Below are 57671 nucleotides of genomic sequence, written 5' to 3'. Positions count from 1 at the left end.
GTCGACGACGATCACCGCTGTTTCAGCGGCATTGATCCTGAGCGGTTCGGGCCGGGCTGGAAGAACGACCGTTGACGACACGCGGCCGGCCGATTCATTTGCTACGGCGGAGGAGATTTTGCTCGTCATCACGCTACCTCAGATACCGGAACGGCCTTGCGACTCTTCATGAGAGGCTGAATGCGCTCGCCAAAAGCGGTAATGCCGTTCACGAAATCATCGAAGGTCAGAAGAACGCCACCGGTGCCAGGCACCTCTGCAACTTCATCGAGCATGCGCGCGACATTTTCATAAGAGCCCACCAGCGTGCCCATATTGATATTCACGGCCGACGTCGGATCCGCCATTTGCCGCACATTGGTGTCGGTCCCGGACGACTTGTCAACCGCGCTTTGTTGCCCAAGCCACGCGATCGCTTCCTGATCGGCGCCAGCCTTGATGTATTCCCATCTGGCACGCGCCGCCGCGTCGGTCTCGTCCGCGATGATCATGAAGAGCAGATAGGATTCGACGTGACGCCCGGTCTTGGCGGTGGCGGCCGCCAGCCGCGTGTTCAGGGACGAGAATGCGGCCGGGGTGTTGACGCCCTTGCCGAAGCCAAAATTGTAGTCCGCATATTGGGCGGTGAAGGCAAGACCGGCATCGCTCTGGCCAGCGCAGATCAGCTTCATCTCCGCGGCAGGCCTCGGACTGAGACGGCAATCATCCATCTTGAAGAAATCACCCTTGAAGTCGGACTGCCCCTTGCCCCACAGATCGCGAAGGATCTGAACATATTCCGCCAGATAATCGTAACGCTTGGCGAAATATTCGTCGCCCGGCCACATGCCCATCTGGGAATATTCCGGCCGCTGCCATCCAGTGACGACGTTCAATCCGAAGCGGCCATGGCTGATGGAATCGATCGTCGAGGCCATGCGGGCCACGATGGCCGGCGGCATCACCAGCGTCGCCGCCGTGGCGAATAATCTGATCTTCGTCGTGACCGATGCAAGCCCGGCCATGAGCGTGAAGGATTCGAGATTATGATCCCAGAATTCGGTCTTGCCCCCGAACCCGCGTAATTTGATCATCGAAAGCGCGAAATCGAGGCCGTATTTCTCGGCCCGAAGCACCACTTCCTTGTTGAGATCGAAGCTCGGCTTGTACTGCGGCGCATTCTCCGACAGCAGCCATCCGTTATTACCGATCGGGATGAAAACACCAATTTCCATGACAGCCTCCCGGACTGACCCCGCAAAGTGGACATCAATCCAGAAGGCACAACATGTGCCATCTATAAATTTATTCGCTATATCATATACTTACTTCGCATCCCGCAAACAAATCGGACCAATTGGTCTGAAAAAGTCCGTTCGGTCCGAACCAACGGCGGCTTTTGCCGGAAATGCGGGCAGCGCGCTGCCTTATCTCCGGTCACCCGCCACCTTCATGTTCGAGTCCGCATGTTCGTGTCAGCGGTTTGGGAAGGCTTTCACGCGGAATTTTTTCGCGCCGTTCGTGTACCCGGCAACGGCAGACGACCGGGCTTGATGCCGTCAAGTATGATGCGCTGGATGTCGCCGATCACCTGCTCCAGATAATCGTCGTCGGCCAACTGCCGCCCCACCACGGCTTCGACCTGCGATGCAAAATCCGCGTAGTGCTGCGTCGTTGACCAGACCGCGAAAATAAGATGGTGGGGATTGACGGGTGCCAGCCGCCCGGCCGCGATCCAGGCTTCAATCACGCCTGCCTTGGCGTCGACAAGAGATTTAAGGGACGTACGAAGGGCAGGCCCGATCAGAGGAGCGCCCTGGACGATCTCAAGACAAAAAAGCCGCGAGGCCTCCGGCTGAGTTCGCGAAAATTCGACCTTGCGCCTGATATAGTCGCGGATGGCATCAACGGGATCCTGGTCGACCTCAAGGGCCCGCAGCGGAGCAAGCCATTCGTCAAGAAGCCGGCGCAGCACGGCGACATACACATCTTCCTTGGAGGCGAAGTAATAAAAAAGATTGGTCTTGGAGACGTCCGCCGCGGCCGCGATCTGGTCCACGGTGGTCCCGTGCAACCCGAACCGGGAAAAAAGGGTGAGAGCAGCGTCGAGGATCACTCCGCTTCTCGCCTCGATGCGCTGCCGACGGCGGGGGGTACTTTTCCCATTCCGTGACGAGACCAGAATCGATCTGGAGACGCTGATTTTGCGCCCCTTTCGCTTGGCCACTTTTTTCTGTGTCTTGCCGGAGGCCGGACGAACCGCCTTCGCCTGGGTTTTCATCATAAATATTCCTGCTCCCCAGAGATAACTCTCACAGTCGATGCTGGGGACGCAATGTTCAATCTGACCGGCATCGCCGTCTTCGATGTCCAACACCCCTCGCCGAACCGCGCATACATGTGGCCCGTTTTATCTGATGCCTGTTTTCGCTGATTTGCGGGCCAGTTTCCGAACTGTGCATGCCGAAGATGGCGCGGCTTTGGCTCGGTCAGCAGAAGTGCCGGGCATGGCTTTCCATGTTCAAGTCCACGGCACGGCAACTCTATCCGATCAGTCTTGCAAAGGTTTGCCTCTGGTTTCCGGCAAGAGAAATGCTGCGACGATCACAAGGGCATAGGCTGAAGAAGCAAAAATGGCCATGGCGGCCCCGAGCTGCATATTGGCTGCCACCAAGCCGACGAAAGCCGGCGTCACGGCTCCGAAGCCACGGCCGAAGTTGTAGGTGAAACCTTGTCCTGAGCCGCGGATCCGCGTTGGAAAGAGTTCAGCAAACCAAGCACCTATACCGGTCACGATCCCCGACGTGAAAAAGCCAAGAGGAATGCCGATCAGAAGCACAAGAGGCTGGTTCAGCGGCAGCAGGGTGTAGGCGAGTACGGATGCGATCGATGCAGCCGCCATCAGCAAGAAGGTATGCCGCCTGCCGAGAGCGTCGCTGAGATGCGCGCTCGTGATATGGCCCGCGAAAGAGCCCACGATATTGACGAAGAGATAAAGACCGGTGTTGGCGACCGACAAGTTTTGCACGGTCTTCAAATAAGTGGGAAGCCACGTCAACATGACGTAGTTGCCGCCGAGGGCGCCAGCCGTCAGCATGGCTCCCAAAACCGTTCGGCCAAGCATGTTGGCTGAGAATATCTCCAGGAATTGCGTCGACGAAGCTGCCTTGCGTGTCGACGCGCCGGCTTTAAAGGTTTCGGACTCCGTCACATGTTGGCGGACGAAATACACCAGAAACGCCGGCAATGCGCCGAGTGCGAAAAGCACGCGCCAAGCCAGCGTATCGGGCAATACCATAAGTACGATCGTGCCGAGGAGAGCCGCTATCCCATAGCCGATCGAATAGCCGCTTGCGACGCTGCCGACGGCGCGACCGCGGAACGCCGGCCGGATTGTCTCGGCCATCAACGCCGCGCCTGCCGCCCATTCTCCGCCGAAGCCCAGGCCTTGAAGGCTACGTACAACGATAAGCTGTGAATAGTTCTGAGCAAAACCAGCAAGCAAGCTGAAGACCGCGAACCAGAGGATGGTAATCTGCAGCACGCGGACACGGCCGAACCGATCGGCCAGGATGCCGGCGGCCCAGCCGCCGATCGACGAAACGATAAGGGCGGAAGTTCCGAGCAACCCCGCTTGCCCCTTTGTCAGATGCCACACCGATAAAAGTGTAGGGATCAGGACCGCATAGATTTGCACATCCATGGCATCGAGGGCCCAGCCGCCGAAGCAGGCCCAAAAAGACTTGCGCTCCGGCACCGTAAGCTGTCCGAACCAACCGAAAAAGCCAGCGTCGGTCTGTGTTATTTTATCCATAGCGATGTCACAAAATCAGATCGAGCGCTGGAACGCCCCAGCTTGGCTATCATAGGTAATAGATCCCAAGAGATCTGAAATTTTTGATAAGGCCTCGACCTTGGCCCTTCGTGACCGCAGCCCCTCCTATTTGTCAGATCAGATGCCCGATCGCCTGCCTTGTAAAATCGACGCATTGATGCAACCGCCCGCTACGCGCTCTCCCCATGCCCGCTGCCGTAATCTCACGCTCCACGATCGTATTCGAGATCGTCATTGAGACGGAGTCCCGTTCGTTGCACCGCATCGGGATCTGTCACTTCTTTCTCCTGGGCTTCTGGCAGCGCTGGCGCCACTTCCGGAACTGGATTCGAATAGCGAGGCCCCGCAGATCGGAGAACTGTATGAGCAGGCGCCGGCGTCCTGGCGGGATCTGTTCTGGTCCGGCCTCGGAGAGAAGCCGGGAAGCTGACGTGAACGTCGCTCGCCGGCCGGCCTCTCTCCGGCAACACCACGTCACTGACGCTGCTTGCGCTCGATCATGTCAGCATCAGCTATCCTAGGCGTGACGGCATCCTGACCACAGTCGAGGATGTCAGCTTCACACTTTCGGCAGGCGAGAGACTGGTTCTGCTCGGCCCGTCAGGATGCGGTAACCGCATGATAGAGCCTGCCGGCGACGACACGGCACAATCAGAGGTGAATCATCGCGCATTTTCCCTCGGCCAACGGCCGGAAAGCCCGCTCGCCCGGAACGGTTCTCAAGTATTTGTAATAATCCCACGGTTTAGTCGACTGCGCCGGGGCTTTCACCTCAAACAGATGCATGTCATGAATTTTTCGACCATCTTCCCGCAAGCGGCCGTTGCCGAACGCCAGATCGCTGGTGGGAATTTCCTTCATCTTTGCGATCACCGCGGCCCCGCTTTTTTTCGCGCCGTCGACTCCGAGAGCGGCAACGGCTTTCAAATAATGAAGCACGCCTGAATAGCAGCCCGCCTGAATCGTGCATGGTTTCGCACCGCCAACCTGCGGAGCGTAACGGCTGGTCAAAGCGCGCGTATCGTCATTCAGATCCCAATAGAACGCCTCTGACACCTGCAGCCCTTTTGAAGCTGCCAGCCCGAGCGCATGGATTTGTGGAATGAAGCACAACAACGCGGCAAGCTTTACCGTGCCGTTCCCCAATCCGAATTCCGAGGCTTGCTTGATGAGATTGGATGAATCCGCCCCAGCACTCGCGAAACCGATCACATCAGCGCCGCTGGATTGCGCTTGTAAAAGAAATGAGGCGTAATCGCTGGTGTCTGGAAATGGATATTTTACCGTTCCAACGACCTTTCCTCCGGATGCTTCAATCACCGAGGTCGCGTCGGCAACCAGTGAGGCTCCGAACGCATAGTTCGCTTGGACGAAGAACCAGGATTTGCCGCCGGCCTCCACGACCGCCCGCCCTGTCGTTGCAGCGAGACCGTAAGTATCAAAGGCCCAATGCGCATGGTTGGGACCACAGTTGGAGCCAGTCAAAGCTGACGCCCCGGCGTTGAAAATGGCCACTTTGTCCTTCTGCTTCGCGACAGTTGCGACTGCCAGCGCGGCGGAGGAGACCGGCACATCGATGATCATGTCAACGCCGTCGCGGTCGTACCAAGACGACGCAACGTTGGCGGCCACATCCGGCTTGGTTAAAAAATCCGCGGAAATCAGCTCAACATCGAGGCCGCCATGCAGTTTGCGAAAATCCTCGATCGCCAGCTTTGCCGCAACGACCGAGCCCTGTCCGCTGTCGTCAGCATATGGGCCCGCGAAATCCGTCAGCACTCCGATCTTGATTGGCTGCGCCGCCCGAGCACGGCCCGCAACCAACGTCGCGGCGCTGGCGGCCACGAACGTCCTTCGTGTTAATCTCACTGCGTCTCTCCCTTTGCTCATTTTGACGAGCTTCTTACTTCAGCGGCACCGCCGCAGCATTTTAGACTTCGAGCAGACTGTCCAACATCGACGGGTCCTCATCAGACGATAACGGATCGCGCGGAAGCAGCCGATGCTGAAGCACCATGCGGGCCATCGCCAAGCGATGCGGCGCGTCGATCCGTTTCGCCTCGAACGCTAGGCCGATCGCCGACGTGATATGATATAGCGACGATCCCACTTGGCGTGCCAGCTGCTCGTCCTTGTCATCCGTCACTTTCGCCGCGAACGCACAGACCTTTTCATGGGTATCGGCCATGAGTGCAGCGAGCGACGGATCCAGATCGGCATCCGCCAAGCGCCGCTCGTTCGCCGCCTTGAGCACGGGAAGCGTCCCGTTACGGGCGATCGCCCTCACCACGTCCAGAGCGACAATATTCGACGTACCCTCCCAAATCGATCCAAGGTGGGCGTCGCGAAGCAAGCGGGCATCCGGCCATTCCTCGATGTAACCGCAACCTCCCCGCACCTCCATTGCGTCTCCGGTAACTTTCCGGGCGTCGCGACAGGCGCGGAATTTGATAAGCGGCGTCATAATACGCGCCAGCTTCTCACCTTCCAGATCGCCCTGATTGGCGCGATGCAGCGCCTCGGCGGTCAAGAACATCATCGTACGCGCCTGCTCGGCCCACACCATCATCTTGGCCAGTTGCCGACGCATCAAAGGCAGTTCGACGAGCCGGCGGCCGAAGGCGCTGCGCCGCCGGGCGACGAACGTTGCCTCAGCTACCGCGCGCCGCATCAGCGCGGCCGCACGCATCGCATTCGATAAACGCGAGTTGTTGACCATATCGGCCATCTGATTGAAGCCGCGGCCGCGCTCCCCGATAAGATAGGCCTCCGCGCCATTGAGCCTGATTTCACCACTTGCCATCGACCGCGTGCCCAACTTGTCCTTGAGGCGCAGGATCCGATAGTCATTTGGCAAGCCGTCCCGCTTGATCTTGGGGAGAAGGAACAGCGATATCCCCTGAAGTCCCGGTTTGGATTCGCTTCGTGCGAGCACCATCGCCAGATCGGCATCCACATTCGAACAAAACCACTTGTCCCCAGTCAGGCTCCATGTACCGTCTTCCCGCAGATCTGCCCGCGTTTCGGTGGCGGATATGTCGGATCCTGCGCCCTGTTCCGTCATGAACATGGCTCCCTGAAGCAGTTGATCAAGCTCGGTCGTTGTGAGCTTGTCGTAGTAGCGGTCCACCAGCGACTTCTCCCCATAGCGCTTGAGCGTTCGAGCCAGGGAGTCGGTCATGCTGACGGGACACATCAAGCCGAACTCGGCTTGCGTGAAAAGGAAAGCGATAGCGTATTTGGCAGCCGGCGGCATCGCTTCATGCCAACCCAGTGCCGCGCGATGAGACACGGCGGAAAGCCCGAATTCGCCGAATGCAAGCCGTTCCATCTCCTGATAGGCGGGATGTTTCTCGACGGTGTCGCGATCTTCGCCCGTGCGAAGACGAACCGATAAGGTCGGCGGATTTTTATCCGCAATCGTTGCCAAGCGATCCAACCGATCGCCTGCGAGCGCTCCGAGGCGATCGAAAATCGGATCGAGGTGGCCGAACAGATCATCTGGAAGATAGTGCTTTAAAAGCGGGGCCGCATCGCGATCTCCCCGGTAGAGGTTAGTGCCCCGGGAATCGGGAACTTGAACGACTGGAGCGAGATCAACTCTCATGACGAATCCCTCAGAGGTTATCTTCCGGGTGACATCATCGACAACTCGACCGATATAGTCCAATATCTAAATTAAACCGATTAATATCTTTTCGCTATCGATCAGGCAGCAGACCTTGGACCTTCGAAAGCTTCGCTATTTCTCAGTGCTGGCCGAGGAACGACACTTCGGTCGCGCAGCCAAGCGACTATCGATGTCGCAGCCTCCATTAAGTCTGGCTATCCAGCAACTCGAGAATGAGCTGCAGACTCCTCTGTTCGACCGAAATAGCCGCAATGTGGAGCTGACGCGGGCCGGCGTAGCGCTCCAGCGCGAAGCGCGGCTGCTGCTACGCCGGCTCGACGAAACGAAAGCCCTGGTGCGAGCTGTCGCGGGCGGAAAGGAAGGGCGATTACGCGTTGGTTTCGGTGGCGCAATGCTCTATCGCGGGTTACCAGAGATGGTCGAGCGGTTTCGTAAGGAGCACCCGGGAATCGACCTTTCGCTGCAAGAACTCAACTCCCTTGAACAAGTCGCGGCTGTAAAGCGGAACGAGATCGATTTTGGATTCGTCTCGGGAGCGAAGACCGCCGCAGAGCTGAACGGCTTCCGTTATCATTCTGAGCCGTTTGTTGCCTGCCTTCATGAACGGCATCGCTACGCGAATGTCCGCAGGCTCGATCTTGCCAAGCTCAAGGAGGACGAATTTGTTTTGTTCTCTCGCGGGAGTTCGCCTCACTACTTCGAGTCGATAGTCGCGTTGTGCTTAGCACACGGCTTCATGCCTAATATCAAACACGAAGTTCGCCACTGGAGCAGCGTCGTTGCGTTCGTTGAATCTGGGATGGGCGTATCGCTGGTACCTAGGACACTGAGCGCGAGAAGCCCGACGACCGCCAAATTCGTCAAGTTTTCCGAGCCGCACGAAGCCTCTGAAACATGGTGCATATGGAAGGGTAATGCTGATGACGTACCAGGCCTTTCCGCCATGATAGAAATATCGCGGGATCAATCCAAAAGGATGATCTCAACGCCCAGAGCGCGACTTGCCGTCTAGGCGATCTGCGTCCGCGAGGTCGTCATTCGGTCATCACCATTCCTTCCCGAATTGAGCTCCGCACGCAAGAGCAGGTGATCGACAAGGTTCTTCGTGAATTGTGGCGCATTCTCGATGTTGTGTGCGATGACCTTCAGCCTGCGCAACGCCCAATCGTCCGATAGTTCGACCACGCTGCAGCTTTCTTTGGGAAGAGTGCTCGCCAAGACTCTTCTCGGAACCAGCGCGATGCCGATGTTGTCGCGCGCGAGCCGGAGGACCGTCGCAAAATTATGGGCATGGATGCGGATGTTGAGCTGCCTGCCCAGTTTGCCGCATGTCTGCGCCAGAAATTGAAAATTGCTGCTTGTCCTCTGCATGCACACAAAATCGTAGTCCAGCGCTTCTTCCAGTTTAATCTCATCGCGCGCCGCGAGGGGGTGTTCGTTGGAGACCGCCAAGACGAGGTGGTCGGTTGCGTAGGGAAAGACCTGGAGACTTCCAGACTCGACATCGCTTGCGACGATTCCGAGGTCGGCCGTGCCGTCGCCGACGGCCAAGACGATATCGTCACTGTTATGCTCTTCCAGTTCGATGTTGCACTGACGGTTCATGGATAGGAAGCTGGACAGGTCTTCGGCCAGGAAGCCGTTCAGCGAACTGCTGTTCGCGTAAAGACGAATACTTCCGCGAAGACCGTTGGCAAATCCGCTCATCTCGCTGTGCATGCGCTCGAGATCTCCGAACACGGCGATCACATGGCGATGGAGGCTTTCACCCGCGGCCGTGAGAACCATCCCTCGCGGGCTTCGCAAGAAGAGCGTGGTGCCGACGAGACGCTCGAGATTTTTGAGCCGATAGCTCGCGGAGCCCGGCGACAGGTGAATTTGCGACGCACCCGCCGAAAGACTCGAGGTCTCGGCAATCGCCCTGAAGAGCTTCAAGTCCATCAGATCGTAACGCATGACCTTCTCTTCCCTATCGCTGTTTCGGACGCCACCATCTGGTGTTGGACGCCATTTTCTCCTGCCCCCCAGTGGGGTCCCATATCACCGACACGCCGGCGTTCAAATTAGCCAAAGACCATGTTCGCGTCTTTGGATTGGACTCGAAGCGACAGGCCACGCGAAGCATCGACGTGAAAATCGCGGAGTTTGCAGCGTGAACAAGTCCTTGGCCGGCGTAAAGGTACTCGACCTCTCCCGCATCCTGGCGGGACCGTGGTGTTCACAGAACCTCGCCGATCTCGGGGCTGAGGTCATCAAAGTCGAGTCCGTCGGCTCGGGAGACGACACGCGTGGGTGGGGTCCTCCTTACATGACCTCGGAGGCCGGCGACCAGCTGTCGGCCTATTTCATGAGCTGCAACCGCGGAAAACGCTCCATCGCCATCGATTTCTCACAAGCCGCCGGGCAGGATCTGGTTCGTCGCATGTGCGCCGGATCGCACGTCGTCATCGAGAATTTCAAATCAGGATCCTTGAAGAAGTTCGGTCTTGATTACGAATCCATGAAACAGATCAACCCCGGCATCATCTACACGTCGATTACCGGGTTCGGCCAGGAGGGCCCGCTGGCCGGGCGCCCCGGATACGACTACGTGTTCCAGGGCATGGCCGGCTTCATGAGCTACACGGGCATTCCGGACGGTCTTCCCGGAGCCGGTCCCCTTCGCGCCGGCGTCGCCATCAACGATCTGATCACCGGCATGTATGCGACGGTCGCGATCCTGGCTGCGCTGCGCAAGCAGGAAAAGACCGGAGAGGGCGAATACATCGATCTCGCGTTGTTGGACGCCGCCATTGCTCTCAACGCCAACCAGAACATGAATTACCTGCTCTCGGGCCAACCACCGCGTCGGAGTGGAAACGCGCACCCCAATTGCGCACCCTACGAGGTGTTTGCCTGCAGCGAGGGCTATCTGATCCTGGCGATCGGCAATGATGGGCAGTTCGCTCGGTTTTGCTCCGTCGCCGGTCGCGAGGATCTCGCGAATGATCCGATGTTCCGCACCAACCGAAGCCGGATCGAGAACCTGCCGGCGCTGCGCGAGCACGTCATCCAGATCATGGGCCAACGGACCAAGGACGACTGGGGCAGACTGTTCGACACGGCGGGCGTGCCTTGGGGACCGATCAGACCGCTGAACGAGGTCTTCGAGGACGAGCAGGTCAAGCATCGCCAGGTCCTGCAAACCCTCCATCATTCCCGCATGGGCGATGTGCCGACCGTGCGCAATCCGATCGTGCAGGCGACAGGCGCGCTCGCCCCGCCCCTGCTCGGCGAACACACCGACGACATCCTGGCGAGAATGGGACTGTCGGCGGACGAAGTGGCGCTCTTGCGCGATCGAAAAGTCGTTGCCTGACACCGACGACGATGTGAGCCTCCTCGACGACTGGAACAAGAAATGGAAATGTTGAACGACTTCTGCGGCATCGAGCGGCGAAGTGACGGCGTCATCGAAATGACGATCTGCAACGCCGGCAAGGTGAATCTGCTCAACACGGCCGTCATGGATGGTCTCACTTCCGGACTGGACATCCTGTCCCGGGAAAGAGACGCTCGCGTCCTGATACTCGCGTCCCCCGGGGACCGCACCTTCATCGGCGGCGCGGACCTTCGCGAGATGGTCCAACTGGACAAGGTTTCCGGCGAGCGTTTTATATCCCGGCTGCGCGACCTCTGCGATCGCGTCCGTCATTTTCCGGTACCCGTCGTTGCCAAAATATCGGGGTGGTGCCTCGGCGGTGGCCTCGAACTCGCCGCAGCCTGCGACATTCGCGTGGCAACGGATTCATCAAATTTCGCAATGCCGGAAGTACAGGTCGGCATTCCCTCGGTCATTCATGCAGCGCTGTTGCCCCGCCTCGTCGGCTGGGGTCGCGCTCGCTATCTGATCCTCACAGGCGCCGTCATCGACGCGAGCACCGCCTTCTCCTGGGGACTGGTGGACGTCGTCGCCTCGACCGACGAACTGGATCGCCAGATCGCCAAGGTCATCGAACCGATCCTGAAATGCGGGCCACAGGTGATGCAGGCACAGAAGGAATTGCTGCGCCGCTGGGAGGACATGAACCTGTCGGATTCGGTTTCCGCGAGCATTTCCTATTTCGGCAACGCATTTGCAACCGGTGAACCAGGCCTATTCATGTCGCAATTCTTCAAACACAAGTCCGCCTAACTGCGCCACCCAGGCAAACACAACAATTCTTCGGAGGAGACGAAATGAAACGATCCGTTCTCGCACTTGCGATGCTCGCCCTGTCGACTTCCGCGTGTCTCGCTGACGACGCGGTCAAGATCGCCGTCCTCGGAGACATGTCCGGACCATATTCCGACCTTTCGGGACCGGGCTCCGTCGTCGCCGCCCGCCTCGCCGCGGAAGACTTCGGCGGCCAGGTCCTGGGCAAGCCCATCACGATCATCAGCGGCGATGAGCAGAACAAGCCCGACGTCGCCTCCAACCTCGCGCGGCAATTCTACGACCGGGAGAACGTGACCGCGATCCTGGACGGCGGCAGTTCTTCGACCGCTCTCGCCATACAATTCGTCTCTTCGGAGAAAAAGAAGATGTTTCTGGTCAGCGGCGGCACCACCGCCGAGATAACCGGAAAATCATGCTCCCCCTACAGCATCCACTGGCTACCCGACACGCACGCCATTTCCACCGCGGCGACACGCGCCGTCGTTGCCGATGGCGGCAAGTCGTGGTTCTACATCACCGCCAACTATGTGTTCGGTCAGGATCTCGAGAAATATTCCTCCGAAGTCGTCAAGGCCGCGGGCGGCTCTGTGCTCGGCAGCGCTCGGGCGCCGCTCAACACCGCGGATTTCTCTTCCTTCCTGTTGCAAGCGCAGGGCTCGGGAGCCGATGTGGTCGCTTTCGCAAACGCGGGCTCGGACGCTCAGACCTCGATCAAGCAGGCTCAGGAATTCGGCCTGATGGGCGGGGGATCGAAAACCCGCATCGTGGGTCTCGACATCTTCACCAGCGACATTCAATCCATCGGACTCGCCGTCGCTCAGGGCGTGATCGGCGTCGCCGATTTCTACTGGGACATGGACGAAACCACGCGTGCCTGGAGCAAGCGGTTCAAGGCCATGCATGGCAAGATCCCGACCTACTATCAGGCGGACAGCTACAGCGCCGTGTACAACTATCTCGCCGCGGTCAAGGCCGCCGGAACCACGGATCCCGACAAGGTTTCGGCCATCATGTACCAGACGCCGCTGTCCGACCCTCTCCACAACGGCGTCAAAGTCCGTAAGGACGGACGCGTGATGCAGCCGATCTATCTGATGCAGGTGAAGACGCCGCAGGAATCGAAGGGGCCGGACGACATCATGAAGGTGGTGTCGAAGATCCCGCCCGAGGAAGCGTTCATTCCGCTGGACAAGACGGGCTGCCCGCGAGCGACCGAACAGGATCGCTAAAACCACGTCCGATCGCGATGGCCCGACAGGTCTCATGTCGAAGCCGATACGCGGGAAGTGAACAGCCACTTCTCCCGGAATGGCACTGGCCATCCGGGTCGGCGCCTCGTCCTCGGCGAGTAAGTCTAGTCCCTCTATGACTGCATCCTTGGCATAATCGTTCGGCCGAATCTCGACGACATCTTCGAGACGAGGGTCTTCGGGATTTGGCCGTGATGATCGGGGCGTCTCAGGCGGACTTCGTGCCGCGATGGCGGGAGCTTCTGTCGCATCGAGTTCGCTCCGGGGTCCGTGCCCGAGCGCTCCCACGCAGCAAGATGCGAAAAACCGTCGAGCTCATGCGCGAGACGCCCGCTAGGATCCGTGAGGAACCATAGGGTATGAGAGAGGACCAGATCCGCGGCACCGAAACATTCGCCGCAGATCCATTGCCGCTCATCGGCGAGCATAAGGCGAAGATTGAGTTGGCAAAAAAGGGGCTGCAATCAGTCTGATGCTATATGCCACACCGCAACGACGGGCCGGCACATCTCACCCCCGGACACGTGTCCGTTCAGGCGAGCGCGACATCGTGGAGCCCCGATCCATCAGTGTTCCATGAATCAGACGGGTGGTTGGTGACTGCGTGACTTCGGCGTCGCCGAAACCGAGCAGTTCGAGCGCGGCATCAGCCATCTGCGAAAACGGATGGCGGATCGTGGTCAGGTCGTAAGCGGCCCAGCCTGCGAGGGGCACGCCGTTGAATCCCGCGATCGAAACATGATCCGGGATGATGAAACCGTTGCTGCGAAGCGCGTCCATACCGCCGAACGCCATGATGTCGCTGGTGAAGAAGATCGCATCGGGCGGATCGGAACGACGCATCAGCCGCAGCGCGGCATCGAATCCGGCCTGGTAAGTATGGTCGCCGCCCTGCTCGATTACACATTCGACGCCGTCGTCCTGCAACCGGCTGACAAACCCGCTTTGCCGGTCCATGCTGGTGGAGGCCCCCAGTTGGCCGGCGACGAAGGCCGGACGACGATGATGCTGGCCGAGTAGAAATTCTGCCATCTGACGGCCGCCGGCGACGTTGTCGCAGGACACCGCATGGATCTCCAATCCGGGTACGTAGCGGTTGAGCAGCACCACGGGCGTTTCGCGCTTGGCACAGGCCCGCGCCATGGCGGATGAAACGGTCGCCGACGTGATGATGATACCATCGACTTGATACTGCAGCAGGGTCGGTAGGATCTCATCTACTTCCTGCCCGGGCGTCGGCACGAACAGCAGAGTTTGGCAGCCGCGCGGCTGCAGTCGTTGCGTAAGCTCGTCGAGCACCACCGCGTAAAACGGGTCGGTGAGGTTGGGCAGCACGATGGCGACGATGTTGGTGCGCCGCGTCATCAGGCTGCGGGCGATGACATTGGGCTGGTAGCCAAGCTCCGCTGCGGTCGTCATCACGCGGGTGCGCATCTCCTCGGAAATGCTGGCGGTAGCGGTGAAGGCCCGCGAAATGGTCGACTGCGATACACCAAGCACGCGGGCCACTTCGTCAGCGGTGACACGCTGGCGCTGCCGTTTGGCACGAGTGGATTCATCCATGTTGCTTCAGTCCCGCCACTCGTGGAGGCCAAGTTGTGTCCGCGTTTTGCCCTGCGCGTCCCGACGCATGGCAAGGGCGCCGGCTCAGAATCGACCGATATATTGGCCCTGCTTAGTGGACGCCAAAAATGGCGTCAACTGCATGCGAATGCATCCGACAATATGGCTATTATCCGAGGCCAAACTGATCTCGCGCCGCCGATATCATCACCCTCACACGCGCCAAATATGCATTCGCAGTCATTGATTGCAGCCGTGTCAGCAAGCCCGAGGAAATAATCAGGGCAAATCCTCCGTATTTATCCATATTTTGCTTATAAAATGGTCAAATGCAGCTTTGCATGCGCATGCAATTTGATCTTGTGAGCCTTCCTTCCGTCATCGACAATGGAGCCACGGCAAGCCGCCGAGCCGCAGAGCACTTCGCAGATGAACGGCCTACCACCAGATCGTCCGGCAGCGTCGCCAAGGTGCTTCCGCGGCATGGTCGCATCGCATCGCAGGCAGCGCGATCAGCAGGCCACCGCGTTCCGTGCCGTCATCCCATTCGATTTCCGACAACAAATCCCATGAGCATCCAATGACCGAGCGTCGCGCCATAACGTCCAGTAATCCAAAGCCGTTGGCCCACTACACCGAAGCGATCGCCGTCGGCGGCCTGGCATTCCTGGCAGGGCAGTTGGCGACCGACTTCAGGGATGGCGTGCCGGCGGAGGCCCGCAAGGATCCGAACTTTCCGTACTACGGTTCGGACATCAAGCTGCAGACCCGCTTCATCCTGAAGCATCTGAAAAACACCCTTGAGGCTGCGGGGAGTTCGTTTGACCGCGTCGTGAAGGCCCAGGTTTTTCTGACCGACCTTCGGGATTTCGCCGGTTTCGACGAGGTGTGGCGCGAGTTCTTTGTCGTGGCACCGCCCCGCACTACAGTGGGCACGTCAGGTCTATTGATCAAGGATGCGCTGATCGAGATCGACCTGATCAGCGCACTGGCCGAGGGCGGCGGCCTGATTGCCGTCAGTTCGTCAAATCCTAAGCCGCTGGCCGCCTATTCCGAAGCCACCCGCGTCGGCGATTTGGTCTTCGCCGCGGGCCAGCTTGCCACCGACTTCAAGACCGGCGTGCCCAAGGAAGCCCGCAAGGACCCGAACTTTCCTTTCTATGGGTCCGACATCAAGCTTCAGACCCGGTACATTCTGGACCACCTCAAAACCACCTTCGCGGCCGCCGGCACCAGCCTCGATCATGTCGTCAAAGCGCAGGTATTCCTGACCAGTCTCGATTACTTCGCCGGGTTCGATGAAGTATGGCGCGAATATTTCAAGGTGCCGCCGCCGCGCACCACGGTCGGCGTGACCGATCTGTTGATCAAGGACGCGCTGATCGAAATCGATCTGATCGCCTACGTCGCCGATGGTGCAACCAAGCACGAAATCATTGCTGACACCGGCAATCCAAAACCGCTGGCAAATTATTCCGAAGCCGTGACGGTGGGCAGCTTTGTCTTCGCCGCCGGCCAGCTCGCGACCGACTTCACCGCCGGCGTGCCCAAGGAAGCCCGCAAGGACCCGAACTTCCCTTTCTACGGCTCCGACATCAAGCTTCAGACCAAATACATCCTGGAAAACCTCAAGCGAACGCTCGCCGCCGCCGGCAGTTCGCTCGAACAGGTCGTCAAGGCCCAGGTGTTCCTGATCGACCTCAATGATTTCGCAGGCTTCGACGAGGTGTGGCGGCAATATTTCGCGGTGCCGCCGCCGCGCACCACCATCGGAACCACCGGGCTGCTGATCAAGGACTCCCTGATCGAAATCGACGTCATCGGAGTCCGCTGAGACAACGGAAGTTTGGCCGCCGCTGAAATTCTTCAAAGCAAGTCGCCTGGGTAAATCGCCATGGGTTCCCGTCCAACGCTGCAAGGCATCGCCAGATCCGATCAAGCCTCGGCACAGCCGTGGCGGTTTGAAGCGGTCAACGTCTCGAAGAGCTACGGGGCGGTGATCGCCAACGATGCGGTTTCCGTCGATCTAAATGCCGGGGAGATTCACGCGCTGCTGGGCGAGAACGGCGCCGGCAAATCGACCATCATGAAAATACTCTACGGCATGGAGCTGCCTGACGCTGGCCATGTCGCCATCGATGACACTGTTCTGAAGATCGGCTCGCCTGCCGATGCGATCGCCGCAGGAATCGCGATGGTTCACCAGCACTTCATGCTGGTCCCGAGCCTGACCGTGCTGGAAAATCTTATCCTCGGAAACCGCCGGTTCGGCGGCCTTATGACCGATCGGCGCGCGGTTGCGGCCGAGATCGCCGCATTGGCCGCACAATACCGCATCGAGGTCGATCTGCAGCGGCCGGTCGGCAAGCTCTCGGTGGGCGAACAGCAGCGGGTGGAAATCCTCAAAGCGCTGGTTCGGGGCGCGCGCGTGCTGATCCTCGACGAGCCGACGGCGGTGCTAACCCCGCAGGAGATCAAGGCGCTGGGCTTGACGCTGCGTGAACTTGCGCAGGACCGCCACGGCATCTTCATCGTAACGCACAAGCTGCCCGAGGCAATGGAGCTCAGCGACCGCGTCAGCGTGATGCGCAGGGGACGCGTGGTAGGAACCTGGCGGACCGATCAGATCACCTCGTCCGAACTCGTGATGCACATGGTCGGGCGCAGCCTTCCGGCATCGGTCAGCCGGCCGCAATTGACGCCCGGCAGCACCGTACTTGAATTGCTGAATGCCTGCGTCGCCGCCCAGGCCGGCCGGGGCGAATTGCGGGACATCAATCTAAAGATCGCCGCGGGCGAAATTGTCGGCGTCGCCGGGGTCGAAGGGAACGGCCAGCAGGAATTGGCCGAGGCCATTGCCGGGCTGCGCCACGTGTCGGCCGGCGACGTTATCTTGTGCGGCGACGCGATCACCAATTTTCCTGCGGCCGAGATCCTGGCGGCCGGCGTCGCGCATATTCCGCAAGACCGCCACCGCGACGGCGTGGTGCTGGATTTTCCGCTGACCGACAATGCGATCCTGGTCGACCACCAAACACCGGCCTTCCAGCAACGCGGAATCATCGACCGCCATGCGGTGATTCAGTTCACCGACCGGCTGATCGACGTCTTCCAGATCCGCTGCAGCGGCCGGGAAGCACCGATGCGCAGTCTGTCTGGCGGCAACCAGCAGAAGCTGGTGCTGGCGCGCGAGCTCGCGCGTCGCCCGCGGCTGCTGATCGCGGTGCAGCCCACCCGCGGACTGGACGTCGGCGCCATCGACTATGTGCATCGGCAATTGATCGAGCAACGCTCGGCCGGTGTCGCCATCCTGCTGATCTCGACCGAACTCGACGAGATCATCGCGCTCAGCGATCGCATCGTGGTGATGCGGGAGGGCCGCGTCACAGCGCTACCGGACAAGCCCACGATCGAAACTATCGGCGCCGCGATGCTCGGCTCTGCGGACCGCCCAGCAGGTGCTGCATGAGCGTCCATGTCGATTCGGCTGTGACCGAGCGCTGGCGGCCGTTCGCGCAAGGAACAGGACTGGTGCTGGCATCGATGGCCCTGACCGGTCTGGTGCTGCTCCCGATCGGGATCAACCCGATCGGCGCCTATGCGCAAATTCTCAAGGGCGCGTTCGGTTCGGTCAATGCCCTGACCGAAGACTTGGTCTATGCGACGCCTATCATTCTCACCTCGCTGTCGGTCATTATCGCGTTCCGCTGCGGCCTGTGGAATTTGGGATCCGACGGTCAACTCTACCTTGGCGCCATCGCAACCGTCGGGCTCGGCTTCAACCGGTTTGGGATGCTGCCTCCCGTGCTGCTGCCGGTCATGGCGGTGGCGGCGTTCGCCGCGGGCGCGGCGTGGGCCGCGGTGCCGGCCGTGCTGCGGCTGCGCTTCGGAGCGAGCGAAGTCATCGTCACCATCATGATGAACTTCCTGGCCGTCACGATCGCTACCTATCTGGTTGGCGGCCCCTGGGCTTCGGGCATAACGCCAGCCACCGCGCCGATCGTGTCAGCGGGATTTCTTCCGATACTGGTCCCGGGAACGCGCCTCAACGCCAATTTCCTGGTCGCCATCGCCGCGGCCGCGCTGCTCTCCTTTGTGCTGCGCCGGACCGTGTTCGGCTACCAGCTGCGCACCATCGGCCAGAACATCGACGCGGCACGCTATGCCGGCATGCCGGTCAACAAGATCAGGTTTGTCAGCTTCTCATGTGCCGGCGGCCTCGCCGGCCTTGCCGGCTTCGGCGAGGTGGCCGGCATCTACCACAATCTGCCGAATGGGCTGTCACCCGGCTTTGGCTATACCGGCATCGTCGTGGCGCTGCTCGCCCGGCTCAATCCGCTGTGGGCCGTCATCGTCGCCTTCGCGTTGGCAGCCTTGAGTGTCGGCTCGGGCGGCATGCAGCGGGCGATGGGTATTCCGGTTTCGCTCGTCTCGATCCTGGAAGCGGTGTTGATCCTGCTGGTGCTCGCGACCCGACTCCTGGAGCGGCGCGCATGACGTGGGCGTCGCTGCTTGAACTCACTTTCTGGATTCCCTTGCTGGCGGCGGGTGTCAGGGTCGCCACACCGCTGGTATTTGCCAGCCTCGGCGAAGCGGTATCCGAACGTGCCGGCGTTCTCAATGTCGGGCTCGAAGGCATGATGGCGCTGGGGGCGATCGTCGGCTTTCTCGTGGCCTACTGGACCGGACATAGCTGGGCGGGACTGCTGGCGGCGGCAATGGCAGGCCTCGCGGCAAGCCTGGTGTTCGGCTTCCTCACCATTTTCCGCGGCGCCGATCAGATCGTCACCGGCATTGTGATGAACATTCTGCTGCTCGGCCTTGCGAGCTTTTTATATGCCAGCATTTTTGCTTCCGCCCATGTCGTCGCGCAACTTGCCGCGATTCCGGTGTTTCGCGTGCCCTGGCTGAGCGACCTGCCGGTGATTGGCCGACCGTTCTTCGCGCAGTCGCCGATCGTCTACGCCGTGTATCTGCTGATCCCGCTGTTCTGGTTCCTGCTCGAGCGTTCGCCATGGGGATTGAGCGTGCGGGCCGCCGGCGAAAATCCCGAAGCCGTCGACAGCGCCGGCATCAACATCTGGTTTCTTCGTCTGCAGGCGGCAGCGATTGGCGGCGCGATGGCAGGCCTTGCCGGCGCCATTCTCGCGGTGGTCCAGATCGGAGCCTATGTCGACGGCATGATCGCCGGCCGCGGGTTCATCGCGCTGGCGATCGTGGTGTTCGGCGGCTGGCGGCCGTGGCGGGTCGCGGTCGCGGCGCTGCTGTTTGGAGTGGTGGACGCCTTTCAGTTGCGGCTTCAGGTCTCTGGTGCAGCGATCCCGAGCCCGTTCCTGATCGGCCTGCCCTACATCCTCACCATCATCGTCGTGGCGTTCGTCGCCGGACGCGCCGGCTATCCGGCGGCGATCAACAAACCTTATCCGCTGCGCCACTTCTCGCGCCGGCAGCGAAAACCGATCCCGGCTGATCGTGCAGCCATACACCCGGTCCCTCAGGAGCATTCATGAGGCTGACCAAAATGAGGAGATGGAAGATGGCAACGAAAAACGTGAAGCGCCTACGGATCGCACTGCTGGCGGGGACAGCTTCCCTGCTGGCGACCACCTCGCTCTGGGCCAAGGACGTCAAGGTCGCCTACATTCCCTGCGGTCAGGTCAATGACGGCTCGTGGAGCGAGGCCGGCTACGACGGCGTCAAGGCGGCCAAGGACGCGCTGGCAAAATCGGGTACCAACGTCACGATCGATTACAGCGAAAGCCTGTCACCCTCGCAGGCTGAGGTCGCGGCCCGAGACTATGCGACCAAGGGATACCAGACGGTGATCCTGCACTGCGGCACCTATGCCGATGCTGCCTATAACGCCGGAAAGGATTTTCCGAACACCAATTTCCTGATCGTGGTCGCGCCGAAGTCGGTCAAGAATGTCTGGACCTACATTCCAGCCATGCAGGATATTTCTTTCGTAGCCGGCTATCTGGCATCGAAGATGAGCAAGTCCGGCGCAGTCGGCGTGGTGGCTAGCTTCAATTTTTCCAACATCACCTGGCAGGCGGAAGGTTTCCGGCTCGGCGCGCGCTACGGCAATCCCAAGATCAAGACCTTCTCGAACTACATCAATAGTTTTGACGATGCGGGTAAGGCCAAGGAAGCCGCCCAGGCGGAAATCGATAGCGGCGCGGACGTGATCTACAGCGCGACCGACCAAGCCTCGCGCGGCATCTACGCCGCCGCCGAGACCAACGGCAATCTGGCGATCGCCTCCTATTCCGACCAATCGAAACTCGCTCCGAAGACCGTGCTGGCAAGCGCACTCGCCAACATTCCGCTGTTGGTCGAAAACATGGTCACCGGTTCGGTTTCGGGCACGTTGGTGGCTGACAAGGTCTACTCCGTTGGCATGGCCGGCGGCATCGGCGATCTCGCCATGAACCCCGATCTCGCCAAGACGGTCCCGCCCGACGTCGCCAAGGAGGTGCAGGCCTTGATGGTCTCCATCAAGTCCGGCGAGATCAAAGTGCCTGCGCTTTCGGACCCGGGTCAGTCGGAGAAATATGATTTGGCAGCGTTGAAGGCAAAGTAGCGGGATGGCGCTGATCGAATGGGTCGGGAGAAATCCCGGCCCTGGTTTTTGAAGATGCCTCGCAGCCTCCGCGCGTCAAATCTGACGATAGCCCAAGCAGGTAAGGGTATGGATTTGGAATATCGACCCAAGGTAAGGGCGGGGCGAGTCTTCTAGCTATGGTGCTGCACTACAGGCGCGTGATACAGTCGCTGATCAATTCCCCAGCCGACGCCAAGAAATTGATTCTTCTCAATAGGTTATGGGCATGCTGGCTGGGGCGGGAGGGATCGAACCTCCGAATGGCGGAATCAAAATCCGCTGCCTTACCGCTTGGCTACGCCCCAACAGGCCGTCCGGAAAGTGCGGGACGATGGCCGCGCCGTCTCTCTGGCCATGCCGGTCTACAGACGGAGCTTCATCATTTCAACAAGGCAGTGGCCTGATTTTTGGCGAAATCAGGCTCCCCGTCGCCGCCTTTGATGCCCGTCCCCGCCTCTGTAATGGCCCTCCCCATAATAATGCGTTCACGGCGGCGCGGAACGCCGGTCCCGCCGGAACGGCCCGCCATTTTCCGCTCCGGAACCGGTCCGGGACAGGCCGGCCGCTGCTCGGAAGAGTTGAGAGAATGGCGGTTTCGTGGGAAGACGGCACCCGCTCCACGATCCCCAGCGAGGCCCCTCATGAGCTACCGCGCGCCGATCAACGACATGCTGCTTGCGCTCAACCACGGCGCGGGCCTCGAGGCCGCCGTCAAGGCCGGACATTATGGCGATTTCGACGGCGATATCGCCGCCGCCGTGCTGGAGGAAGCCGGCAAATTCGCCTCCGACGTGCTGGCGCCGCTCAACCAAATCGGCGACGAACACGGCATCAAGCTCGAAGGCGGCAAGGTCACCACCGCGCCGGGCTGGCCCGACGCCTATAAGCGCTGGACGGCGGCCGGCTGGAACGCGGTGTCGGGACCGGAAGCCTTCGGCGGCCAGGGCCTGCCGCTCGCCATCAACGCCGCCTGCACCGAGATCTGGAGCGCCTCGAATGTCGCTTTCGGCCTCTGCCCGCTGTTGACGCTTTCCGCGATCGAGGCGCTCGACGCCCACGGCAGTGATGAACTGAAGAAGATCTATCTCGAAAAGCTCGTCTCCGGCGAGTGGACCGGCACCATGCAGCTCACCGAGCCGCAGGCGGGCTCCGATGTCGGCGCGCTGCGCACGAAGGCCGAGCGCGCCGCCGACGGCTCCTATCGCATCAAGGGCACCAAAATCTTCATCACCTATGGCGACCACGACATGACCGATAATATCGTGCATTTCGTGCTGGCGCGCCTGCCCGATGCGCCCGCGGGCACCAAGGGCATTTCGCTGTTCCTGATTCCGAAATTCCTGGTCAATGCCGACGGCTCGCTGGGGCCGCGCAACGACATCTATCCGACCGGCATCGAACACAAGCTCGGCATGCATGCCGCCCCCACCTGCACCATGACGATGGGCGATCACGGCGGCGCCATCGGCTACCTGATCGGCGAGGAAAACAGGGGCATGCAGTGCATGTTCACGATGATGAACCAGGCGCGGCTGGGGGTGGGCCTCGAAGGCGTCGGCGTCGCCGATCGCGCCTACCAACTGGCACTGGCCTATGCGCAGGAACGCCGCCAGGGCCGCGCCGTCGGCAACAAGGGCGACGGCTCCGATCCGATCATCGTGCATCCCGACGTCAAGCGGATGCTGATGCAGATGCGCGCCCTTACCGCGGCCGCGCGCACGATCTGCTACGCCACCGCGGTCGCGCTCGATGTCTCCGTGCGCGCCGGGGACGCCAAGGTGCGGACCGATGCCGCCGCCCGCGGCGCGCTGCTGACGCCGATCGCCAAGGCCTTCGCCACCGACATCGGCAACGAGGTGGCCTATCTCGGCGTGCAGGTCCATGGCGGCATGGGCTTCATCGAGGAGACCGGCGCCGCGCAGCATTATCGCGACGCGCGCATCACCGCGATCTATGAGGGCACCAACGGCATCCAGGCGATCGACCTCGTCACCCGCAAGCTCGCCGCCAATGGTGGCGCGGCGGTCTGGACCTTGCTCGGCGAACTCACCGAAATCGTCATCCGCGTTGAAACATCGAACGATCCTGCGTTCGGCGCCACCGGCGCCAAACTGCGCGAGGCGTTGATCTCGCTCGACCGCGCCAGCCGCTGGCTCCTGGAACGCATCACCTCGGCGCCGAATGAGGCGCTGGCGGGCGCGACGCCTTATCTCAGGCTGTTCGGCGCGACGCTCGGCGGCTGCATGCTGGCTAATGAGGCGCTCGCCGCGCGCAATATCGGCGACGGCAATCCCGAACGCTACGTCACGCTGGCGCGGTTCTTCGCCGAAAGCATCACGGTGCAGGCGCCTTCGCTGGAGCACACCGTGATGGAAGGCGCCGACGCCGTGACCGGCGCGGATGCGGTGCTGCTGGGGTAACTTAGCCGCTCTCATCCTCGTCTCGCCGTTCCCGCGAACGCGGGAACCCATAACCACCGATGCCTGTTGCAAGCGCGGCCCGCGCCCGCACCACATGAACATTCGTGATTATGGATCGCGCTCGCAAAGCTCGCTTGTCCGGGACGACGCCGGTGCGTGAGACGCGGGTCCATATTCTCGCGGCGCGGTTGCGCCCGAGTCATGCATGAACTTCTCGCCTCTCAACATAGAGGGCGCAGGGAAAGCCGGGTGCCCGCCGCACCCGCAGCCTCGCGTGCAAAGTAAAAAGCACACGAGTTCGTCACCACAGGTGTACCGGGCTAGGCCGGCCTTCCCTGCGCAATGGTTTTAACGGCTTATTTCGCGCTCTCCCCGGCGACGAATTCGTCTTGTCACCGTCATCGGTGTGATGCGGAGCGATATCACTTCAGTGCGATGCGAAGCATCGTCACTCGTGATGCGCAGGCATTATCACCAACTTGGCACCAGCAACGGGTGTCAGGACCACACGGCTTCGCCGTCCGCAACAGCGCCGTTCGTCCGCGCCGCTCGATCGCTCACGAGCCATGAGACCCGCCCTGCGATTGCCTTGCGCGCCCGACGCTGCCGCGTCCACCGCATTCCGCCCCAACGTTCGTGACGATGGCCAACGCCCCTCTTTCGGGAACGGAACGGCGGGGCTTCTAGAACTGATTTGGGGGGCGCGAAAACAGGAATATTTTGTACAAGCAGGACTGGACCGCCCGCATCGGATTGATCCCGTTCAACAAATCAATCTCGCCGGACGACGTGGCTGAACATGTTCCGCGACGGGCCGTGACGTGCGCCGCGCGTTTTATGTGATCAGCGCGGAACGGCAGCCGCGATATCGCGCAATCAGCCGATCAGCCATCGCCCCTTGTGGATATCGAACTTCACCAGGCCTTCGTCCCGCATTTTCAGCAGCAGCGACTGGCAGGCTTCCTCATTCGCGACATTGGCGCGTCTCATGACTTCGTAGACTTTGAGCGGCTTCTCGCGCAGCGCGTTCAGGATATTTTCGCGGTCATTCAGCACCACCAGACTCCTACCGTCACCAAACGCGCCAGATCATTGAAAACGAGATCACTGAGAATACGAGAGCTGATCTTCCGTAACGACGCGCTCGACATTCTCCGATTTGCTCTTGATGCGGTATCGGAGACGTCCATCCGACTCGATGGGCATGCGCTGAACGATGGTGTAAATCATCGGCGGTTCATTTTCAGCACGGCCTTGTGGCCCCTGGCGCTGGTGGTGAACGTCTTCATTCAACTTGTAGGCATAGGACATGTGTCTACCTCTGGAATTTGCGCCTGCTGTAGCGTGGACCGTGCGGCAATGCAACGACTTGCGGTTCCTCCAGCGGAGGACTGTAAGTAGTAAGGCGAATTAGCATAGCGTAATCCGCCGCAACGCGAGACGGCAACAATGGCGAAAAAAGCGCCTCTGATCGGGGTTGGTTATAACCAACTATACTGATTAGGGTTAGAGGCGGATTACGCTACACTAATCTGCCCTATGCTGATTGCGCCGAGATGGAGGACAACATGCCCGCTGGAATGTTGCGAGTGGCCGCGGTAGCGGTTGTTGCCCTCTGCCTCTCGGGCGGAACATTGGCCGCCGGTGATGGACGGCCGCGTCACACGCTAGCGCCGGTTCAAGACTCACCCTCCTCGCCGCGATCCGAAACCACGCACAAGGAAACCACGCTCAAGAGAACCTTGCGTGCGGCGAACCGGAAACCAAAAGCCGCACGGACGCTGGCTGCCGACCGCGACCCCTATGCCGATCCGGCAGCGCCTTATAAAGCCGATCGTCTTTCGTCGCCGCGAGACAGCCAGCCGATCCTCAATATCTCCGGGCAAACCACCGTGCTAACGCGGCAGGTTCTTGACGACAAGAATGCCACAAGCCTCGAGGACGCCTTGGGCAGCACTGCGGGCGTGACGGTCGGCAGATAAGACCCGCCGCTTCCTTCCAGTTGCTTCGATCTCGCCGCCCGGTTTCCAAGCCGCGTTCAGTGCATCACCGATCCGCCGTCGACCACGATGGTCTGTCCGGTGACGAAATTGGCATCGTCGGAGGCCAGGAACAGCAGCGCGCCGATCAGGTCGTCGGGCGTGGAGTCGCGCTTGATCGCCCGGCTCGCCACGATCGATGCCGCAACCTCGCCCCAACCTGGATGCGACTGCACCGCCTCGCTCATGACGAGACCGGGCGCGATGGCGTTGACGCAGATCTTGTCGGCGGCGAGTTCGCGCGCCACCGAGCGGGTGAGGCCGATCACCGCCGCCTTGGAGGTGACGTAGTGCAGCAAATACGGGCTGCCCTTGAACACCGTGCCGGACGAGATGTTGATGATCTTGCCGCCGCCGGCAGCCTTCATGGCAGGCGTGACGGCGGCGATGCTCTGCCAGGTGCCGCGGACATTGACCGCCATGACGCGGTCCCATTCCTCCACGGGAATCTCGGCAAAATTCTGCATCGTCAGCTTTCCGAACAGGGCGGCATTGTTGACGAGAATATCGAGCCGTCCGAACGCCTTGACGGTGGCGTCGGCCAGCCTGTCCAGCGATGCGCGGTCGGTGACGTCGGCCACCACCTCGATCACCTTGCCGCCGGCGCTGCGGATCGCCTCGGCGGTTGCGGTCGGGAGCCCCACGTCCGACACGGCCACGGCGGCGCCGGCTTTCGCCAGTTCCTCGGCATAGGTTCTGCCGATGCCTTGCGCGGCGCCGGTGACGATCGCGACCTTGCCGGCCAGTCTTGATGAACGCTGGGTCATGCGTAATCCGTTATTGTTCGCTGTTGGAGAAGACGCCGTCGCCGAAGCGACGGCATCTGGTTGTTGTTCGCGCGCGAGAAGCGAGCGGATTGATCCGTCAGGTCGGCGGCACCAGGTTGCAGCCGCCGGCATTGAGCGGCCGGAACGCCTGCTCCGCCGGGATCTCGCGCACCAGCTTGTAGAGGTCGTACTTGTTTTTGGATTCCGCCGGCGTCTTGACCTGGAACACATACATGCTGTGAACGGCGCGGCCGTCGATGCGGATTTTCGTCGGGCCGAACAGATCGTCATCGATCGTCGACTTCCGCATCTCGGCGACGACCTTGTCGCCCTCGATGGTATCGGCGGCTTTGGCGGCGCGCAGATAGGCCAGCGTGGCCGAATAGACGCCCGCATGATCGGTGGTCGGCATTTGGCCGTTCATGCGCTCGCCGAACCGCTTGGAGAAGGCGCGGGTCTTGTCGTTGAGGTCCCAGTAGAACGGCTCGGCCAGCAGCGTGCCCTGGGCCTGCTGCGGCCCGATGGCCTGCACGTCGGTCAGCAGCAGGAATAGCGCCGCCAGCCGGGTCTTGCCGGTCAGGATGCCGAACTCTCCCATCTGCTTGATGGCGCTGACCGCATCGGTTCCGGTATCGCCGAGCGCGATGACGTCGGCGCCCGAGGATTGCGCCTGCAGGATGTAGGAGGAGAAGTCCATCGTGTTGAGAGGATGCTTGACGCCGCCGAGCACCGTGCCGCCGAGCGGGCCGAGCGCATCGGTGGTGTCCTTTTCGAGCGACCTGCCGAGTGCGTAGTCGAACGAGATGAAGAACCAGCGCTTGCCGCCGGCCGCGGTGACCACGCGCGCCATCGCGTTGCCGAGCGCCCAAGTGTCCCAATCCCACTGCACCGTGGTGGGTTTGCACTCCTTGCCGGTCAGTTCGGAGGTCGCGGCGGTCGAGGCCAGCGTCACCCGGTTCTTTTCGTTGAGAAGACTGCTGATCGAAAGCGCCACGCCCGAATTCGGCAGATCGACCACGGCGGTAACGCCGTCGCGGTCGAGCCAGGAGCGCGCCAGCGCAGTGCCGACATCGACCTTGTTCTGGTGATCCGCCGAGACGATCTCGACCTTGAGGTCGCCGGCCTCCTTGCGGAAATCCTCCGCCGCCAGTTCGGCCGCGACCACGGAACCCTTGCCGGCCTGCTCGGAAAACGGGCCGGACATGTCGGTCAGCACCCCGATTTTCAACAGTTTGCCAGGAATTTCCGCCATAGCCGGCGGCGCGGCCTGCAGCGAGAGAAGCAGGCCAACCGCGATCGGCCCTAAGCGATGCATTTTAATCATAAATCCTCCCAATCCCCTTCGACTTTCTTGGCTCAAGACGGCCGATGCCTAATCCGCTAGCCTGTCCGGTCAGGACCGACGGCGATTCAGGACGCCCGATTGCCTATGCTTTTCACAATGATAGCCGCTTTGTGCGTCCCCCAAAAGCCCGCCAACCCGATCACAGGATGAGAAATCATGAACACAGCGATGTCCGTCGAGCTCCGGTTGATGCGCACATTCGTCGCGGTCGCCGAAGAACTGCACTATCGGCGCGCGGCCGACCGGCTGAACACCACGCAGTCGGCCGTCAGCCTGCGGATCCAGGAGCTTGAGCGGCAGCTCGGCACCAAATTGCTGGAGCGCACGCGGCGGGCGGTGGCGCTGACGGCTTCGGGGCGCGTGGTGCATTTGGAAGGCAAGGAACTGTTGGCCCGGGCCGATCAACTGGTGCGCCGCGCCCGCGCCATGCAGGAAGGCCGCAGCGGCGTGATCACCATCGGGACCATCGGCGCGGTCACCCTCGAAGTGCTGCCGAATTTCATTCAGGTCGCGCGCGCCACCGGATCGGAGCTCGATTTCAAATTCGTCGAGATGGGCGGCCGCGATCAGCTGGAGGCGCTGCGCCGCGGACAGATCGACATCGGCTTTGTCCGTTCCGAAGCGCGCTCGCCGGGCCTTTCGTTCAAAAGCGTGCATACCGAGCCGGTGATCTGCCTGCTGCCGTCGGATCATCGTCTTGCGGCCAGGACCGAGATCTCGATTTCCGAGCTCGAAGGCGAGCCGGTGGTCAATCTGGCGCGGGAACGCGATCCCGCCGCGCATGATTTTTACATGTCGCTTTATCGCGCCGCGGGCTTCGAGCCTCTGATCGCCCATGAGGCGAGCGAACTTCCCACCATCCTGTTCGCGGTGTCGAGCCTCGGCTGTGTCAGCATCGGGCCGCAGAGCTGGCGTGCGCTGCAACGCGACGGCGTCAAGCTGATGCCGATCGCGAATCCGGCGCCGTGCATCACCACGCAGATGGTGTGGAATTCGAGCGCCTGCAAACCGGCCTGCAAGATGCTGATCGAGGCGTTCAGTTAGGTCGCACGGCTTCGCCGACATCGCCGTGAGATGGTGAATTCCCGTTAACCGCCCCGCCCGCTCCGCATGCCGTTCGGCCGCCGTTGAAAACCCATACCCGGCGGTTTGGCCTGTCGGGGAGTTGATGTAGGCTGCAACCGTAAGGACTCGCCCGCAGCTGGCCCGCGAGCTTTTCAGGGACAACGACCATGACGGATCATCTGATAGTCTCCGACGAAGGCGCGATGCGGGTGATCAAGCTGCGTCGGCCCGAAAAGAAGAATGCGATCACGCAGGACATGTATCGCCGGATGAGCGATGCCATCGACACCGCCCAGAACAATCCGGCGATCCGCTGCCTCATCATCACCGGCGGATCGGGCGTGTTCACCGCCGGCAACGATCTCGAGGAATTCCTCAACGAAAGCACGTCGAACGATGACGGGCCGCGCGCCTCCAACGCGGTAAAATTTCTTTATTCGCTCGCGCACAACGTCAAGCCGGTCATCGCCGCGGTCGACGGCATCGCGATCGGGATCGGCACCACGATGCTGTTCCATTGCGACTATGTGCTCGCCAGCAACACCGCGACGTTCTCGACGCCGTTCATCCATCTCGGCCTAGTTCCGGAAGGCGCCTCCAGCCTGCTGATGCCGCGCACGATGGGCCATCAGCGCGCCTTCGCAACCCTGGTGATGGGACGCACCATGACCGCCGACGACGCCCTGATCGCCGGCTTCGTCAATGTGGTGGTGCCGCCCGGCCATACCGAGGGCGAGGCCCGCAAGGTCGCGCGCGAGATCTGCCACCTGCCGGCGGAAGCGGTCGCGATCTCGCGCCGGCTGTTGAAAACGCCGCCGGAAGATCTGACCCGGCGGATTGATCAGGAAAGCCATCTGTTCGGCGAACGGATGCGCTCCAAGGAAGCGATCGCCGCGTTCAAGGCGTTTTTTGCGCGCAAGAGAGCGTGAACAAAGACCGCGGATAAGCTTCGTGAAATCGTTGCACGGACCGTCTACCATCGCACCATGAGACGTTTGCCTGTTCAGATCCTCGCCGCTCTCGTGCTGGCGCTCATGGCTGGTGCGTCGCCGCGCGTTGGCGCGCAGACCGCGCCGGTGGATCTGCGGATCCTCGCCATCAACGATCTGCATGGTTATCTGCGGCCGCCTGCGGGCGGAATCCGGATCACCGATCCCGACGACAAGAGCAGGAAGATCGCTGTCGCCGCCGGCGGCGTCGAAACCATGGCAACTCTGGTCCAGCAGCTGCGCGCGCAGTCACCCAACAGCATCTTCGTCGCGGCGGGCGACCTGATCGGCGCCAGCCCCTTTTTGTCCGCCATGTTCCACGACGAGCCCACCATCGAATCGCTGTCGATGATGGGGCTCGAAATCTCCTCGGTCGGCAATCACGAATTCGACGAGGGCAAGGACGAACTGCAGCGGATGCAGAACGGCGGCTGCCATCCGGTCGACGGATGCCGCGGCCCGCATCCGTTTCCGGGCGCGAAATTCCATTATCTGGCGGCGAGCACCGTCGAGAAGAGCACCGGCAAGACGATCTTTCCTGCCTACGAGATCCGCGAGTTCGAAGGCATTCCCGTGGCCTTCATCGGCCTGACCTTGAAGGGCACCGCGGACATCGTCTCGCCGGTCGGCATCGCCGACCTCGAATTCAAGGACGAGGCCGACACCGTGAACGCGCTGGTGCCGGAATTGAAGTCGCACGGCGTCGAGGCCATCGTCGTGCTGATCCACCAGGGCGGCATTCCGACCGGCGATTACAACGAATGTCCTGGCCTTTCCGGCGCCATCGTCGACATCGTCAAGAAATTCGACCCCGCGATCGACGTGGTGATCAGCGGCCACACCCATCAGGCCTATGTCTGCACCATCGACGGCCGGCTGGTCACCAGCGCCGACAAATACGGCACCCTCGTCACCGCGATCGATCTGAAGCTCGACCGCACCACGCATGACGTCCTCAGCGCCAAGGCCGACAACATCATCGTCCACCCCGACGCCTCCGCCAAGGACGCCGGCCAGACGGCGCTATTGGAATCCTATGATCGCCTCGCCGCGCCGATCGCCAACCGCCGCGCGGGGTCGGTCGCGGAAACGCTGTCCAATCGCGCCAACGATGCCGGCGAAAGCGCGCTCGGCGATGTCGTCGCCGACGCGCAACTGGCCGCGACCCGCGATCCCGCCAAGGGCGCGGCCGTCATCGCGCTGACCAATCCCGGCGGCATCCGCATCAACATCGCGAAGAAGGAGGACGGTGCGGTCTCCTTCGCCGATTTGTTCGCAAGCCAGCCGTTCCGGAACCAGCTGGTGACGATGACGCTGACGGGAGCGCAGATCAAGGATGCGCTGGAACAGCAATGGCGCGATCCGAAGCTGGTGCGAATTCTCCAGGTCTCGAACGGCTTCAGCTACACCTGGGATGGCGCCAAACCCTACGGCGACCACATCGTCGCCGACAGCCTCGCGCTGGACGGCAAGCGCCTCGATCCCGCGGCGAGCTACCGGGTGACGGTGAACAATTATCTGTCGGTCGGAGGCGACGGCTTCACCGAATTCAAGCAGGGAACCGCGCCGCAGATCGGCGCCTATGACAGCGACGCGCTGTACGGATATTTCCAGGCCAGCAGCCCGATCGGCCCTCCGTCGGCGGGCCGTATCCAGCGGATCAATTGACCGACGATATAGGCGGTTGCGGACCTTTCAGAGCCGTTGCGAACGGCCTAGATTAGCGCCTCGCCAAGCTGCAACCCGCGCGCCGCGCCAGGATATCGCATGACGCTCCTTCTCAGCCATCCGGCAAGCCTCGATCATCTGACGCCGCCGGGACATCCCGAGCGGCCCGACCGGATTCGCGCCATCGAGCAGGTGTTGGGCGAAAGCCGCTTCGACAAGCTCACGCGCGGGACCGCGCCCGAAGGCTCGCTCGATCTGGTCACGCTGTGCCACAACGAACATTACGTCGATGAACTCCGGCACATCGCGCCATCGAGCGGGCTGGTCTATCTCGACGGCGACACCGCGATGTCGCCGGGCACCTGGGAAGCGGTGATGCGCGGCGTCGGCGGCGCGGTCGCGGCGGCCGACGCGGTGATGAGCGGCGCGCATCACAACGCCTTCGTCGCCATGCGCCCGCCCGGCCATCATGCCGAGATCAACAAGCCGATGGGCTTCTGCTTTTTCGATAACGCGGCGATCGCCGCTCGCCACGCCCAGCGCGCATACGGCATCGCGCGCGTCGCGGTGGTCGATTTCGACGTCCATCACGGCAACGGCACCCAGGATATTTTCTGGGCCGATCCCACGGTGATGTATTGCTCGACGCACCAGATGCCGCTGTTTCCCGGCACCGGCGCCAGCGGCGAGCGCGGCGAGCACGACAATATCGTCAACGCGCCGCTGGCCGCCGAAGACGGCGGCGCCAAATTCCGCGCCGCGTTCGAAAACGTGATCCTGCCGCAGTTAAGGAAATTCAGCCCCGAATTGATCGTCATCTCCGCCGGCTTCGACGCGCATTATCGCGATCCGCTGGCGTCGCTGAACCTGCGGGCGGAGGATTTCGGCTGGGTCACGCGCAAGGTGATGGAGGTCGCCGAGGCGAGCGCCGGCGGACGGCTGGTCTCGGTGCTCGAGGGCGGTTATGATCTGGACGGCCTGAAGGAATCGGTCGCGGAACACGTTACCGCGTTGATGGGCGGGTAGATTGCCGCCGCACCACGGCCGCCACAATACGCCCGCATAGATATCCTTGAATCGAGGCCGGTAGAGGAACGCGTCAGGGAACCAGCATGGCTGAAAATACCCAACTGGATGTCAAAAAGCTGAGCTTCGAGCGCGCGATCGAGGAACTTGAATCGATCGTCAAGCGGCTCGAGGAAGGCAAGGTGCCGCTGGAGGAATCGGTCGTCATTTACGAGCGCGGCGAGGCCTTGAAACGGCGCTGCGAGGAGCTGCTGCGGCAGGCGGAAGCGCGGGTCGACAAGATCACCACCGACGCCGGCGGCGAGGTCACCGGCACCGAGCCGCTCGACGTTCAGTGACGTGCTGCTGACGGCTGCCGCGGGCCGGACCACATGGTGCTTTTGCGCGTTTCGGCCCCATTCCCCGATTGCGGATCGCCCGGCTCTTTTATGGCCGGATTCTTCATGGCCTGATTTTTAATGGCCAATGACGGCCGTTTACCTTATTTTTTCATGGCCATCCGGCGGCGGCTCCCCTGACCAGAACGCATGGCTCCGCCCAAATAGGGCCGGGCCATCGCGGCGGACGGCGCCGTTGCCCGCGAACGGGCCTTAAAACGGCTCTAAATGGCCCTTACCAGCCGCCTCGACGCCAGCGATTTAGGCGGGACGGAACCATCCGTATACCGCCGGGGTTGAGAATTGGTTCTCTTCCGAGGTACCCCTATATCGTCTGCGGGTTGGCTTTAGACCCCGCTTTAGTGTAAACGTTACAAGGTTGTGAACTATTGAAGGCGAGCTTGCCGCCGCGCTGGGGCGGACGTAACCACTTCAAATAGCTAATAAAAATGGCTGGGAAGGGTTAAACCACCAAGAGTGATAGCTATCACATTGAACGATCCGGACCGTATCTAAGCTCCCAATCGGGCCTCTAGCCTGCTCAGGTGGCGTCCGGCGTCTGGGTTTTCGCTGCGCCGAATATGCGCAACCCATCTCACGTCGGGGCCTTTCGTCCCGACATGCAAAATTGGAATATCGTTGTGACCACATTTAGTAAAACGCCGCTTCTCGACACGATCCACACCCCGGACGACCTGCGCCGGCTCAAGGTGGAGCAGCTCCGGCAAGTCGCCGACGAGCTGCGCGAGGAGACCATCGATGCCGTCTCGGTCACCGGCGGCCATTTCGGCGCCGGCCTCGGCGTCGTCGAGTTGACGACGGCGTTGCATTATACGTTCGACACGCCGCGCGACCGCCTGATCTGGGACGTTGGCCATCAGGCCTATCCGCACAAGATCCTGACCGGCCGCCGCGACCGCATCCGCACGCTGCGCACCGGCGGCGGGCTGTCCGGCTTCACCAAGCGCACCGAGAGCGATTACGATCCGTTCGGCGCGGCCCACTCCTCGACCTCGATCTCGGCCGGCCTCGGCATGGCGGTGGCGCGCGACCTCTCGGGCGGCAGGAACAACGTCATCGCCGTGATCGGTGACGGCGCGATGTCGGCGGGCATGGCCTATGAAGCCATGAACAACGCCGGCGCGATGAATTCGCGGCTGATCGTCATCCTCAACGACAACGACATGTCGATTGCGCCGCCGGTCGGCGCGATGTCGGCCTATCTGTCCCGGCTTTATTCGGGCAAGACCTATCGCTCGCTGCGCGAAGCCGCAAAACAGATCAACAACCGTCTGCCGAAAGTGCTGGCCGACCGCGCCAACCGTGTCGAGGAATTTTCGCGCGGCTTCATGGTCGGCGGCACGCTGTTCGAGGAACTCGGCTTCTATTATGTCGGCCCGATCGACGGTCACAACCTCGATCACCTGCTGCCGGTCCTGAAGAACGTCCGCGACATGGAGACCGGACCGATCCTGGTCCATGTCGTGACGCAAAAGGGCAAGGGCTATCCGCCGGCCGAAGCTTCCGCCGACAAATACCACGCGGTGGTCAAGTTCGACATCGCCACCGGCGCGCAGGCCAAGTCCAAGCCGAACGCACCATCCTATCAGAACGTGTTCGGCCAGAGCCTGGTCAAGGAAGCCGAGAAGGACGACAAGATCATCGGCATCACCGCGGCGATGCCGTCGGGCACCGGCATCGACATCTTCAACAAGGCGTTCCCCAGCCGGACGTTCGATGTCGGCATCGCCGAGCAGCACGCCGTGACGTTCGCCGCCGGTCTTGCGACCGAAGGCTACAAGCCGTTCTGCGCGATCTACTCGACCTTCCTGCAACGCGGTTACGACCAGGTAGTCCACGACGTCGCGATCCAGAGCCTGCCGGTGCGTTTCGCGATCGATCGCGCCGGACTGGTCGGCGCCGACGGCGCCACCCATGCCGGTTCGTTCGACAATGTCTATCTCGGCTGCCTGCCGAACTTCGTCATCATGGCGGCCTCCGACGAGGCCGAACTCGTCCACATGGTTGCGACCCAGGTTGCGATCAACGACCGCCCCAGCTCCGTCCGTTATCCCCGCGGCGAGGGCCGCGGCGTCGAGATGCCCGAGGTCGGCATTCCGCTCGAGATCGGCAAGGGCCGGGTCGTCCGGCAGGGCAGCAAGATCGCGCTGCTGTCATTCGGCACGAGGCTTGCGGAGTGCGAGAAGGCCGCCGACGAACTGGCGGCGCACGGCCTGTCCACCACGATCGCCGACGCGCGCTTCATGAAGCCGCTGGACGTCGATCTGGTGCTGAAGCTGGCGCGTGAACACGAGGTTCTTCTCACCATCGAGGAAGGCTCGATCGGCGGCTTCGGCTCCCATGTCATGCAGACGCTGGCGGAGCACGGCATGCTCGACGGCGGCCTGCGGATGCGGGCGATGGTGCTGCCCGACCTATTCCTCGACCATGATTCGCCAACCGCGATGTATGCCCACGCGGGTCTGGACGCCAAGGGCATCGTCGCCAAGGTGTTCGAGGCCCTCGGCAAGGATTTCAAGGCCGAGACGGTGAAGCTGGCCTGAGTGGCGGCCTCGCGGTTCTCCTAAGCGAGGCCAACGGGTCGCGCGAATGCGCGCCCGATGACAAAGCTTCGCATCGTCCGGAGACGCTGCGGCGGTGCCGCGCTCCTCACCGTGAGGGTCTAGGAACACCTCATCCTTGAGGAGCGGCGCGTTCGCCGCGTCGCGAAGGATGTGGCTACCACGCTCGGCAATGCTTTAAACAGATCGCGTCAATAAGACCCGCGCCGGTGATCCATGAATATCTATCTGGCAGGCCCCGACGTGTTCCTGCCGGACGCGATCGATATCGGACGGCGCAAGGTCGAAATCTGCGCACGTCACGGTTTGACCGGCCTCTATCCGCTCGACAACACCGTTGATCTGGCGGCCGCCGACGCCTCGCTGAACATCTTCAAGGGCAACGAGGCGATGATGGATGCGGCCGACGCCATCATCGCCAATTTGACGCCGTTCCGCGGCCCCGGCGCGGACGCCGGCACGGTTTACGAGCTCGGCTATATAGCAGGCCGCGGCAAACGCTGCCTCGGCTATAGCAACGATCCTTCGATCTATGCCGACCGGGTGGCGCGGCTGGGTCGCGTGACCGATATGCCCGATGGACGCCGGATCGATTCGCTGGGCCTGACCGTGGAGAATTTCGGCCTCTCCGACAATCTGATGATGATGCACGCGCTCGACCTTCATGGCTGTGCGCTGGTGACGCCGCGGCAGCCGCCCGCGGACATCTGGCATGATCTCGCCTCATTCGAGGCCTGTGTACGGTTCGCGGCCGATGTGGCCGCGCGTTAGATCATGACCCTAGAATCGAGCTGACCTTGGCTAAAAGCAGTCACGAAATGGCTTCCCGCAAACGCGCGGATCTGTTGCTGGTCGAGCGCGGCCTGTTCGAAAGCCGGGCGCGGGCACAGGCCGCCATCGAAGCAGGCCTCGTCACCGCCGACGGCAAGCCGGTCCTGAAGCCATCCGAAAATGTTCCGGACAATGCCGCGCTTCAGGCGCAACCGGCGCATCCCTATGTCTCGCGCGGCGGCGTCAAGCTGGCCGGCGCGCTGGAGCATTATCCGATCGAGATCGAAGATCACATCTGCCTTGATGTCGGCGCGTCGACCGGCGGCTTTACCGAAGTGCTGCTCGCCAACGGGGCCGGTCTGGTGTTCGCCATCGACGTCGGGCGCGACCAGTTGCATCCCTCGCTGCAAGGCCATCCCAAAATCGTCTCGATGCAGGAGACCGATATCCGCGGCTTCGAGGGCAAGCGCCTGCCGCAACGGCCCGATGTCGTCGTGATCGATGTCAGCTTCATCTCGCTGAAAACCGTGCTGCCGGTGGCGCTGTCGCTGGCGGCGGCGCCGATGCATCTGCTGGCGCTGATCAAGCCGCAATTCGAAGCCGAGCGAAAGCATTCCAAGCGCGGCATCATCCGCAACGCGGCGGTGCATCAGGCGATCTGCGACGACATCAGCGCCTTCGCCGTCTCGCTCGGATGCACCGATATCGAGGTGTTTCCATCTTCGATCACGGGCGGCGACGGCAACATCGAATTCTTCATCGGCGCGCGCCGTGGCTGAACAACTCGTCATCGATCATGTCGGCCATCGCGGCGACGGCATCAGCCTTGTGGACGGTCAGGCCGTCTATGTGCCCTATACGCTGGGCGGTGAAACCGTCGAGGTCGAGCCGGTGGCCGGCCATCCCGACCGCCGCTATCTGTCGCGGATCGCGCATGCCAGCGCAGAACGGATCGCGCCATTCTGCAGCTATTTCGGCGCCTGCGGCGGCTGCGCCATCCAGCACTGGCAGATGGAATCCTATCGCGCCTGGAAACGTCAGATCGTGGTCGATACGCTGGCGCAGGCCGGCATCGCCTGCGGGGTCGATGAACTGGTCGATGCCCACGGCGCCGGGCGGCGGCGCGTCACCGTGCATGCGCGCCGTGGCGCCGACGGCGAATTGCGTACCGGATTCGCCGCGGCCAACAGCCACGAGATCGTCGCAATCCGTGACTGCCCGATCCTCGATCCGGCCTTGCACGGCGCGCTCGACGCCGCGCGCGCGCTGGCGGAGGCATTGAAGCCCGCGGGCAAGCCGTTGGATATCCAGATCACCGCGGCCGACAACGGCCTCGACATCGACGTGCGCGGCTCGGGGCCGCTGACCTCGGCCGCCATCGCAACCTTGTCCGGCATCGCCAGGGAGCACGGTCTGGCGCGGCTGACGCGCCACGGTGAACTGGTGTTGATGCGGACGCCGCCGGTGATCGGGATCGGTGCCGTGCGATTGGCGTTGCCGCCTGGCTCGTTCCTGCAGGCGACAATTGCCGGCGAGGAAACGCTGGCGGCGCGGGTCATCGAACGCTGCAAGCGCGCCAAGCATATCGCCGATCTGTTTTGCGGCGTCGGACCGTTCGCGCTGCGGCTTGCGGCCGCTGCACGGGTAACGGCGTTCGACAATGACGCCGGTGCGGTGGCGGCGCTGCAAAAGGCGGCCGCCTCGGCGTCGGGACTGAAACCGGTCAAGGCCGAGACGCGCGACCTGTTCCACCGGCCGCTGATGCCGCAGGAGCTGCGCGATTACGATGCGGTGGTGTTCGATCCGCCGCGGCAGGGTGCGCAGGCGCAGGTACGGCAGCTGGCCGCCAGCAAAATCCCGATCGTGGTCGCGGTGTCGTGCAGCGTCGCGACCTTCGCGCGCGATGCGCGCATTCTGATCGATGGCGGCTACAAAATCGAAAACGTCACGCCGGTCGACCAGTTCCGCCACACGCCGCATGTCGAACTGGTGGCGCGCTTCAAACGCTGAACCTCGTTTTCCGCCGCGCGGTTTATTTCCGCGGCTCAGAATCGTCACCGTGAATCCACTCCGCTCGAAAACGCTATAGCGAGCGACTTCTATCGCGGATCTCCGATCAAAGACCCCCTTCGGTTAGATCACTGCGCCGATACAATTTTTATTCATTCTTATTTGCGTTCGAAAAATATCTCCTCAACCATTGCATTGTCGTCGAGGCAGAGGCAGTGCGGCAGCTAAGACCGTCATTGAAGTCACGCATCTCCCGCATTGATTTATTCCGAAACAAAAATCAGCCTTGAGCAATTCCAATTCGCGCAGGGTTCTATAACGAGAATGGTTCAGTAAAAATATCCTGGGGGGTCGGCGTCGCCGGCCGATATCTGGGGTTTCTTCAGTGATCATTGTTGAAAGATCGAAGGCGCTCATGCTCGGCGCCTGTGGCGTTGGGTCTGTAATTTTTTCGGTCGCGGCAGTAGACGCCCAAACCGCGCTTCCACCTGTATCAGTTGAAGCACCGAAGCAACGACCGCAATCCTCCGGCGGATCGCAGCGCGCATCGCGCAACGTTCAGTCAAAACGACGTTCGGCGAAACGCACGGAGCCGCCGAAACCCACTGAGACGGCTGCGCGTGCTCCCAACACAAACTCCGTCGTAGGTAATTTGCCTGCGCCTTACGCGGGTGGTCAGGTCGCAACGGGCGGCCAACTCGGCCTGCTTGGCAACCGCGGCGTCATGAACACACCCTTTAACCAGACCAGCTACACGTCACAGACCATTCAGGATCAACAGGCGCGTACCATCATCGACGTCATGGCCAACAATCCATCGGTCCGTACGGTCTGGAGCGACAATAGCTACACATCAGGCCTCATGATCCGCGGCTTTCTGGTAAGTCCTTGGGATTTTACCTTCAACGGCTTGTATGGCGTAGTTCCCGGCCTGTCGTTCAGTGCCGATTCCGTCGAGCGCATCGAGGTTCTGAACGGCCCGAGTGCATTGATTAACGGCATGCCGGCTTTCGGCAGTGTAGGTGGTTCGGTCAACATCGTTCCAAAACGTGCAACTGACGATCCGATTACGCAGCTAACAGCGTTCTACGCATCCAATAGCCAGTTCGGCACCCATATTGATGTCGGTCGGCGGTATGGAGAGAACAAGGAATGGGGCGTGCGGTTCAATGGGACCTATCGCAATGGCGACACCCCGACGAATAATCAGTCGTTGGAAATGAGCAATGTCGCACTTGGTCTCGACTATCGCGGGGAGCGCGCCCGGGTCTCGCTCGATTTAGGCTATCAGGATCAGAATACGTCGGCACCGCTTCGCCCGACTTATCTGGCTGCGGGAATCACCGCCGTTCCCAAGGCGCCGAGCGCAAACGCAGACTACTTCCAGCCATGGACCTACGCTCACGTCAAGGACTGGTATGGCGCCTTGCGCGGGGAATACGATCTATCGAACGACTGGACCGTGTATGGCGCGGTTGGCGGTCGTCAGGACCGTACCTACCTCCTGTCAGGCTTTGCCACCATCAACAACGCGAATGGCAACCTCACCGAGGCGCCATATAACTTTCCTGTTTTTCATGACGATGATTCAGAGGAAGTCGGGATTCGTGGAAAGTTCGCGACGGGATTTATCGATCATCAAGTCTCCGTCACGGCCAGCCGGATCGATGACTGGTCCGGCAGCGCATTTCCCGTCGTCGCAACCATCGCCTCGAATCTCTATAATCCCACTTTCATCCCCGAGCCCACTTACACCAAGCTGACCGCGCCGCTAACAAGCGCAATATATCTGCAAAGCGCTGGCGTGGCGGATACACTATCGGTGCTGGACGATCGGGTGCAGTTGATCTTGGGAGGCCGCGAGCAGCAGATCCAATCCGAGAGTTGGAGTTCCACTACGCTCGCGCAGACCGCGCAGTATGAAGCGAATGCACTCACGCCGGCGGTAGGGCTTATTGTCAAGCCTTGGCAGAATGTCTCGCTCTATGCGAACTACATCGAAGGTTTGCAGCCAGGCACGACGGTTGGCGTTGGTTACGCCAACGCCGGGCAGACCTTGGCGCCTTACGTTTCCAAGCAAATTGAGACCGGCGCCAAAGTGGATTGGGGCAGCGTTATTACAACTCTGTCCTTGTTCCAGATTACACAACCTGCCGCATCGGTTGATGCCACCACCAACACCTACTCGGAGGATGGGGAGCAGCGAAATCGCGGCATAGAGCTCGATGCCATGGGGAAAGTGACGGATGCCGTGCGGGTGCTCGGCGGGGTGACCTTGCTCGACGCACGGCTTACGCAAACCGCTGGAGGCACCTATAATGGCAATGTAGCCCCAGGCGTGCCGGACGTGCAGCTCAATATCGGCGCCGAGTGGGACACGCCCTTTGTCCGGGGTCTCACTCTTTCGGGACGCGCGATTTACACAACCTCGCAATACTACGATAACGCCAATACCCAGCAGATTCCGGATTGGGTCCGCTTCGATGTCGGAGCACGCTATACCTTCGATCTGCGAGGCAAGCCGGTCACCATTCGGGCCAACGTTATTAATGTCGCCAACGCCGGGTATTGGGCGTCGGCAACGCCGACCTATGGCCTCTCCCTCGGCGCCCCGCGCACCTACATGCTTTCGACGACCTTCAATTTCTGAACGGCCCGAGTGGAAAGCATAGGTGAAGCAGGAACGGCTTCGTGCCGCTCTCTCAATAATGAGGGTAAAGAGTGCTCAGATAGTCCGATAGCGTGGTCGGATCGCCGCGTGTGCTCTGTCGCAACGGCTGGCCGCTCAACAGCACGCCGGCCTGGGTCTTGTAATCGGGAGCCGTATTGTCGGTCGGCTTTAGCGGCTGACGGACGGTCTCGATGTACCTGTCATAGGCCTGTTGGGTGCCGACGAAGATGCAGACGCAATGCTCCGGCTCGGCATAGAAATAACGCAGGGCTTCACCAGCCCCGTTTATCACGAAGCGGTGTGCCGGTAGCGCGTGCAGCGCTTTTTGCCCAGCCGGATCGTTGGCGACCTGGACACGAAAACCGGCAGACGACAGATAGAAGCTGTTCTTTTCCAGCAACCGCTGGCTTGGCACCTCCGCGGCGGCCAAGCCAGAGGCGCACAGCAACAGCGCAACGGCTGGAAACAGGCGCAAGGCTTTGAAGCCATGACCCCGAAAGAGATGTCCCCGAAAGAAGTGCTGGTGGCTTGCTGCGACCAGCCAGATGATCGATGCTGGCATTGCAAATTCCCCTGCTAAGCCCCGTTTGGCTTTGCGCTTGGTACAATGCCGGAAACACTGTGCCAAGATTGTGTTGATGCACCAGGTGAGTAGATGAGGATGCTAGAGCGCGATAGCTTTAGGCTGAATCGCCATCGCGCTCTATTTTATTGTTGGAGCATGAGGGAAAATCGGTGCCCACTTTTCCGGATCATGCTCTAGCGTCCCCAGCGATCCTGCCAGATCTTCTCACCGACCAGGCAGGAGACGCGCGGCTCCTTCTCCGCCACCGGAACGATCCGGCGTTCGGGCGTCCGTCCCGCGACTTCGAGCAGCAGCTTGGTGCGGATCGCCTCCTTGAATTTCTCGCGGTCCTTGATCGACACCACGAAGGAGCCGGGGCCGCCGGTCACGCAATCCTCGTAATAGTAATCGAGGTTGTCGATATCCATCGTCGAATAGGACGGCTCCTTCACCATGATCGGCAGGCCGTTGATGGTAATCCCCTTCGACAACGCCTCGTCGCGGGCGCCGGTGACGGGCGAGCCGTTGTTGTTGGGGCCGTCGCCGGAGATGTCGATCACCCGCCGCAGCCCGTGATACGGATCCTGATCGAACAGCGGCATCGCGAAATAGATCGCACCCGAGATCGAGGTGCGCGAGGCGCGGCGGACCGGGGTTTTCATGATTTCGTCGGCGACCGCGTCCGCAGTTTCCGGGCCGTCGATCAGCCGCCACGGAATGATGATCTTCTGATCGTTCGACGCCGCCCATTCGAAATAGGTCACAGCGACCTTGCCGTTGGGCAGGGCTTTCAGCGCCTGAAGAAACTCCTTGGATTGGATCGCCTGCGCGTAGCCTTCGCGCTGGATGGCGAGTTCGTCCATATCCATCGAATAGGAGACATCGACGGCGAGGATCAGTTCGACATCGACCGTGGGCCTGCTGTCACCCGTCTGCGCCAGTTCGCGCACCGTGTTCGGCGCCGCGATACTCGTGACGTCACCTCCGGCTATCGCCCCCGCGACAAGCACGGCCCCGATCGAGACACACCAGCGCATAGCGGCCCTCCTATCGAACGCTGGATCGTGACACGCAGATCGCGCCGCGAAAAGCACGAAGATCGGCCGCTCTTCACATTCGAGTTAGGCATCGCTGCCCTGGTTTTGGGCGGGGAACCGGGACCGGGAGAAGCCTGTTTTGACCGGCGCGGCCGCTTGTCCGCGCACGCCGCCGCTGCACTCAAGCCATCGCAAAACATCCGGTTCCACCGCGGTCTTCGGGATTGTATGATGAACGGGACTGCAAATGTCTGGAGGCGCATTCCGGAAATGGCCGAGACCACCATCACCAAACCGAAGACCAAAACCCGGACCAGGACCGAGCGGCCTCGCCTGCACAAGGTCATCCTGGTCAATGACGACTACACGCCGCGCGAATTCGTCGTCACCGTGTTGAAGGCAGAATTCCGGATGACCGAGGATCAGGCTCACAAGGTGATGCTGACGGCGCACCAGCGCGGCGTCTGCGTGGTCGCGGTCTTCACCAAAGATATCGCCGAGACCAAGGCGACGCGCGCCACCGACGCCGGCCGCGCCAAGGGCTATCCGCTGTTGTTCACCACCGAACCGGAAGAATAGCGCGGCATCGTCGAGCCGCCGGATACGGAAACGTAGGCGGCGCAGGCCGTCGAGCCAATCGGCGCCGGCTAATGACCTGCCGCTTCGTCCTGCAGGCCGTAAACGCGCTCGGCCTTCGAAAATCCCGCGATCGGAAATTCGCCCAGATCGGTCCAGCCGCCGGTGCAGGTTCCGGCGAATCCGGCCGACGCCACGATGGTGCGGTTGAGACGGCCGGCGATCTTCTCCAGCCGTGCCGCGAGATTGACCGCCGGTCCGATGCAGGTGAAGTCGAGCCGGTTGCCGCCGCCGATATTGCCGTAGAGCACTTTTCCGACATGCAGCGCGACGCCGAAGCGGAAGCGCTCGATCACGTCGCCGATCGGATAATGCATCGCCGCGACACTGGCGCGGGATTCCCGCGCCGCTTCCAGCGCCAGCGAGCAGACCTGATCGGTGTTGCCGTCCTGTTCGGCGATCGGAAAAACCGCGAGCAGCCCGTCGCCCATATATTTCAGGATTTCTCCGCCATGCGCCCTGATCGCGGATACCTGGCAATCGAAATAATGATTGAGAACGTCCACCACGATCTCGGCCGGCAGCCGGTCCGACAACGCGGTGAAGCCGCGCAAATCCGACAGCCAGATCGCGGCGTGCATCGTATCGGTATGGCCGCGGCGAATCTGGCCGCCGAGAATCCGCTCGCCGGCGCGGTTGCCGACATAGGTATCGAGCAGAATGGCGGCGGTGCGGCGCAGGCTCATGATTTCGATGACGCGCGCCAGCGGCGACGCCAACGCCCTCAGGGTGGCCAGTTCATGGTCACGGAAGCCGCCCGGCTGCTTCGTGGTCCAGCTTGCGGCGTGAACCGAATTGTCGCCGAAGTGAAGCGGCAGCGCGACATAATCGGTGACGCCGTCGGCGCGCATATCGTCGAGAAACGGAAAGCGCCGGCTTGCAGGATCGTCGAGCCTGCACCTGACTTCCTCTTTCTTCTCGTAGAGAGGCGCCAGCGGGCTTCTTTTGAATTCCGGAGAATCCTTGACGTCGAAATCCGCGGCGCGCACCACGACCTCCTCGCCCGGCCGCCAGGTGAAACTGAAGCCGAATACATCGGGATGCAGCGTCCGGACGAAAACGCCGACGCGCCACAGCGGCAACCCGGCCTGCACCAACCGCTCGCAGGTTTCCGACATCATATGAGCCGGGCTGGACGCGGATCGCGCCCCGTCGATCAGCCAGTCGGTCAGCTTCTGGAAATCAGGTGCGTTCATGGCGCCGACATTTGGGGAGTAACTTCCCCGCGCCGTCAAGCCATCATAACCGCGTTGCGTCCCGGTGACAGGCGAAGCCCGGTCTTCTAGCGGCCGACCTGGCCGCGATGGCGCAGGAAATGATCGGCGAGCACGCAGGCCATCATGGCTTCGCCGACCGGCACGGCGCGAATGCCGACGCAGGGGTCGTGACGGCCTTTGGTCATGATCTCGGTATCGGCGCCGTGACGGTCCACGGTGCGGCGCGGCGACAGGATCGAGGAGGTCGGCTTCACCGCAAAGCGCGCCACCACCGGCTGGCCGGTCGAGATGCCGCCCAGAATGCCGCCGGCGTGGTTGGACAGGAATCGCGTGCCGTCATTGCTGGAGCGCATCTCGTCGGCATTTTCCTCGCCCGACAATTCGGCGGCGCCGAAACCTGAACCGATCTCGACGCCCTTCACCGCGTTGATGCTCATCAGCGCAGCCGCCAGTTCGGCGTCGAGCTTGGCGTAGATCGGCGCACCAAGTCCCGGCGGCACGCCTTCGGCGACGACCTCGATCACCGCGCCGATCGACGATCCCCTCTTTCTGATATCGTCGAGATAGGTCTCGAAGAACGCCGCCTTGTCCTTGTCCGGACAGAAGAACGGATTGCGCGCCACCTCGTCCCAATCCCATTTACCGCGGTCGATCACGTGCGGCCCCATCTGCACCAGCGCGCCGCGCACCCGCATGTCAGGCACGATCTTGCGGGCGATGGCGCCGGCCGCGACCCGCATCGCGGTCTCGCGCGCCGAGGAGCGGCCGCCGCCGCGATAATCGCGCAGGCCGTATTTGGCCTCATAGGTGAAGTCGGCATGGCCGGGGCGGAACTTGTCCTTGATCTCGGAATAGTCCTTCGAACGCTGGTCGGTATTTTCGATCAGCAGCCCGATCGGCGCGCCCGTCGTCACCTGGAGGCCGGTTTCCGGATGCGCCATCACGCCGGACAGGATCTTGACCGCGTCCGGCTCCTGGCGCTGGGTGGTGAAGCGCGACTGTCCGGGACGGCGGCGATCGAGATCGCGCTGGATCTCCTCGGCGGTCAGCGGCAGCAGCGGCGGGCAGCCATCGACCACGCAGCCGATCGCGACACCGTGGCTTTCGCCGAAGGTCGTGACCCGGAACATGTGGCCGAAGGTGTTGAAGGACATTTAGCTCGTCTAGCTCGTCGTTTGCTTCGTCGACGCCTGCGACATCGTTGACTGTCAACGTTGTCGTATCGCCCGGTGCCGAGCCGTGTCAAACCACATTCGTCGGACGGTTCGATTACCCGCGCCGTCATTCCGGGGCGCCCGGAGGGCGATCCCGGAATCCATCAAGCCGCAGATCGTCTGGATGAATGGATTCCGGGTTCACGCTGCGCGTGCCCCGGAATGACGAAGCGGGTAGAACGGCGCCCTTAACTATACTTCACTATACTTCGTCATCGCGCCGTCCCGGAACACATAGACCACGCCCTGCCCGATCGGCGTCTCGACGGCTTCAAGCGGCATCGCCACGCCCAGCGCCACCATCAGCGCGCGCATCGTGCCGCCATGGGCAACGGTCACGGTGTCGCCCAGCAGCGACTCGCACCAGTCCCGCATCCGCAGCGTGACGCTGGCATAGCTCTCGCCGGACGGCGCGGCGACGCCCCATTTGTCGGCGTTGCGCAGCGCAAACGTGGCGCCGTCGTGCAACTCCATCTCCGGCAGCGTCAACCCTTCCCAATGGCCGTAGCCGATCTCGCGCAACCGGTCGTCGACGCCGTACTCGCCCGGCGGCAGGCTCAGGGTTTCGCGCACCAATTCCATCGTTGCCCGCGTGCGGCCGAGCGGGCTTGCGACATAAGGCAGGGACGCGGCCCGATGGCCGTCGCGCGCCAGCAAGCGGGCGAGGATTTCGCCCGCGGTGGCCGCCTGCCGGCGTCCGAGATCGTTGAGCGGGATATCCTTCGATCCCTGGAAGCGGCCTGCCGCGTTCCACGCGGTCTCGCCGTGGCGGATATAATAGATCGTCGGCGCTGGCATCGACCCTGCAACTATTCCTGAACTATTCTTGGGCCGGGGAATGGCCGAGCGAGATGTCGGGCGCTTCCGGCCGCTTCATGCCGAGGACGTGATAACCGGAATCGACGTGATGCACCTCGCCGGTGACGCCGCGCGACATCTCCGACAGCAGATACAGCGCGCTGTCGCCGACTTCCTCAATTGTCACGTTGCGCCGCAACGGCGCGTTATGTTCATTCCACTTCAGAATGTAGCGGAAATCGCCGATGCCGGAGGCCGCCAGCGTCTTGATCGGCCCCGCCGAGATCGCGTTGACGCGAATGTTCTTCTCGCCGAGATCGGCCGCGAGATAACGCACGCTTGCCTCCAGCGCCGCCTTGGCGACGCCCATCACGTTGTAATGCGCCATCCACTTCTCGGCGCCGTAATAGGTCAGGGTCACGATCGAGCCGCCGTCGGTCATGAGCTTTTCCGCGCGCTGCGCGATCGCCGTCAGCGAGTAGCAGCTGATCAGCATGGTCTTTGAAAAATTGTCCGCGGTGGTCTCGAGGTAGCGGCCGTCGAGCTGGTCCTTGTCGGAGAAGGCGATGGCGTGGACCACGAAGTCGATCTTGCCCCATTTCTGTTTCAGGACATCGAACACGGCGTCGATGGTCGCGGCATCGGTGACGTCGCAATGACCGAGCAGGATACCGCCGAGTTCGGCGGCCAGCGGCTCGACGCGCTTCTTCAAGGCGTCGCCCTGCCAGGTCAGCGCGATCTCCGCCCCCGCCGCACGGCAGGCCCTGGCGATGCCCCAGGCGATCGAGCGGTTGTTGGCGACGCCGATGATCACTCCGCGCTTGCCCTGCATCAGACCTGAATTTTGCGTCATTCCGGCTTCCAATCGAGACGATCCGGGGTTGGAGGTACACCAGCCCTCCACCGCGGTACAGCCTTAATCCACGGCGAATTAACGCTGTTTGAGCGGAAGCCCTCAAGGCCGGAATAGTCCGGCTACCGGGGTGTTAGGTTGAGGTAAGGCGACGCGCCCGCATCATGGCGCGCCGCCGGCAGAGATAGATCCCAGAGTCTCCATGACCGCCTTTCGCGACAGTGTCGAAACCATGATCCCGGCCCTGCGCCGCTACGCCCGCGCGCTGGCCCGCGATGCCGATATCGCCGACGATCTGGTGCAGGATACGCTGGTGCGGGCGCTGCGCTCGGAGCGGCTGTTTCTCGGCGGCGACATCAGGAGCTGGCTCTACACCATCCTGACCAACCTCAACAAGAACCGCCGCCGCTCGCTGGCCCGGCGGCCGCAATTCATGCCGCTGCTCGACAACAATCCCGACGCCAGCGGCACCGAGGCGGAAGGCCGCGACATCGCCCGCGCGCTTTCCACGCTGGTCGAGGAACAGCGCTCGGTGCTGCTGCTGGTGATGCTGGAGGGATTGAGCTACCGCGAGGTGGCCGACATCCAGGGCGTGCCGATCGGCACCGTGATGTCCCGCCTCGCCCGCGCCCGCGCCCATGTGAAAGCCTCGCTCGAGGGCGAGCGCCCGGCGCTGCGGCGGGTGAAATGACGGGGAGCGATAATGCATCGGGCAATGGATTGAAAGCGGAAATGATATGGATGCGATGATCGAATTTGAATCACGACGGCTTCTTCCCAATCCTCCTCCGCGGGAGGAATCGCAACCGGCCGGGCGATCGACCTCGGCCGGGACCAGACAGAGACGACGAGCATGACCGAGCCCCAAATCCCCGTCACCGAAGACGAACTGCACGCCTATGTCGACAATGAATTGCCGGCGGAGCGCCGCGGCGATGTCGAGGCATGGCTCGCGGCCCATCCCGACGATGCGGCGCGGGTGCAGTCATGGCGCGCGATGGCGGACGCGCTGCATGCGCGCTACGATTCCGTCCTCGACGAGGCCGTGCCGAAGCGGCTGGAGATCGAGCGGCTGGTGCGGCAACCGCGCAAATGGATCTATGGGGCGGTCGCCGCGGCCCTGGCGGCTTTCATCGTCGGCGGCGGCGCCGGCTGGGTGGCGCGCGGCGTGATCGGCTCGCCTTCGACCTTCCAGAACTTCACGGTGGATGCACTGGACGCGCACCGGCTCTATGTGGTCGAGCTGCGCCATCCCGTCGAGGTAGAAGCTTCCGAACGCGACCACCTGATATCGTGGCTGTCGAAGCGTTGCGGCTATGACGTCAAGGCGCCGGAGCTCGAGGTCACCGGGCTCAAGCTGGTCGGCGGCCGGCTATTGCCCGGACCGGAAGGACCGGCGGCGTTCCTGATGTATGAGAGCCCGACCGGGCAGCGCTTCACGCTCTACGCCTCGCGGGCCGACATGAAGACCACCCACATGCACTATGCGTCGAGCAACGGCGACGGCGCGATGTTCTGGGCCAATGGCAGTGTCGGCTACGTCTTCAGCGGAGCGGTGGACAAGGAGCGGCTCAACCAGATCGCACATCTGGTCTACGACCAGACTGAAATCGCCGGCGGCTGACAAACGAGCGGGACGCAAACAGGCGGCAGAACGCGTCGAAGGCAATTAGGTCATCCACGATGTCCCAATTCGGACATTGAAAATCTGGAATCAGGACATGGGTGCGTCTCAATATCGCACCGGGGCTCACGTGAAATTGTAATGCGCTCGATCCGCCGATCGACGCAGGCGGCCTCGATCGGGGTTTGGTAACCACGCTGGTCCCCCTTTCGAGGCCGCACCCTTTTTCGGCATCACACGAGCCTACTCCTCGGCGTGACGCAAGGCGACCGGGTCTGAAGCATGATCGGTTCTGCGTGAATCAGAACCGAAGCTCGCTCGAAAACACGATAGATTATCGTTTCGACGCCTTTTCCTCACGCCAACCACGATCCCCCATTGTCCAGGGCCGCGGCAGGCTTTGGCCCGAACACGCTCTAAGCCTGATCGCTGCGCGGATCGTAGGGGTGTCCGTCGCGCCACTTTTCCATCAACGCCTCCAGCTCCGCATCGTTCCCGTCCGGAAGCATGATCCGGGTGGTGACGAACAGATCCCCCGCCGCTCCTCCCGGCTTCGGCAATCCCTTGCCCTTCAGCCGGAAGATCCGGCCGCTGGAGGTATTTTTCGGGATCGACAATTCAACCGCGTTGCCCAGCGTCGGCACCCGGACCTTGCCGCCCAAGACGGCCTCGTACAGCGTGATCGGCAAATCGACCCGCAGGTCGCTGCCGTCGACTTTGAAGAAGGGATGCGGCGCGATGTTGATCGTGATCAGCAGGTCGCCCGGCGGATGGCCGGCCGCCGTATCGCCCTGCCCCTTGAGGCGGATCTGCTGGCCGGCGACGACCCCGGCCGGAATCTTGACGTTGAGCTCCTTGCCGGTCGGCAACCGGACGCGCTTCTCCGCGCCCTTAACCGCCTCTTCCAGCGACACCGACATCGAAACGCTGAGGTCGAGATCGAGCGCGATGCCGCCCGGATCGAATTCGAACGCCGAGCCTCCGCCGGGCCGGCCGCCGCGCGCCGCACCGCTGAACATGCTGTTGAGTATGTCCTCGAAGCCGCCGGCGCCACCGGCACCGCCGCTGCGGAACGTCCGCGATTCGAATCCGCCGCCACCGCCACCACCGGGCGAGAACCCACGCGCCCTCGGGTCGCCGCCACCGGGAAAACCCTGGAACCGCGGCTTGCCTTCGGCGTCGATCTCGCCGCGATCGAATTGCTTGCGCTTTTCCTCGTCGCTGAGAATCTCGTTGGCCGAATTCAGCTCGGCAAAACGCTCCGCCGCCTTCGGATCATTCTTGTTGTTGTCGGGGTGATGCTTCTTGGCAAGCTTGCGATAGGCGCTCTTGATCGCCGCAGCGCTGGCGCCCCGCGGCACCCCCAAGACCTCATAGGGGTCGCGCATCCGTCACGTCTCCTTCAGGGAAATCAGACCTTGAAATTCCGGGCAGTTCGCCCGCTCCGGCATCATTTGGGGTCTTCGTGGTATTTTTACAACGGGGAATGGAGCGCCTCAACTTTGCTTCCACGGCTTGAGGGCATGGATTTCCCAGCGGCCCCGACCGGACTGGCAGGCCGCGCCTTGCAGCCAGCTTTCCGAATTGCCGTTGACATAGCTTGCCAGGAAATCCCGGCAGGTGCGTCCCTCCGAAGAATAGGCCTCGGCCAGCGGCGTCACCGAGCCGCGCGCGCCGGTCTGGGGGTTTTCCCAGGGCTGGCTGGAATCCTTGTTGCCCCTGGTCAGCACGTCGGAGGCGGCGTTGCGGGCAAAGGCAAGGTCGCTCTCGGTCGGCATAGGCGTGGGCTTGGGCGTGGCCATGAGCGAGCCCGTCATCTCCGGGCCTTCCATTTTGGCGAACGCGTCGCCGGCGCGGGTCATGCTACAGCCGCTGGAGCCCACGCCGATTAGAATCAGTGTCATCACAGCCCCCGCCGGCCTGATCGTGGATAGGCCAACGCGCGGCCATGTCCTATATAGGACTCTCCTATACGGGACTTGCCTGTACCGGGGCGATAGCACGCTCTGGGTCGCGGGCGGATGCAACCGGAATCTCCTGGCATGACGGACACGACCTCTATCCAACACCCGACACCGTTAACATCCGGTGATTTCACCGCGGCCGAAGAGCCGTTCGCGCTGTTTGCCGAGTGGTTCGCCGAGGCCATGAAGACCGAGCCGAACGATCCCAACGCAATGGCGCTGGCGACCGTGGACGAAACGGGCCTGCCCGACCTGCGCATGGTGCTGATGAAGGGCTATGACGCCGCGGGTTTCGTGTTCTACAGCCATATTGCCAGCCAGAAGGGCCACGAACTCGCCGCAAATCCTAAAGCGGCGTTACTGTTCCACTGGAAGTCGCTGCGCCGGCAGGTGCGCATCCGCGGCAGCGTATCCGCGGTGACGGATGCCGAGGCCGACGCCTATTTCGCGACCAGGGCAAAACAGGCCCAGATCGGCGCCTGGGCCAGCAAGCAGTCGCAGCCGCTGGAAAGCCGTTTTGCGTTCGAACAGGCGATCGCCAAGGTCGCCGCTAAATATATCATCGGCGACGTGCCGCGGCCGCCGGGATGGAGCGGCTGGCGGATCGCGCCGCTGCGCTTCGAGTTCTGGCACGACCGCCCGTTCCGCCTGCATGACCGCATCGAATTCCGCCGCGAGGCGCCTGACGGCGGCTGGTCCAAGGTGAGGCTTTATCCCTGAAACGAGTCCGAAGACGTGGATGCCCGGCACAAGGCCGGGCATGACGAAGAACGAAAGAACCATCCATGTCCGCTTCCCACAATGCGCCGCGGCGCACGCTGCTTCTGACCGGAGCCAGCCGCGGCATCGGTCACGCCACCGGGATCCGCTTTTCCTCGGCCGGATGGCGCGTCATCACCTGCTCGCGGCATCCGTTTCCGGAGGTCTGCCCGTGGGGCGCCGGACCTGAGGATCACATCCAGGTCGATCTGGCCGACCACGAAGACACCACGCGCGCGATCTCGGAAATCCGCCAGAGGCTGGAGAACGGCGAGCTGCATGCGCTGGTCAACAACGCCGCGATCTCGCCGAAGGGCAAAGGCGGCGGGCGTCTTGGCGCGATCGATACCGACATCGAGACCTGGAGCCACGTGTTCCGGGTGAACTTCTTCGCCCCGATCATGATGGCGCGCGGATTGATGGATGAGTTGAAGGCCGCCAAGGGTTCCGTCGTCAACGTCACCTCGATCGCCGGTTCCCGCGTGCATCCGTTCGCCGGCGCGGCCTACGCGACCTCGAAGGCGGCGCTGGCCTCATTGACCCGCGAAATGGCTTCGGAATTCGGCCGCGTCGGCGTCCGCGTCAATTCGATCGCTCCGGGCGAGATCGACACCTCGATCCTGTCGCCGGGAACCGAGAAGATCGTCGAGGAGCAGATCCCGATGCACCGGCTGGGCACGCCGGACGAAGTCGCCAAGATCATCTATGTGCTGTGTACGGAGACCTCGTCCTACGTCAACGGCGCCGAGATCCACATCAACGGCGGCCAGCACGTTTAGAGCCTATCGGTTCTGATTGCATCAGAACCGGGCTCCAACGTTTTGTTTCGACGCGTTTTCCTCACGCCAACCGGAAGCCGCTTCGCTCGAAAGCGTGATAAGCCCGGTTATCCCCATGCGAACACAGTCGCGCGCGTCGCAGGGGATGCAACCCTTGCGATAGCGACCGATGCGCCGTCAATCGGCGCGGAACCTGCGCGCAGTTCCAGTGTCAACGGCACTGGAGCAATCGTCTTCATTCTCACCTTCCAACAGTGCCGCTCCACAATGCCGACAGATTCGCGCCGCAAACGCGCGCGCCTTGTCGTGGGAATTACGGCCCTGTTGATATCGCGAGAAGTCGACGATGTTGGGTTTAGTTATGACTTTCTCAACCATTGCAGTCCTCGCGGTGTGGAGCCGCGTTATCGCAGACAAATTTGGCTCAAAAGTTCAGCGTAACGCTCAAATTTTACGGGAGAAATTGCGGCAGATGAGGCAGGTTTCTTGTCCAATATCGCCACCTGGAACCCGGTTCCGCGGTTGCGCCGACAGCGTGGCCTAAAGCCACTTCTTCCACTTGAAGATGAAGTAGGGCAGCACCGCCGCCAGCACCATCATGAGCAGCGCCATCGGATAGCCGTGGGTCCATTCCAGTTCCGGCATGATCTTGAAATTCATGCCGTAGATCGAAGCGATCAGCGTCGGCGGCATCAACACCACCGCCATCACCGAAAACAGCTTGATGATGTTATTCTGCTCGAGATTGACCACGCCGAGCATCGCGTCCAGCACGAAGGTGATCTTGCTGGACAGGTAAGACGCGTGATCGGTCAGCGAGACCACGTCGCGCTGCATGGTCTTCAATTGCTCGCGCATGTCCTTGGACCATTTGACGCCATCGATCGCGGCGGTAACGAAGGTCACGACGCGGCCGACCGAGACCAGGCTCTCGCGCACCTTGGAGGTGAGGTCGCCCTTGCGGCCGATCGCGATCAGGATATCGGAATAGCGCTTGGCGTGTCCGGTGCGCGCGTCCCCTCCGGGCTCGAAAATCTCGTGGCTGATGGCGTCCATGTCGCCGCCGGTGCGCTCCAAGATGTCGGCGGTGCGGTCGATCACCGCGTCGAGCAATTCCATCAGCACCATCTCGCCGGTGACAGCATGCGGACAGGCGCGCGCCAGCTTGTTCTCCACCAGCAGGAACGGCTTCGGCGAATCGTAACGCACGGTCACCAGCCGGTGGCCGGCGAGAATGAAGGTCACGGCGGTGGTGCGCGGATTCTCGCTGTCCGACGAACACATCAGGGTCGCCGTCATGTAGCGGGCGCCGTTTTCGACATAGAGCCGGCTGGAAATCTCGATTTCCTGCATGTCTTCCCGGGTCGGCACCGCGATGCCGGCCAGCCGCTCCACGGCACGGTCCTCTTCCGCGGTCGGCTTGAGGAGATCGATCCAGACCGCGGCCTCGGGCAGCGCGGAGAGATCGACCGAAGCGGCTTTTTTGAGCGAGACCTCAGAGGGGGTGAACACCGAAAGCATGCAGAACTCCAGAACTGAACTTGAAGCCACCCAACTAGGATCGGCTCGATTCTGGCAAGCGTTTCCTGGGCGGCGCATGGACCGCCAATCCATATCTACGGCCACGGAGTGGCCCGGATGTGACACATCCTGGCACAGTGCCGTCAACTGCCCGAAAATACGCCAGGAATCGCAAAACATGCGGCAAAAAAGACACAGAAACTATCCGCATTGCAGGATGCACATCTCCGCTCTGGAATTATGGCTGATTCCGGCGATAATAACGGCAATGGAATCGTCGCGGTTACGGCGCAATTTGGGCGATTCGTACGCAAGATTTTCGATTGGATCTACACATGTCGTCGCTCAAGGTAACACTGGGGATTCTGGCCTCCGGACTGATGCTGTCAGGTTGCATGCAGGCCACAACCTATGAGGCGACCAATACCGCCGCATTCAAGCCGCATGACAAGGAATTGCTGGCCAAGATTCGCTATACGAACGTGCCGATTCCCGAGCCGTTCCGCCGCGCCATCGTCGACTATCATCGCAAGGAAGCGCCGGGCTCGATCCTGGTCGATTCCGACAATCATTATCTCTACTACGTCCTCGATAACGGCAAGGCGATCCGCTACGGCATCACCGTCGGTGAGGAAGCAATGGCCTGGTCCGGCGTGGCCAAGGTCGGCGCGATGGCCGAATGGCCGGCCTGGCATCCGACCCAGGGCGAGATCGAGCGGATGGGCGTTCCCTCTTTCGTGGCGCCGGGACCGGACAATCCGATGGGCTCGCGCGCGATGTATCTCTATGCGAACGGCAAGGACACGCTGTTCCGGATTCACGGCACCAACCAGCCCGAATATATCGGCGCGTCGATTTCCTCCGGCTGCATCCGGATGACCAACGAGGACGCGATCGACCTCTATAACCGGGTGAAAGTGGGCGCTGTTGTGGTGGTGCTCGAACCGCACCACGGTGACTCCCCTTTTAACTCGCAGCTCGCGCTGCAAGGCGGCGGCAGCTCGGTGCAATAACCCCAAATCGCTGCTTTGACTGAATCAAAAGCGCCGGTTTACCGGCGCTTTTTTGTGGGTGATTTGATCTGATCAGGCTTTGTCTGCTCAGGCTGGACCTGATCAGATTTGGCCGGATCGGCTTCGGCGGGGCCGGACGCGGCAATGTCCGGTCTGGCGCCATCCGACGTCGCGGCATCGGGCTTGGCGGTATCGGGCTTGATGGTATCGGGCTTGGCGGTGGCTGCGCGCGGCGGAGCATCGTCGGGCCGCGCCGCCGGCAGCAGCGGCGCGATCTGCGGCAACGGATCCCAGACATCCCACTCGCAGATCCTGTAGTCGTTGCGCCGCTCCATCAGATCGAGATGGACGTGGTCCTCGTGGTAGCCGTCCGAACCCGGTCCCAACACCGTCGTGAAGCGTGTACACACCGAATGCAGCACATTCTCGCGCAGTTCACGCGGCACGGTACGGTCAGCCAGCGCAATGGACCGGCCGTCGGCGAGCCCGAACGCGCGAACATCGAGCGCATTGGCGCGGCCATGCTCGGATAGCCGGGCGCCGTCAACACGGTTGCGGCCCCGGCATTCGAATGAATCGAGATTGTCGAGGCTGCTGATCGGACTGCCGAGGCTCGCGGCCTGCGGCGAGAGATCGCTGCGGACCCAGTCCGCGATCGCGGAAGCCATCGTGCAGCGCAGGATCGCCGCCGGCCTCACGGCCACCTGCCGCTGGTCCGGCAACACGACGGCTTCGAGACGCACCAGATCCTCGCCTCCACACGCGCCGGGGCCGTGGATATCGGGAATGCTGGGCGCGATGGCGACCATATCCGTCAGCGCCAGCCGGCAGGCCGAGGGCGCAGCCGGAGGCGTCGGCGGCGAGGCGGCTTCAGGGCCCGGTGCAGGCGCCTGTTTTCCAGCCGGGGGCGCTTCCGGCACGACTGGCGCTTCGGCCGGGCGCGGCTTCGGCAGCGGCACCGGCCGCACCAGCGCCGCCCGCCGCGGCCTGGAGCTCTGCGGCCTCTCCATCCCGAACAGGCCGCTCCAGGGCGGCAGCCCGGATTTCCGCGCCACGGCAGGCCGGGACGGCGCGCCGACCGTCAGCAACAGCGCGGCAACGGTAACCATTGCCATTTCGCCGCGGCCGAAGCGATGACAAGGCCATTTGCGGACCGCTTTCTCCGCGCTAAGGTTCATGACAATTCCGTGGTGAGCCGCGGCAACCGATAACAAATCAGGAGGGAAGGTCCGTATGCGTGGGTTGATGCAAGATTGGCCGTTGCTGTGTCACCGCATTATCGAGCACGCCGCGACCTATCATGGAACGCAGGAGGTCGTGACTCGTTCAGTCGAAGGCCCCATCCATCGCACCAATTACGCCGAAATTCACGCGCGCGCCCTGAAGGTCTCGCAGAGCCTCGAGCGCGACGGCATCAGGCCCGGCGACCGCGTCGCCACCATCGCGTGGAATACCTGGCGTCATCTCGAAGCCTGGTACGGCATCATGGGCATCGGCGCGATCTGCCATACCGTCAATCCGCGGCTGTTTCCCGAACAGATCGCCTGGATCATCAACCATGCGGAGGATCGCGTGGTAATGACCGATCTCACCTTCGTGCCGATCCTGGAAAAGATCGCCGGCAAGCTGCCGAGCGTGGAACGCTATGTCGTGCTTACCGACAACGCGCATATGCCGCAGACCACGCTGAAAAACGCCATCGCCTATGAGGACTGGATCGGCAAGTCGGACGGAGACTTCGCCTGGAAGACCTTCGACGAAAACACCGCCGCGGCGATGTGCTATACGTCGGGCACCACCGGCGATCCCAAGGGCGTGCTGTATTCGCATCGCTCCAACGTGATGCATGCGCTGATGGCCAATAACCGGGATTCGCTCGGCACCTCCGCCAGCGACACCATGCTGCCGGTGGTGCCGCTGTTTCACGCCAACAGCTGGGGCATCGCCTTCTCGGCACCTTCGATGGGCACCAAGCTGGTGATGCCAGGACCGAAACTCGACGGCGCCTCGGTCTATGAACTGATGGATACCGAGAAGGTGACGTATACCGCGGGCGTGCCGACCGTCTGGCTGATGCTGCTCAATTACATGGCCGCCCATGACCTGAAGCTGCCTCATCTCAAGATGGTCGTTTGCGGCGGCTCGGCGATGCCGCGTTCGATGATCAAGGCGTTCCTCGACATGGGCGTGCAGGCACGCCATGCCTGGGGCATGACCGAGATGAGCCCGATCGGCACGCTGGCCACGCTCAAGCCCCCCTTCGCCGATCTCTCAGGCGACGAAAAACTCGATATCCTGCAAACCCAGGGCTATCCGCCATTCGGCGTGCAGATGAAGATCACCGACGATGCCGGCAAGGCGCTGCCGTGGGACGGCAAGACCTTCGGCCGGCTGAAAGTCAGCGGGCCCTCGGTGTCGAAGGCCTATTTCCGGGTCGACACCGACATCCTCGACGACGAAGGCTATTTCGACACCGGCGACGTCGCCACCATCGACCCGCATGGCTACATGCGGATCACCGACCGCTCAAAGGACGTGATCAAGTCGGGCGGCGAATGGATTTCCTCGATCGACCTGGAAAATCTCGCGGTCGGGCATCCCGCGGTGGCGGAAGCCGCCGTGATCGGCGTCCATCATCCCAAATGGGACGAGCGGCCGCTCCTGATCGTCCAGTTGAAGGAGGGGCAGAAAGCGACGCGCGAGGACATCCTGAAATTCATGGATGGCAAGATCGCCAAATGGTGGATGCCCGACGATATCGCCTTCGTCGATGGCATTCCGCATACCGCGACCGGCAAGATCCTGAAGACGGCGCTGCGCGACCAGTTCAAGAACTACAGCTTTCCGAACGCCGCGGCGTGATGGAACGGGGCGGCAGTGGCGAATAGCAAATAGCGAGTA

The 57671-nt window shown here is 62.0% G+C and carries 51 protein-coding genes and 1 tRNA gene (1 of these 52 cut by a window edge); 28 read left to right on the top strand and 24 right to left on the bottom strand.

The annotated features are described in order from the left end of the window. The 6 genes from rutB to HB630_RS21470 form a co-directional block, all read right to left on the bottom strand. Window positions 1-129, bottom strand: the 5' end (the start) of a protein-coding gene (gene rutB, locus HB630_RS21495) for a pyrimidine utilization protein B (RefSeq protein WP_213774402.1). Its footprint begins 627 nt before the window's first position; the window shows 129 of its 756 coding nt (coding positions 1-129); the start codon lies at window positions 127-129; the stop codon falls past the left edge of the window. Further along, a complete protein-coding gene (rutA, locus tag HB630_RS21490; RefSeq protein WP_213774401.1) occupies window positions 129-1214 on the bottom strand; it encodes a pyrimidine utilization protein A in 1086 nt (361 codons plus the stop codon). Before rutA ends, rutB begins: the two co-directional genes overlap by 1 nt. 260 nt (window positions 1215-1474) lie before the next feature. Continuing rightward, entirely contained in the window at window positions 1475-2353 is an 879-nt protein-coding gene (gene rutR / locus HB630_RS21485) for an HTH-type transcriptional regulator RutR (RefSeq protein WP_249780957.1), read from the bottom strand. A 177-nt stretch (window positions 2354-2530) separates the two neighbouring features. Next, window positions 2531-3793 (bottom strand): MFS transporter, encoded by a 1263-nt coding sequence (locus HB630_RS21480; RefSeq protein WP_213774400.1) that lies wholly within the window; start codon window positions 3791-3793, stop codon window positions 2531-2533. 672 nt (window positions 3794-4465) lie between these two features. Further along, the gene (locus HB630_RS21475; protein ID WP_346656119.1) at window positions 4466-5659 is read right to left on the bottom strand and encodes an ABC transporter substrate-binding protein; all 1194 of its coding nucleotides are present in this window, start codon (window positions 5657-5659) and stop codon (window positions 4466-4468) included. 85 nt (window positions 5660-5744) lie between these two features. Next, window positions 5745-7421: an acyl-CoA dehydrogenase family protein gene (locus tag HB630_RS21470; RefSeq protein WP_213774397.1), complete on the bottom strand. Its 1677-nt coding sequence runs from the start codon at window positions 7419-7421 to the stop codon at window positions 5745-5747. Window positions 7422-7536: 115 nt separating this feature from the next. On the opposite strand from HB630_RS21470, the gene HB630_RS21465 reads away from it, so the two are divergent. Then, complete coding sequence (locus tag HB630_RS21465; RefSeq protein ID WP_213774396.1) at window positions 7537-8457, top strand: LysR family transcriptional regulator; 921 nt, start codon at window positions 7537-7539, stop codon at window positions 8455-8457. Here the strand turns inward: HB630_RS21465 and HB630_RS21460 are convergent. Continuing rightward, entirely contained in the window at window positions 8454-9401 is a 948-nt protein-coding gene (locus HB630_RS21460) for a LysR family transcriptional regulator (RefSeq protein ID WP_213774394.1), read from the bottom strand. The genes HB630_RS21465 and HB630_RS21460 overlap by 4 nt on opposite strands. Between HB630_RS21460 and HB630_RS21455 the strand changes: the two genes are divergently transcribed. The 3 genes from HB630_RS21455 to HB630_RS21445 are packed head-to-tail and all read left to right on the top strand — an operon-like array spanning window position 9400 to window position 12872. Continuing rightward, window positions 9400-10803 carry a CaiB/BaiF CoA-transferase family protein gene (locus tag HB630_RS21455; protein WP_218626199.1) on the top strand — a complete coding sequence of 468 codons (1404 nt, stop codon included), beginning with the start codon at window positions 9400-9402 and terminating at the stop codon, window positions 10801-10803. The genes HB630_RS21460 and HB630_RS21455 overlap by 2 nt on opposite strands. A gap of 42 nt (window positions 10804-10845) precedes the next feature. Further along, the gene (locus tag HB630_RS21450) at window positions 10846-11619 is read left to right on the top strand and encodes an enoyl-CoA hydratase (protein ID WP_213774393.1); all 774 of its coding nucleotides are present in this window, start codon (window positions 10846-10848) and stop codon (window positions 11617-11619) included. Between the two features lie 44 nt (window positions 11620-11663). After that, entirely contained in the window at window positions 11664-12872 is a 1209-nt protein-coding gene (locus tag HB630_RS21445; RefSeq protein ID WP_213774391.1) for an ABC transporter substrate-binding protein, read from the top strand. 531 nt (window positions 12873-13403) lie between these two features. Here the strand turns inward: HB630_RS21445 and HB630_RS21440 are convergent. Then, window positions 13404-14402 (bottom strand): LacI family DNA-binding transcriptional regulator, encoded by a 999-nt coding sequence (locus HB630_RS21440; protein WP_213774390.1) that lies wholly within the window; start codon window positions 14400-14402, stop codon window positions 13404-13406. Between the two features lie 634 nt (window positions 14403-15036). On the opposite strand from HB630_RS21440, the gene HB630_RS21435 reads away from it, so the two are divergent. From HB630_RS21435 to HB630_RS21415, 5 genes are read left to right on the top strand one after another with little or no spacing between them, the layout of a single operon-like run. After that, on the top strand, window positions 15037-16290 hold the full coding sequence (locus HB630_RS21435; protein WP_213774389.1) for a RidA family protein: 1254 nt from the start codon (window positions 15037-15039) through the stop codon (window positions 16288-16290). A gap of 60 nt (window positions 16291-16350) precedes the next feature. Beyond that, complete coding sequence (locus tag HB630_RS21430) at window positions 16351-17925, top strand: ABC transporter ATP-binding protein (protein WP_213774387.1); 1575 nt, start codon at window positions 16351-16353, stop codon at window positions 17923-17925. Then, entirely contained in the window at window positions 17922-18953 is a 1032-nt protein-coding gene (locus HB630_RS21425; protein WP_213774386.1) for an ABC transporter permease, read from the top strand. Before HB630_RS21430 ends, HB630_RS21425 begins: the two co-directional genes overlap by 4 nt. Further along, a complete protein-coding gene (locus HB630_RS21420; RefSeq protein ID WP_213774384.1) occupies window positions 18950-19966 on the top strand; it encodes an ABC transporter permease in 1017 nt (338 codons plus the stop codon). The genes HB630_RS21425 and HB630_RS21420 overlap by 4 nt, the downstream gene beginning before the upstream one ends. Window positions 19967-19992: 26 nt before the next feature. After that, window positions 19993-21039 carry a BMP family protein gene (locus HB630_RS21415; RefSeq protein ID WP_213774383.1) on the top strand — a complete coding sequence of 349 codons (1047 nt, stop codon included), beginning with the start codon at window positions 19993-19995 and terminating at the stop codon, window positions 21037-21039. Between the two features lie 251 nt (window positions 21040-21290). Here the strand turns inward: HB630_RS21415 and HB630_RS21410 are convergent. Further along, window positions 21291-21365: transfer RNA gene (locus tag HB630_RS21410), tRNA-Gln, on the bottom strand. Between the two features lie 74 nt (window positions 21366-21439). Next, window positions 21440-21589, bottom strand: coding sequence for a hypothetical protein (locus tag HB630_RS21405; protein ID WP_213774382.1), 150 nt, complete (start codon window positions 21587-21589; stop codon window positions 21440-21442). Between the two features lie 112 nt (window positions 21590-21701). Here HB630_RS21405 and HB630_RS21400 point away from each other — a divergent pair, with 112 nt between their 5' ends. Beyond that, window positions 21702-23480: an acyl-CoA dehydrogenase gene (locus HB630_RS21400; RefSeq protein ID WP_213774380.1), complete on the top strand. Its 1779-nt coding sequence runs from the start codon at window positions 21702-21704 to the stop codon at window positions 23478-23480. An 876-nt stretch (window positions 23481-24356) separates the two neighbouring features. On the opposite strand, the gene HB630_RS21395 is transcribed toward HB630_RS21400, so the two are convergent. Continuing rightward, a complete protein-coding gene (locus HB630_RS21395; RefSeq protein WP_213774454.1) occupies window positions 24357-24536 on the bottom strand; it encodes a hypothetical protein in 180 nt (59 codons plus the stop codon). A 48-nt stretch (window positions 24537-24584) separates the two neighbouring features. Next, window positions 24585-24791, bottom strand: coding sequence for a hypothetical protein (locus tag HB630_RS21390; RefSeq protein ID WP_213774379.1), 207 nt, complete (start codon window positions 24789-24791; stop codon window positions 24585-24587). 245 nt (window positions 24792-25036) lie between these two features. Between HB630_RS21390 and HB630_RS28450 the strand changes: the two genes are divergently transcribed. Further along, window positions 25037-25462, top strand: a complete 426-nt coding sequence (locus HB630_RS28450) for a hypothetical protein (RefSeq protein WP_249780955.1) — start codon at window positions 25037-25039, stop codon at window positions 25460-25462. A 56-nt stretch (window positions 25463-25518) separates the two neighbouring features. On the opposite strand, the gene HB630_RS21380 is transcribed toward HB630_RS28450, so the two are convergent. Continuing rightward, window positions 25519-26286 carry a 3-oxoacyl-ACP reductase family protein gene (locus HB630_RS21380; protein WP_213774377.1) on the bottom strand — a complete coding sequence of 256 codons (768 nt, stop codon included), beginning with the start codon at window positions 26284-26286 and terminating at the stop codon, window positions 25519-25521. A 97-nt stretch (window positions 26287-26383) separates the two neighbouring features. Next, window positions 26384-27610 carry an ABC transporter substrate-binding protein gene (locus tag HB630_RS21375; RefSeq protein WP_249780954.1) on the bottom strand — a complete coding sequence of 409 codons (1227 nt, stop codon included), beginning with the start codon at window positions 27608-27610 and terminating at the stop codon, window positions 26384-26386. A 177-nt stretch (window positions 27611-27787) separates the two neighbouring features. Here HB630_RS21375 and HB630_RS21370 point away from each other — a divergent pair, with 177 nt between their 5' ends. From HB630_RS21370 to HB630_RS21325, 10 genes are all read left to right on the top strand, one after another. After that, window positions 27788-28675, top strand: a complete 888-nt coding sequence (locus HB630_RS21370) for a LysR substrate-binding domain-containing protein (protein ID WP_213774376.1) — start codon at window positions 27788-27790, stop codon at window positions 28673-28675. A 188-nt stretch (window positions 28676-28863) separates the two neighbouring features. Continuing rightward, window positions 28864-29625, top strand: a complete 762-nt coding sequence (locus tag HB630_RS21365; RefSeq protein WP_213774375.1) for a crotonase/enoyl-CoA hydratase family protein — start codon at window positions 28864-28866, stop codon at window positions 29623-29625. 105 nt (window positions 29626-29730) lie between these two features. Continuing rightward, window positions 29731-31353, top strand: coding sequence for a bifunctional metallophosphatase/5'-nucleotidase (locus tag HB630_RS21360; protein ID WP_213774444.1), 1623 nt, complete (start codon window positions 29731-29733; stop codon window positions 31351-31353). Window positions 31354-31452: 99 nt separating this feature from the next. Then, the gene (locus HB630_RS21355; RefSeq protein ID WP_213774373.1) at window positions 31453-32379 is read left to right on the top strand and encodes a histone deacetylase family protein; all 927 of its coding nucleotides are present in this window, start codon (window positions 31453-31455) and stop codon (window positions 32377-32379) included. 86 nt (window positions 32380-32465) lie between these two features. Then, on the top strand, window positions 32466-32717 hold the full coding sequence (locus tag HB630_RS21350) for an exodeoxyribonuclease VII small subunit (RefSeq protein WP_213774372.1): 252 nt from the start codon (window positions 32466-32468) through the stop codon (window positions 32715-32717). Between the two features lie 659 nt (window positions 32718-33376). Continuing rightward, window positions 33377-35320 (top strand): 1-deoxy-D-xylulose-5-phosphate synthase, encoded by a 1944-nt coding sequence (gene dxs / locus HB630_RS21345; protein WP_213774370.1) that lies wholly within the window; start codon window positions 33377-33379, stop codon window positions 35318-35320. Window positions 35321-35554: 234 nt separating this feature from the next. Further along, entirely contained in the window at window positions 35555-36109 is a 555-nt protein-coding gene (locus HB630_RS21340) for a nucleoside 2-deoxyribosyltransferase (protein ID WP_213774368.1), read from the top strand. Between the two features lie 47 nt (window positions 36110-36156). Next, window positions 36157-36888 carry a TlyA family RNA methyltransferase gene (locus HB630_RS21335; protein ID WP_213774366.1) on the top strand — a complete coding sequence of 244 codons (732 nt, stop codon included), beginning with the start codon at window positions 36157-36159 and terminating at the stop codon, window positions 36886-36888. Beyond that, window positions 36881-38119, top strand: a complete 1239-nt coding sequence (locus tag HB630_RS21330; RefSeq protein WP_213774364.1) for a methyltransferase — start codon at window positions 36881-36883, stop codon at window positions 38117-38119. Before HB630_RS21335 ends, HB630_RS21330 begins: the two co-directional genes overlap by 8 nt. A gap of 385 nt (window positions 38120-38504) precedes the next feature. Next, window positions 38505-40769, top strand: coding sequence for a TonB-dependent siderophore receptor (locus HB630_RS21325; protein WP_346656118.1), 2265 nt, complete (start codon window positions 38505-38507; stop codon window positions 40767-40769). Between the two features lie 52 nt (window positions 40770-40821). Here HB630_RS21325 and HB630_RS21320 read toward each other — a convergent pair whose 3' ends face one another. Both HB630_RS21320 and HB630_RS21315 read right to left on the bottom strand, forming a co-directional pair. After that, window positions 40822-41352 (bottom strand): hypothetical protein, encoded by a 531-nt coding sequence (locus HB630_RS21320; protein ID WP_213774362.1) that lies wholly within the window; start codon window positions 41350-41352, stop codon window positions 40822-40824. Between the two features lie 197 nt (window positions 41353-41549). After that, window positions 41550-42392, bottom strand: coding sequence for a DUF1194 domain-containing protein (locus HB630_RS21315; protein ID WP_213774361.1), 843 nt, complete (start codon window positions 42390-42392; stop codon window positions 41550-41552). Between the two features lie 270 nt (window positions 42393-42662). Between HB630_RS21315 and clpS the strand changes: the two genes are divergently transcribed. Beyond that, window positions 42663-42971: an ATP-dependent Clp protease adapter ClpS gene (clpS, locus tag HB630_RS21310; RefSeq protein ID WP_213774441.1), complete on the top strand. Its 309-nt coding sequence runs from the start codon at window positions 42663-42665 to the stop codon at window positions 42969-42971. Window positions 42972-43039: 68 nt separating this feature from the next. Here clpS and HB630_RS21305 read toward each other — a convergent pair whose 3' ends face one another. The 4 genes from HB630_RS21305 to fabI form a co-directional block, all read right to left on the bottom strand. Beyond that, window positions 43040-44224, bottom strand: coding sequence for an adenylate/guanylate cyclase domain-containing protein (locus HB630_RS21305; RefSeq protein WP_213774359.1), 1185 nt, complete (start codon window positions 44222-44224; stop codon window positions 43040-43042). Window positions 44225-44310: 86 nt separating this feature from the next. Beyond that, window positions 44311-45399, bottom strand: a complete 1089-nt coding sequence (aroC, locus tag HB630_RS21300) for a chorismate synthase (RefSeq protein ID WP_213774357.1) — start codon at window positions 45397-45399, stop codon at window positions 44311-44313. A 252-nt stretch (window positions 45400-45651) separates the two neighbouring features. Then, the gene (locus tag HB630_RS21295; RefSeq protein WP_213774355.1) at window positions 45652-46257 is read right to left on the bottom strand and encodes a histidine phosphatase family protein; all 606 of its coding nucleotides are present in this window, start codon (window positions 46255-46257) and stop codon (window positions 45652-45654) included. 22 nt (window positions 46258-46279) lie between these two features. Next, window positions 46280-47110, bottom strand: coding sequence for an enoyl-ACP reductase FabI (fabI, locus tag HB630_RS21290; RefSeq protein WP_213774353.1), 831 nt, complete (start codon window positions 47108-47110; stop codon window positions 46280-46282). 202 nt (window positions 47111-47312) lie between these two features. Here fabI and HB630_RS21285 point away from each other — a divergent pair, with 202 nt between their 5' ends. Together HB630_RS21285 and HB630_RS21280 are read left to right on the top strand one after the other, a co-directional pair. Continuing rightward, window positions 47313-47801 carry a sigma-70 family RNA polymerase sigma factor gene (locus HB630_RS21285; RefSeq protein WP_213774351.1) on the top strand — a complete coding sequence of 163 codons (489 nt, stop codon included), beginning with the start codon at window positions 47313-47315 and terminating at the stop codon, window positions 47799-47801. 162 nt (window positions 47802-47963) lie between these two features. Beyond that, complete coding sequence (locus HB630_RS21280) at window positions 47964-48734, top strand: anti-sigma factor (protein ID WP_213774349.1); 771 nt, start codon at window positions 47964-47966, stop codon at window positions 48732-48734. Between the two features lie 416 nt (window positions 48735-49150). On the opposite strand, the gene HB630_RS21275 is transcribed toward HB630_RS21280, so the two are convergent. Together HB630_RS21275 and HB630_RS21270 are read right to left on the bottom strand one after the other, a co-directional pair. Next, complete coding sequence (locus tag HB630_RS21275; protein WP_213774347.1) at window positions 49151-50122, bottom strand: DnaJ C-terminal domain-containing protein; 972 nt, start codon at window positions 50120-50122, stop codon at window positions 49151-49153. Window positions 50123-50230: 108 nt separating this feature from the next. Beyond that, window positions 50231-50638: an RT0821/Lpp0805 family surface protein gene (locus HB630_RS21270; RefSeq protein ID WP_213774345.1), complete on the bottom strand. Its 408-nt coding sequence runs from the start codon at window positions 50636-50638 to the stop codon at window positions 50231-50233. Window positions 50639-50776: 138 nt separating this feature from the next. Between HB630_RS21270 and pdxH the strand changes: the two genes are divergently transcribed. Both pdxH and HB630_RS21260 read left to right on the top strand, forming a co-directional pair. After that, window positions 50777-51418, top strand: coding sequence for a pyridoxamine 5'-phosphate oxidase (pdxH, locus tag HB630_RS21265; RefSeq protein ID WP_213774343.1), 642 nt, complete (start codon window positions 50777-50779; stop codon window positions 51416-51418). Window positions 51419-51483: 65 nt separating this feature from the next. Then, window positions 51484-52236 carry an SDR family oxidoreductase gene (locus HB630_RS21260; protein ID WP_213774341.1) on the top strand — a complete coding sequence of 251 codons (753 nt, stop codon included), beginning with the start codon at window positions 51484-51486 and terminating at the stop codon, window positions 52234-52236. Window positions 52237-52776: 540 nt separating this feature from the next. Here HB630_RS21260 and HB630_RS21255 read toward each other — a convergent pair. Continuing rightward, entirely contained in the window at window positions 52777-53757 is a 981-nt protein-coding gene (locus tag HB630_RS21255; RefSeq protein ID WP_213774339.1) for a magnesium transporter CorA family protein, read from the bottom strand. 335 nt (window positions 53758-54092) lie between these two features. On the opposite strand from HB630_RS21255, the gene HB630_RS21250 reads away from it, so the two are divergent. Beyond that, complete coding sequence (locus tag HB630_RS21250) at window positions 54093-54770, top strand: L,D-transpeptidase (RefSeq protein ID WP_213774337.1); 678 nt, start codon at window positions 54093-54095, stop codon at window positions 54768-54770. A gap of 38 nt (window positions 54771-54808) precedes the next feature. Here the strand turns inward: HB630_RS21250 and HB630_RS21245 are convergent, their stop codons facing one another. Next, window positions 54809-55879: an extensin family protein gene (locus tag HB630_RS21245; protein ID WP_249780953.1), complete on the bottom strand. Its 1071-nt coding sequence runs from the start codon at window positions 55877-55879 to the stop codon at window positions 54809-54811. A gap of 124 nt (window positions 55880-56003) precedes the next feature. Here HB630_RS21245 and HB630_RS21240 point away from each other — a divergent pair, with 124 nt between their 5' ends. Further along, window positions 56004-57632: a fatty-acid--CoA ligase gene (locus HB630_RS21240; protein WP_213774336.1), complete on the top strand. Its 1629-nt coding sequence runs from the start codon at window positions 56004-56006 to the stop codon at window positions 57630-57632. Window positions 57633-57671: the final 39 nt, after the last annotated feature.

It is taken from the genome of Bradyrhizobium sp. dw_78, assembly GCF_018449525.1.
Classification (GTDB): Bacteria; Pseudomonadota; Alphaproteobacteria; order Rhizobiales; family Xanthobacteraceae; genus Bradyrhizobium.
Note: the sequence above shows the minus strand (reverse complement) of the source record. Positions and strands in the feature narration are given on the sequence as shown.

Bases quoted from the DNA above. Each gene is read 5' to 3' on its own strand.
- HB630_RS21355 (WP_213774373.1), top strand. From the start codon at position 31,453: ATGACGCTCCTTCTCAGCCATCCGGCAAGCCTCGATCATCTGACGCCG.
- HB630_RS21455 (WP_218626199.1), top strand. From the start codon at position 9,400: ATGACCTTCTCTTCCCTATCGCTGTTTCGGACGCCACCATCTGGTGTT.
- HB630_RS21365 (WP_213774375.1), top strand. From the start codon at position 28,864: ATGACGGATCATCTGATAGTCTCCGACGAAGGCGCGATGCGGGTGATC.
- HB630_RS21260 (WP_213774341.1), top strand. From the start codon at position 51,484: ATGTCCGCTTCCCACAATGCGCCGCGGCGCACGCTGCTTCTGACCGGA.
- HB630_RS21435 (WP_213774389.1), top strand. From the start codon at position 15,037: ATGACCGAGCGTCGCGCCATAACGTCCAGTAATCCAAAGCCGTTGGCC.
- HB630_RS21415 (WP_213774383.1), top strand. From the start codon at position 19,993: ATGGCAACGAAAAACGTGAAGCGCCTACGGATCGCACTGCTGGCGGGG.
- HB630_RS21305 (WP_213774359.1), bottom strand. From the start codon at position 44,224: ATGAACGCACCTGATTTCCAGAAGCTGACCGACTGGCTGATCGACGGG.
- HB630_RS21360 (WP_213774444.1), top strand. From the start codon at position 29,731: ATGGCTGGTGCGTCGCCGCGCGTTGGCGCGCAGACCGCGCCGGTGGAT.
- HB630_RS21390 (WP_213774379.1), bottom strand. From the start codon at position 24,791: ATGTCCTATGCCTACAAGTTGAATGAAGACGTTCACCACCAGCGCCAG.
- HB630_RS21375 (WP_249780954.1), bottom strand. From the start codon at position 27,610: ATGATTAAAATGCATCGCTTAGGGCCGATCGCGGTTGGCCTGCTTCTC.
- aroC (WP_213774357.1), bottom strand. From the start codon at position 45,399: ATGTCCTTCAACACCTTCGGCCACATGTTCCGGGTCACGACCTTCGGC.
- HB630_RS21255 (WP_213774339.1), bottom strand. From the start codon at position 53,757: ATGCTTTCGGTGTTCACCCCCTCTGAGGTCTCGCTCAAAAAAGCCGCT.
- HB630_RS21480 (WP_213774400.1), bottom strand. From the start codon at position 3,793: ATGGATAAAATAACACAGACCGACGCTGGCTTTTTCGGTTGGTTCGGA.
- HB630_RS21370 (WP_213774376.1), top strand. From the start codon at position 27,788: ATGAACACAGCGATGTCCGTCGAGCTCCGGTTGATGCGCACATTCGTC.
- HB630_RS28450 (WP_249780955.1), top strand. From the start codon at position 25,037: ATGGAGGACAACATGCCCGCTGGAATGTTGCGAGTGGCCGCGGTAGCG.
- HB630_RS21450 (WP_213774393.1), top strand. From the start codon at position 10,846: ATGGAAATGTTGAACGACTTCTGCGGCATCGAGCGGCGAAGTGACGGC.
- HB630_RS21315 (WP_213774361.1), bottom strand. From the start codon at position 42,392: ATGCGCTGGTGTGTCTCGATCGGGGCCGTGCTTGTCGCGGGGGCGATA.
- HB630_RS21425 (WP_213774386.1), top strand. From the start codon at position 17,922: ATGAGCGTCCATGTCGATTCGGCTGTGACCGAGCGCTGGCGGCCGTTC.
- fabI (WP_213774353.1), bottom strand. From the start codon at position 47,110: ATGACGCAAAATTCAGGTCTGATGCAGGGCAAGCGCGGAGTGATCATC.
- HB630_RS21280 (WP_213774349.1), top strand. From the start codon at position 47,964: ATGACCGAGCCCCAAATCCCCGTCACCGAAGACGAACTGCACGCCTAT.
- HB630_RS21285 (WP_213774351.1), top strand. From the start codon at position 47,313: ATGACCGCCTTTCGCGACAGTGTCGAAACCATGATCCCGGCCCTGCGC.
- dxs (WP_213774370.1), top strand. From the start codon at position 33,377: ATGCAAAATTGGAATATCGTTGTGACCACATTTAGTAAAACGCCGCTT.
- HB630_RS21420 (WP_213774384.1), top strand. From the start codon at position 18,950: ATGACGTGGGCGTCGCTGCTTGAACTCACTTTCTGGATTCCCTTGCTG.
- HB630_RS21350 (WP_213774372.1), top strand. From the start codon at position 32,466: ATGGCTGAAAATACCCAACTGGATGTCAAAAAGCTGAGCTTCGAGCGC.
- HB630_RS21400 (WP_213774380.1), top strand. From the start codon at position 21,702: ATGAGCTACCGCGCGCCGATCAACGACATGCTGCTTGCGCTCAACCAC.
- HB630_RS21445 (WP_213774391.1), top strand. From the start codon at position 11,664: ATGAAACGATCCGTTCTCGCACTTGCGATGCTCGCCCTGTCGACTTCC.
- HB630_RS21405 (WP_213774382.1), bottom strand. From the start codon at position 21,589: ATGGCGGGCCGTTCCGGCGGGACCGGCGTTCCGCGCCGCCGTGAACGC.
- HB630_RS21335 (WP_213774366.1), top strand. From the start codon at position 36,157: ATGGCTTCCCGCAAACGCGCGGATCTGTTGCTGGTCGAGCGCGGCCTG.
- HB630_RS21470 (WP_213774397.1), bottom strand. From the start codon at position 7,421: ATGAGAGTTGATCTCGCTCCAGTCGTTCAAGTTCCCGATTCCCGGGGC.
- HB630_RS21320 (WP_213774362.1), bottom strand. From the start codon at position 41,352: ATGCCAGCATCGATCATCTGGCTGGTCGCAGCAAGCCACCAGCACTTC.
- rutA (WP_213774401.1), bottom strand. From the start codon at position 1,214: ATGGAAATTGGTGTTTTCATCCCGATCGGTAATAACGGATGGCTGCTG.
- HB630_RS21295 (WP_213774355.1), bottom strand. From the start codon at position 46,257: ATGCCAGCGCCGACGATCTATTATATCCGCCACGGCGAGACCGCGTGG.
- HB630_RS21430 (WP_213774387.1), top strand. From the start codon at position 16,351: ATGGGTTCCCGTCCAACGCTGCAAGGCATCGCCAGATCCGATCAAGCC.
- HB630_RS21275 (WP_213774347.1), bottom strand. From the start codon at position 50,122: ATGCGCGACCCCTATGAGGTCTTGGGGGTGCCGCGGGGCGCCAGCGCT.
- HB630_RS21250 (WP_213774337.1), top strand. From the start codon at position 54,093: ATGTCGTCGCTCAAGGTAACACTGGGGATTCTGGCCTCCGGACTGATG.
- HB630_RS21340 (WP_213774368.1), top strand. From the start codon at position 35,555: ATGAATATCTATCTGGCAGGCCCCGACGTGTTCCTGCCGGACGCGATC.
- pdxH (WP_213774343.1), top strand. From the start codon at position 50,777: ATGACGGACACGACCTCTATCCAACACCCGACACCGTTAACATCCGGT.
- HB630_RS21380 (WP_213774377.1), bottom strand. From the start codon at position 26,286: ATGACCCAGCGTTCATCAAGACTGGCCGGCAAGGTCGCGATCGTCACC.
- clpS (WP_213774441.1), top strand. From the start codon at position 42,663: ATGGCCGAGACCACCATCACCAAACCGAAGACCAAAACCCGGACCAGG.
- HB630_RS21240 (WP_213774336.1), top strand. From the start codon at position 56,004: ATGCGTGGGTTGATGCAAGATTGGCCGTTGCTGTGTCACCGCATTATC.
- HB630_RS21460 (WP_213774394.1), bottom strand. From the start codon at position 9,401: ATGCGTTACGATCTGATGGACTTGAAGCTCTTCAGGGCGATTGCCGAG.
- HB630_RS21245 (WP_249780953.1), bottom strand. From the start codon at position 55,879: ATGGTTACCGTTGCCGCGCTGTTGCTGACGGTCGGCGCGCCGTCCCGG.
- HB630_RS21270 (WP_213774345.1), bottom strand. From the start codon at position 50,638: ATGACACTGATTCTAATCGGCGTGGGCTCCAGCGGCTGTAGCATGACC.